Genomic DNA, 57,671 nt, shown 5'->3' with positions numbered 1-57,671 from the left:
TGCTTTTGCGGTAAATTATCCATCGGGAAAATATCGACCCAAAGTCCCATTTCGCCTTTGTGGCGTTCCATTTTCACTGTCGTGCGATTGTCGTAAACTTTGGCAAACGGATAAAAGTAATCGCTGCAAGTATCGTCAGCAAGCGTAAGCCAATCGGCTTTTTTAATGCTAGCATTTTTCAAAAGCGAAATCAATTTGTCGTAATCGCTTCGCAAAAGAAAAATATCGATGTCATCGTCCCAAGGAATGTAGCCTTTATGACGAATCGCTCCGAGTAAAGTTCCATACGCAAGGCTATACTTCAAATGATTTTCTTTACAAAGTCTGTCAATTTCATCCAAGACAGACATTTGAATTTCACGACATTCGTGCGTGTTTAATTTTTTCATTAGCCTTTAACCCCATTAGAATTTTTATCGGCAGCCATTTTTTTGCTCATCACTTTCCAATAAGCTAAAAGTCCTGCGACGATAACGATATATAAAACGGATTTTTCGACAAGCGAAAATGCGAATAAATTCAAATTGATTAAAATGTAAAAGACGATAAGTCCGATAACCCATAAACCTTGCGAAATGAGCTTTGCCGAATACACGCGAAGCCCGAGACGCCACAAGTAAACATTGTTCCACAAAATTTCAATTAAGCTGTATAAAAGCATCGAAAGTGCAGCGCCGACAAGTCCGAATGCGGGCACTAAAAAATATCCCGAAATTAACGCAACCGCTAAACAAAATGAATTCATTTTTAAGGTGTATAAACTTTTTCCGATTCCGTTGATCACGACTAAAGTCATTCCGCCAAATCCCATCACCAAATGCACAAGCAAAAGAATTCCCAAAGTTTCGGGCTGAATAATAAACGCTTTTCCTGCGATGCTCATGATTTCACTCGGGAAAAGCACGATAAAAAATCCAATCAAAAGTTGAATAAACGTCACCATGAAAACGCAATAACTATAAACCGGTTTTAAGTCCGTTTTCAAACGTTCCTTTTCCATGCCCGCAACAACAGGCGTAAGAATTGGCGTAAAGCCTACGCGAATCGTTTGAAGCGCATTCGAAATCGTCACCATAATTCCGTAAGCGCCCGCTTTCTCGGGTCCAAAGAAAAGCATCACCATCCAAAGGCCCGAGCGAATTAAAAATGAAGAAACAAATTCATTAAAGCCCAGCGGAATAGAATATTTTAAAAGTTCTTTCGAAACAAATTTTCCTGGGAAGAATGGCATTTCCGGGAATTGCTTTTTCACTAAAATGAAATGCAAAATAAATCCGCCCATTTGACCGACCAAAAGTCCAAGCGGAAGCGCATGCGGAACATTCAAAAAATGTAAAGCAATCGATGTCGCGGGCGATAAAACGGCGACAAAAAATGAATTGATGAAAACGGCATTTTGCGGTTTGCGGTTTCCTTCCGAAGTATTGCTCAACACGTAGGACGCGGCAAAGAAGACAATCGATAGCGCGTACCACGGAAGTTCTTTTGAAATATACGGCGTAAACGAGCCGACAAAAATGACAGCCAAACAAATAAACGACACGACGACAGAAACCCAGAACGATTCCATCACACCGTCAAAAGGTTTGCGCCCTTGCAATTTATTCTGCGGCAAATACCAATAAAGCCCTTTATCCAGTCCGAGAGTCGCCGAGCGCGAAATCGTCAAAAGCAAAGTCTGCGCCGACACAAAAATGCCAAATTCCGCCGGTCCAAAAACGCGGGCAAGCACAAAGGTGAGCATCGGCCCGCACACTTTTAGAATGGTGCCGATGATGTTTACAATGACACCTTTTTTTAGAAATTTGCTATCTGTTTCTAAGCTATTTGGCATAGGGCTCCCAAAAATAGAAAAAGCGCACATGGAGTACGCTTTTCTTTAGCAATTCATTCCGTTTTCTTTGCAGAAACGAGATTGCTTTTTACAAGGAGTGTAAATTGCTCACAAAATTACGGCTGACTGGAATGACCGAATTGTCTTTGTCGTGGAGTTTAATCGAAAAATGTCCATTTGGCAAACGCTGATATTCGGTAATCGCATCGATGGCGATTAAATGCGCCCGATGAACGCGGACAAATTGTGCCGGATCTAAACGTTTTTCTAAATCGACGAGCGGCGTGCTAATGATGAATTTTCCATTCGACGCATAAACAGTCGTATATTTTTCTTCGCTTTGAAAACGGAAAATATTTTCGATGGGAATCACAATGGTGCGGTCGCCAATTTTCGCTTGAATACGACGCAGATATTGCGGTTGATTGCTTGGAGCGCGATTCAGCAAACGCTGCATATCTTCTTCGGTATCCACTGTGCCGCCGAGGATTGCGCCTAAGCGACGCACTTTGTCCATGCATTTTTGCAAACGTTCTTCTTCAATCGGCTTTAACAAATAATCAACGGTATCTTCGGCAAAAGCTTTTAACGCATATTCATCGTAAGCCGTTGTAAAGACGACCAGCGGATCTTCTTCAGAATCGACTTCTTTCAATACATCAAAGCCATTTTTATCTGGCATTTGAATGTCCAAGAAAACCAAATCGGGATGCAGCGAACGAATTTGTGCAACCGCTTCTTCTCCGGTGCTCGCTTCGCCAGCGATGCTTACCAAATCCGAATACGGTTCCAACAATTTGCGCATTCGCATGCGCGCCAACGGTTCATCATCTACGATCAAAGTCTTAAACTGCATACTCTTAATATAATTATTCGCACCCATTCTTCGTTTAAATTAGAGAAGTCCGTTGATAAAGACGATAAAAATTAGGATAGGAAGCACAAAGCGGAAGTAATATTTGAACCAATGCGGAATTTTTAATCCTTTGCCTTTATTCGCTTCGGCGATGTATTTATCAAATCCCCAGCCCCATTTGGTCACGCAAAATAGTATAAAAACTAAAGCGCCGAACGGAAGCAAGATATTCGAAAGAATGAAATCTTCGGATTCCAAAATGTCGCGGTTTCCTATCGGATATAAATCGCTTAAAATATTATAGCCGAGCGCACACGGAAGAGAAAGCAAGAAGACGGCGAAGAAACATAAAATCGTCGTCTTTTTCCGCGTCCAATGAAATTCGTCTAAGCAATAAGAAATCAAATATTCAAAGACCGCAAGCACCGTGGAGAAACTCGCAAATGTCATAAACAAGAAAAAGACAGAGCCCCAAAAACGTCCGCCCGACATATGAACAAAAACCTGCGGCAGAGAAAGGAAAATCAAACTCGGTCCAGCATCTGGTTGGATGCCGTAAGCAAAGCACGCGGGCATAATGATAAATCCAGCCATCAATGCGACGAGAGTATCCAAGGAACAAATGCGAATCGATTCTCCGCCGATGCTAAATTTATCCGACATATACGAACCGAAAATTTCCATCGAGCCGATGCCGATAGAAAGGGTGAAGAACGCTTGATTCATCGCAGCGGTCAACACATTTCCGATTCCTTGCTCCTTCAAATTATCCCAATTCGGTAAGAGGTAAAATTTGACGCCTTCCATCGCATTGGGAAGTCTTAAACTATTGAGTGCGAGTAAAACAATGAGCAAAAAAAGTCCAATCATAATCCACTTGGAAATTTTTTCTAATCCTTTTTGGATACCGAAACTGTTGACGAAAAATCCAAAGAAGACAATAATTCCTAAGCCCAAAATCATTTCTGCCGGACTTTGTAACATCGCATCAAAAATGCCGTTTACTTGTTCCGACGAAATTTCCGAAAATGTTCCGAGCGAAAATTTTCCGAAGTAATTAAGCATCCAGCCCGAAACCGTCGTATAATACATCATCAACAGCAAACAGCCGAAAAAGCAAAGAACGCCGTGCAAATGCCAAAAACTTCCTTTCGGTTCGAGCATTTTAAATGCAGAGCGGACCGTGCGATGCGACGCGCGTCCGACGGCGAGTTCCATCGTAAGCACAGGTGCGCCCATAAGAATCAAGAAAAGTAAATAGAAGAGAACGAAAAATCCGCCACCGTTTTGTCCGACGAGAAATGGAAAGCGCCAAACATTTCCGATGCCGACAGCACAGCCCGCAGAAACGAGCAAAAATCCCAATCGCGTTTTGAAAAATTCACGTTCCATTTTTTATAAAAGTCCGTTGATGAAAACAAAGAGGAATAAAATCGGCAAAATAAAACGGAAATAATTTTTAAACCAGCGCGGAATTTTTAAGCCTTCGCCTTTATTCGCTTCGGCTAAATAATTGTCAAATCCCCAGCCCCATTTGGTGACACAGAAAAGCAGATATACAAGAGAACCGAGCGGGAGCAAGAAATTCGAAACGATAAAATCTTCGGAATCGAGAATGTCTTTGGAACCAATCGGATGGACTTCGCTCAAGAGATTGTAGCCGAGTGCACACGGAATTGAAAGAACGAAGACGACGAGCAAGCAGACAAATGTCGCCTTTTTACGATTCCACTGAAATTCGTCAATGCATCCCGAAAGCAAATTTTCAAAGACCGCAAGGACAGTGGAAAGGCTCGCAAATGTCATAAAGAGGAAGAAGGCTGCGCCCCAGAAACGACCGCCCGACATATTCAAAAAGACATGCGGCAACGTGATGAAAATTAAACTCGGGCCCGCATCGGGCTGCACGCCGAACGAGAAGCAAGCGGGGATAATAATAAAGCCCGCTGCAATCGCAACCGTTGTATCCAACGCGCAAATACGAACCGCTTCACCGCCGAGGGTATATTTATCCGATGTATAAGAACCGAAAATTTCCATCGCTGCGACGCCCAACGAAAGCGTGAAAAACGCTTGATTCATCGCCGCAGTAATGACGTTTGAAAGTCCTTGATTTTTAATATTATCTAAGCTCGGCAGCAAATAAAATTTGACGCCTTCCCATGCGTTCGGAAGAATTAAACTGTGCACGGCGAGCGCTAAGATTAAAACGAAAAGTCCAATCATCATCACTTTGGAAACCGCTTCCAATCCTTTTTGCACACCGAAACTGTTGATGAGAAATCCGAGGAAAACGGTTGCGCCCATGCCGAGAAGCATTTGCGAAGGGCTCGAAAGCATTGTGCTAAAAACATCGCCGACATGTTCCGATGTCAAACCTGCAAAACTGCCCGATGCAAATTTGAAAAAGTAATTGAGCATCCAACCCGAAACCGTCGTGTAATACATCATCAATAACAAACAGCCGAGGAAGCAAACATAACCGTGAAGGTGCCATTTACTGCCCGGCGGTTCCAATCGGCGATAGCCCGAAACCGCAGTTCTCCGCGAGGCGCGTCCGACGGCAAGTTCCATCGTAAGCACAGGTGCGCCCATGAGAATCAAGAAAAGTAAATAGAAGAGAACGAAAAATCCGCCGCCGTTTTGTCCGACGAGAAATGGAAATTTCCAAACGTTTCCAATGCCGACAGCGCAGCCCGCAGAAACCAGTAAAAAGCCAAGACGAGATTTAAATCCTTCGCGTTTCATTTTTCGCTCACTTTAAAATTTGAACCATTTGATCGTGTAAAATTCCGTTGGAAAAGAGAACTTGTTCTCCATCGACAAATCGAATCGGATCGCCCGAAATTTCGGTCGCTTTTCCGCCGGCTTCGGTGACGATTAATGCAATGCCCGCGATATCCCACGGATAACTCATCGTCATCACAAAGGCATCGAGAGAACCTTGCGCAGTAAAAGTGCCTTCGATCACAGCGCTGCCATAGCATTTGACACGCGTGCAATTTTCTGCTTCCCGCTGAAAATTTTTCAAATTTTGCGCATTGATTTTTTCCCAATTTCCCACATTAAAATCACCGTTCGAAACAATCGCTTTGGAAAGATCTGCGGTTTCGCTCACATGAATGCGTTCGCCGTTGACAAAAGCGCCACCGTTTTTGGATGCGGTATAAATTTTTCCTAATCCCGGAAGAGAAATCGCTGCGACAATTGGAACGGCACCGTTTTCTGTATTTTCGACAAGGGCAATCGAAACGCCCCAAAGCGGAATGCCTCGACTAAAATTTACCGTGCCATCCACAGGATCGATAATCCATTCATAGCGAGAGCCATCTTTTACATGTCCCGCTTCTTCGGTGCGAATTGAATGATCTGGAAATTCTTCTTGAAGATGAAAAATGATAATGCGCTCGCTTTCTAAATCCGCAGAAGTGACAACATCTTTCGGATTTTTGAATCGGATGCTTTCCAAATGCTTTTGCATTTCAAGCGCTTTCCGTCCAGCTTCTTCGGCAAAAACTTTTGCGCGTTCGAGAATTGATAAAAATTTCATAAAATAAAAGTAGAAAGATTTCTCAGTTAAACCCGCAAAGAGAACTGCATTATCCCATTCTCAATTCCTCATTTCGAAACGATTAAATCTATTTTTGGAATCATGAAAAAGTGCATTTTATTTTTCGTTTTCATTTTCTCCATTTCCGCTTTTGCTGCAGAATGGGCGAGCGATTATCAATCGATGATTGCGTTTCAAAAAAATGTAAACCGCGAAGGTTATGTAAAACCCATTGCGACTTATATGGGAACAATTCTCAATGGCAGCTGGCTTTCAACTGCTTCGGTAGAACGCCGACTTGCTTTTGAAGCGGGCATGCCTTTTCAAATTGCGCTCATCGAATCTGGCGATCGCGAATATCATTCTTCGGTCTACGGCGATGTGCCGACAATCTTTGGTAGCAAAGCGGATCTCGGCCTCGGCGGTAACGAAGATTTGCACGGAATTTCTGTTTTCACTTTGCCTTATTTGCAACTCGGCGTAAGTTTCTTCTATACGCGTCTTGTGTTCCGCGGCATGTATTTTCCGTCGGTGAGCGAATTTCAAGGTTATCATCTTCTTTCTTTCGGTGTGCAGCATAGCTTCGGACATTTCTTCCGCGAAAAATTACCGCCGATTCTTCGCTGCTTTGACGTAAGCCTTTTCTTCGGTTATAACTCTGCGTATATCGGCTACACTCCCGATAAATGGAAAGGAAAATTGGATTTGGATTTCGGAACCACTTACACGGCAATCGTCTTCGGATTTAAACCGTTAAATCTCGTCGAAGTGATGCTTTCTCTCGGTTATCAAACTTCGACAATGGATGCAGACGGAAGCTTAGACGCTTATGCAAAAGACGGAACTTATCAAGGAAAAGTCAATCCCGATGTGAGCGTAGATGGACGCGGCGTATTCCGCTTAGGACTTGAAGTCGCCTTTGCCTTTGGCGAAAGTTTCCACCCTGTCGTCGGTTACAATGTCGGCGCGAACAATTCGTTTAACGCAAACGTAATTTATTTCAAGAAATCGTTTAACATCGGCAATGAACCCGAGAAAAAATCCGAAAAAAATGAAGACGAAAAAGAAGTAAAATCCGAAGAAAATTCCGCACCAAAAAATTCTGCGGAAACAGAAAATTCTGCAGAAATTTCTAGCGAAAATTCATCGGACGAAAATTCTCTCGAAAGCGATTCTTCTGCGCCGTAAATTTTTCATTTTTTGCTCATGTTTTCAGAGGCAATTCAAAAACGGTTAACGGAACTTCCGATGCGTCCCGGCGTGTATTTGATGAAAAATGCTGCGGGAAAAATCATCTACGTCGGGAAAGCAAAAGTTCTTGCGCATCGCGTTCGCAGTTACTTTGACGGAAAACCCAAACCGGGACATCGCGCAGCGATGTTAATGCTTCCGTATATTCACAACATCGAATGGATTGTCACCAACACCGAAGAAGAAGCTTTTATTCTCGAAGCGAATTTAATTCGCAAACATAAACCGCTTTACAATGTTCGCTTAAAAGACGATAAACATTATCCTTATATCGCAATCGATATGCGCGATCCGTTTCCGCGATTATTTCTTTCGCGGCACGCTTCTTCGCGTTATCGCTGTTTTGGTCCCTTCCCGAGTTCTAAAGCTTTCCGCACTCTCGTCGATATTTCAGCTCGCCTTTTTCAAATGCGCGAATGCAAACTTTCGTTTCCGCTTTCGAAACCGCAACGCCCTTGCTTAAATTATCACATCGGGCGTTGCCTTGCTCCTTGCGCGGGGCTTTGCACTCCCGAAAAGTATGCAGAAAATGTGAACGAAATGATTCGCGTTCTCGATGGAAAACGAAACGATTTACTCGCCAAGTGGACGCGCGAAATGGAAGAAGCGAGTCTTGCTCTCGACTTTGAAACTGCCGCAAAAAAACGCGATGCGATTGAAGCATTACAAGCGACCAATACAAATCAAAAAGCCGACACAACTGATACCGCGCTGAAATTAGACGTGGTCGCCGTTCGTCGCAACGGAAATTTAGCGACCGCAGTTATTTTCGAATATCGCAAAGGCGTCATCTCGGGGCGCAGACATTTTCAGCTCGAATGCGATCAAGATCAAGATGAAGCAGAAATTCTCTGCGAAATGCTTCCGACTTGGTACGAAAACGAAGAAGTCATTCCGAACGATATCGTCATCAGCAATGCAATTCCCGACGAAGACCGCATTCAAATCGAAGAAGAACTCGCCGAAAAGACAACGCATAAAGTAAGCATTACAGTGCCACAGCGCGGAGACCGCGTGCAATTTATGAAGCTCGCCCTCGCCAACGCCGAAATGCTTTTAGTCGAAGCAAAATCCGAAGTAAAACATTTCGATGAAGTGGAGCAAAGCGTTTTCGATTTGCAGCGTGAACTCGGCCTTGCGAAAACGCCGTTTCGCATTGAATGCGTTGATATTTCGCATTTAGCGGGAACGCATACCGTTGCGAGTCTTGTCGCTTTTAAAAATGGACGACCCGATAAAAAAAATTATCGCAAATTTATCATCAAAACCGTTTCGGGTGTCGATGATTTTGCAAGCATGCGCGAAGTGATGACGCGACGCATCCGCCGATTAGAAGAAGAAAATTTACCGATGCCCGATTTGTGGGTTTGCGATGGCGGTAAAGGTCAAGTCGATGCGACCATGCAAATTTTAAAAGAACTCGGCCACGATAAAGATTTGCCGCTGATCGGTCTTGCAAAGCGTTTAGAAGAAATCGTTTTTCCCGACGACAGAAAATCCATCGTTTTACACCGCACCAGCGCCGCTTTAAAATTGCTGCAAAATGCCCGCGATGAAGCGCACCGTTTTGCGATTACTTATCAACGCAGCAAACGCAAAGAAGATTTGCGAGTCGATTGGTTAAACTTGCCGGGAATCGGTGATGAAACGCGAATTAAAATTCTTTCGAAATACAAAAGTCGCAGCGATTTTTTAAACGCTCCCATCGAAGATATTCAAGATCTTTTCGGGAAAAATCGCGGACTTTCCATTCGCGAAAAAATTGAAAATTACATTCCCGATGCGGAGCTTTTGTGATTCGCAAAATCATCCACATCGATATGGACTGTTTCTACGCAGCAGTCGAAATGCGAAGACATCCCGAATATCGTTTTGTGCCGATGGCTGTTGGCGGAAGCGTCGAAAATCGCAGCGTTCTTTCCACTTGCAATTATCCCGCACGAGAATTCGGATTGCATTCTGCGATGTCCACATTTCAAGCGTTAAAACGTTGCCCGAATCTCGTTTTGCTACCCGTTGATCACGCAGCTTATCAAGCAGAATCCGCAGAAATTTTCAAAATTTTTTATCGCTACACAAACCGCGTCGAAGGCCTCAGTTTAGACGAAGCTTTTTTAGATGTTACCGGCAGCGACACGCAAAACGGTTCAGCCTCTCTCATCGCCCAAGAAATTCGCAATGCCATTTTTGAAGAACGCGGCGGCATCACAGCTAGCGCAGGAATTGCTCCCAATAAATTTTTAGCAAAAGTCGCAAGCGATTGGAAAAAGCCCAACGGTCAATTTACCATTCGCCCCGAAGATGTGGACAATTTTACCGCAGAACTTCCTCTTGAAAAAATTCCCGGCGTCGGAAAAGCGAGTCTCAAAAAATTTCTCGCGCAAGGTTTCGTTTTGTGCAAAGACATTCGCCCCTTTTCGAAAGAAGAATTATTTCAACGCTTCGGCAGTTTGGGCGAATCGCTTTATGATTTTTCACGCGGAATTGATAATCGTCCGGTGAATCCTTCGCGCATTCGCAAATCCATTTCCACCGAATTTACTTTTCCGCAAGATGTCTTCGGCGTTGAAAATTGTGAGAAAGAATTGCGCACCGTTTATTTCGAATTTTTAAAACGCGCCAATCGCTACATCGAAAAAGAATCGCAAAAAACTTTTCCGGTTTTTCATTGCTTCGTAAAAATCAAATACGAAAATTTCAAATCGACGACGATCGAACGCACATTTTCTGACGTTTCGTGGAAGCGATTTTCTTCTCTTTTCCGCGAGCGTTATAATTCACAACAAAAAGTGCGATTACTCGGCGCCGGCATTCGTCTCGAGAATAATTCTGCCGAAAATGAGATCCATATTCAAACAGAACTTTTTTAAAAATTTTACGCACAAATTAAATTTTAATTTTTCGATATTTCAAAAATTTTCAAATTCAAAATTGTATATTTAACAGAAATTGAGGAGGACACAATGCTTTTATTTTCAACGATTCTTCGAATTAACGAAAAATTAACGCCTGAAGATTTTATTCGATTAGTCATCGAATGGAATCAAACGAGTTCTCATCCCGAGAATATCATTCCAAATATCCAATGGAACGGCGAACGAAATATTTTCTACCAATTTGAAAATCGCTCTTTAGCGATTGAAGAATATCGCAATCAAAATATGATTGCGGTGCGCTACGAAAAGAAAGACGCAGACGGTGTGATTTGGGATACCGATTATGTGATCCATTTTAACGAAAGAAAAATTTCCATTCGTTTAGATCGCAGTTATCGTTCCGACGCCATTCCCGTCGATTCAAAATTTTCTACGCCGCATTTTATTTCGCTTTTAATCGATCGCAGCTATGTGCAAAACGACGGCGACTTTCCTATCGATTGGAAACCTTTTACCATTGACGAAGAAAATTTATCTCTTCTCACCGAGCTGATGCTCGGAAATATTCAATATGAATTGCCCGTTGTTTTTGTGTCGAAAATGCGCAATGGCAAAGAAGCGGTTGATGCATTTGCCCTAGCAAAAACTTTAGCGGGAATCGCTCATGTCGTTGTACAAAAAGATGTTTTTCTTTATCGTCAATTACGCGAAGAATCCAATGGTCGCAATGAATTTAACGGCACCGTAGGAATTTATTATCCGAATCCGCCGATGGAAAAACGTCGCCTTTATTCGCAAGCGGGAGTAGAAAAAAATTCATCGCTTTATTTACAAATTGTGCGACAAGTCATCCATTATGCAAATCAGCAAATGGTCGATACACTTTTCACATGGCACGGCGTCAATAATGCGATTTTACAAGACCGCTTAAAACATCAACAAGAAGAACGCATCGCCGCCGAAAAAGCGTGCCAAGTTGCAAAATCCGAAGTCGTTCAGCTAATCAATTCTTTTGACGATGAAGAAGCTCGCATTCGGGCGCAAGCGCAAGAAGAAGCGAATAAAATGATTGAAAGTTTTGATGACGACACGGAGCGTTTGCAAAAACAAATTCAAGATCTCATGCGGGCAAACGAAAATTTATCCTATGAAAATCAAGGATTGCGCGCCAAGTTAGATGCCTCAGGAAATTTTCCCGTTTTATTTAGTGGCGATGAACGCGAAGCTTTTCCGGGCGAAATTAAAGACATCGTTCTTTCGACTTTAAAAGATGCTCTTCCCAATTTGCAAGAAATTTCGCGAAGAAAAGATGTGATCACTCAAATTATTCAAGCCAATCAGTATCAACATCTTTGCGAAAAGAAATCGAGCGAACTCAAACGACTTTTAAATAGTTACACAGGCATGACAAAACCGCTGCGACAAGAATTAGAAAATTTAGGATTCCGCATCAGCGAAGACGGGAAACATTACAAATTAACTTATCTCGGCAATGATCGTTATCAATCGGTAATTGCGAAAACGCCGAGCGATAATCGCGCAGGGAAAAATAATGTTGCGCGTATTGCAAAATTGGTTTGGTGAATTTATTTTCGGAGAAAAAGGAGACTTCTATGAAATTATCAATTTTCTTCGGCCTCTGCATTTCTCTTTTACTCATCGCTTGCGATGATAGCAGTTCTAGCTCAGCGAGCGAAGAGCCGATTATTTCTTCATCGCAAGAAATATCTTCTGCAACCAAAATTTCTTCTGCCGATATTTCAAGTTCCAGTGAATTGCCTGCGACAAAAGATTCTGTTTTCGAAGTTTGGAATCAAGCAAATCTCACTTGGTATGAATCGTATCCAGATTCCAACAGCGAAGAATGCATTGAATATAATGGCTGCACGTGGGCGGGTCAATTTTACGGTCTCGACGGCGTTCAAAGCAAAGATTGGGTGAAATCGCACAACATTATCGCGGTGCACGAAAAAGATTGGAAACAATACGGATTAAAAACGTTTCGGTTGCGGAAAAATGGCGCAGAAATTGACGCCACCGTTTACGATATTTGCTCCGATTCCGATTGCGATGGTTGTTGCACCGAAAATGCAGGCGATATCGGATTTTTAATCGACATCGAAAGTTTCACGCGCGACCGCTTCGGTTATGACTCAGGCGTTGTCGATTGGCAATGCTTGGATTGCGAATAAGCAATTTTCTATTTTATCATTATGATTTCGCAGCCGCTTATTCCGCAGCTCATTTCCCTTCCGAAGATTTTAGACGATCGCGGAAATTTGAGTTTCATCGAATCCGAAAAGCACATTCCTTTTCGCATTCAACGCTGCTATTGGATTTACGATGTTCCCGGTGGCGAATTGCGCGGAAGTCATGCGTTTAAAACGCAGCACGAATTCATCATCGCTCTTTCGGGAAGTTTTGACGTTCTTTTGCACAACGGAAAAAAAGAAGAACGTTATTCGCTTCGCAGATCATATCAAGGGCTTTATGTGCCGCCGATGCATTTTCGCACTCTCGATAATTTTTCTACAAATTCCGTAGCACTCGTTCTCAGTTCAACCGCTTACGATCCAGATGATTACATCTGGGATTGGGATGTGTTTCAAAAGGCTTGCGCATGCAAAATTTAATTGCCGGTTGTCAATTCATTGAATTTCCGCGGATCAGTGAACGCTCCGGCTCGCTTACCGCATTAGAAAATTCAAAAAATCTTCCTTTTGAAATTCAACGCGTTTTTTACCTCTACGATATTCCGGGCGGTGAAAATCGCGGCGGCCATGCGCACAAAAAATGTCATCAACTTTTGATCGCTGCATCGGGTTCATTTGATGCAAAAATTGACGACGGCATTCATTCGCAAATCGTTCACTTGGATCGTCCTTATTACGGTGTTTATGTGCCGCCTGGCGTGTGGGCAGAAGAATTGAATTTTTCTTCGGGATCCATTTGTTTAGTGCTCGCCTCGCACGCTTACGACGAAGCCGATTACATTCGCGATTACGCGCGTTTTACAGAATACGCCGCAACACGGCGAGGCAGCAAATGATTCCTTACTTGGATTTAAAACGGGTGACGGAATTTTTTCACGAAGAAATTTCGGAAGCGACTCAGCGCGTTATCGAAAGCGGTTGGTATATCCGCGGCAAAGAATGCGAAAATTTTGAAATGCAATTTGCGAAATTTTGTGGCACAAAATTTTGCGTTGGCGTCGGAAACGGACTTGAAGCATTAACTCTCATTTTCCGAGCGCTCATTCTCTTAAAAAAATTAAATGTCGGCGATGCGGTTTTTGTGCCGTCAAATACTTACATCGCTTCGATTTTGGCGATTAACGAAGCGGGATTAAAACCGATTTTAGTGGAACCCGACGAAAAAACTTTTAACATTTCTTTGAAAAATATTCAAGAAGCATTTGCTAAAAATCCCGAAGCGAAAGCCATTCTCGCAGTGCATTTATACGGCCGCGTCATTCCGGGAAAAGAACTTGCCAAATTTGCCAAAGAAAATCATCTGCTTTTGATTGAAGATGCGGCTCAAGGTCACGGCGCAAAGCAAGATGAAATTCGCGCAGGCGCTTTCGGTGATGCCGCAGGTTTTAGTTTTTATCCGGGGAAAAATTTAGGCGCACTCGGCGACGCTGGCGCCGTCACGACTTCGGACGAAAATTTAGCGAAGACAATTCGCGCACTCGCCAATTACGGCAGCGAACAAAAATATGTCAACGCATTTCGCGGAATGAATTCGCGGTTAGACGAATTGCAAGCGGCAATTCTCGCCAAAAAATTACCACATTTAGATGCCGAAAATTTGCGCCGTCAAAAAATTGCAAAACGTTATCTGCAAGAAATTCAAAACGAAGCAATTCAACTTCCGGATGCAGGAAATGCGGGCGAACATGTGTGGCACATTTTTGCGATTCGCACAAAAAATCGCGAAGCTTTGCAAGAACATTTAAAACTCCGCGGCATTGGAACTTTGGTGCACTATCCAATTCCACCGCACAAGCAAAAAGCTTACGCCGAATGGAATGCGCTCTCGTTTCCGATTGCAGAAAATATCGCGGAGACAGAACTCAGTTTGCCGCTTTATCCGCAGTTAACCGAAAACGAAATTTCACAAATCATCGAGGCGGTGAATGCGTATCGTCCGTAAAATTTTGCGCAAAGCGGCGATGATTTTTCGCCGAGCATTTTACCGCATTTTGTCGGACGCTCACGTCAGCGGAAAACCGATAAATTCTTCGCCCCTTTTAGCGCAAGGCGCGGGCAAAATTTCCTTTGCAAAAAATGTTCATGTCGGCGTTGAAAATGATGCAGACTTTTGGAATTCGTATGCATTTTTCAATCCGCGAAATGAAAATGCAAAAATCGAAATTGCAGAAAATGTTTGGGTCGGAAATCGTTTCGTCGCCATCGCCGAAGGTCCCGGAATTTTCATCGGTAAAAATACTCTCATCGGTAACGGTGTAAAAATTTACGATTCCGATTTTCATTCGACAGCACCCGAAGTGCGTTTATCTGCAATGCCAAAACGCGCAGCCGTAAAAATTGCGGAAGATGTTTGGATCGGCGATAACGTGATGATTTTAAAAGGTTCCGAAATTGCAGAACATTCTGTTGTCGCAGCGGGCGCCGTTGTCGCAGGAAAATTCCCCGCAGGCGTTATCCTCGGCGGCGTTCCCGCAAAAATCATCGGAGAAGTACATGGTTGAAAAATATCCGATTTCCATTCGCCGTTATACAGCAGCCGATGCAGAAATTTGGAATGCATTTATTCGTCAAGCGCGAAACGGAAATTTTCTTTTTCATCGCGGTTACATGGATTATCACGCCGACCGTTTTCCCGATGCATCTTTTCTCTTTTTTCAAAAGCAAAAAATTTGCGCCGTCATTCCGGGGACAATTTCAAAAGAAGGAATTTTCAGTTCACACGCAGGACTTACTTTCGGCGGATTTGTCGTCGATGACGAAGTAAGCGTCGCTGAATTTGAAATTCTTTTTTCTCTTCTCGATGAAGAATTGCGCAAATTGAATGTGCAAAAAGTCATCTACAAACCGCTGCCGTGGATTTTTGCCGAGCGCCCTTCGCAAGAAGATTTATATTGGCTTTTCCGAAAAAATGCAACGTTAAAAGCGCGACTTATTTCAAGCGCATTAGAACCGAAAATTTCGAAACCGCCCGCAAAAAAAAGATATTATCAAAGCCGTTGTGAACGCGAAGGACTTGTTTTTTCGGAGTCAAAAAATTTTTCTGCATTTTGGGATTTACTCGACGCTTGCCTTGCCGAAAGACACACGGCGCATCCGGTGCATTCCAAAGCCGAATTGAATTTGCTCGCCTCGCGCTTTCCCGAAAATATTCGATTATTTACCGTTACGAAAAACGCAGAACTTCTCGCCGGCGGAATCGTTTACATTTCCAAGCAAGTTGCGCATACGCAATATTTGGCGAGTTCCGAAAAAGGTCGTTCTCTTTTTGCGATGGATTTTTTAATGCTGAATTTACTTTCGCAATTTTCCGAAATGCGTTGGTTTGATTGGGGAACTTCGAACGAAGAACAAGGCCGCGTTCTAAACGAAGGGCTTGCGCACAAAAAAGAAATGTACGCAGGACGTGGCGTCGCCTTTGATATTTACGAGTACACATTATGAAAATGAATGGATTTTGGAAACAATCAGCAGGCTCGGGAATCGCCACTGCGATTCGCATCGCTTGCGCATTTATCACCAATAAATTTTTAGCGATGGTCATGGGACCCGTGGGATTTGCAATCGCAGGGCAGTTGCAAAATCTCATCAATTTAGGCCAAGGAACTTCGTCTCTCGCTTTGCAAAATGGCTGGGTCAGTTTAACCGCTCGCCATAAAAATGAAGAAGATAAATTAGGACCCATTTGGCGCGGCGGTTTTCGCATTTCGGTTTACGCCTCCATTGGAACTGCGATTTTCTTTGTTCTCTTTGCGTTTATCGCTCCGCTGCAAACTTTATTCCCCGGCATTCCGCCGCGTTATATGCAAGCCGCAATTCTCTTCGCTGTTCCCGGAGTCATTTCACTCTCGGTCATTGCGATTTGTTCCGCGGTCATGAATGGACTTTCGGATTATAAACGCTGGGCGATCATTACTGCGGGCTCTTCCATTTTGAATTGCCTTTGGGTCATTTTATTTATTCATTTTCATGCGATGTCAATTCTTTCTGCGATTGCGACGCAGTCCATCGTTTCATCTTTCTTTGCATTTTTCGTTGCGCATCGCGGCGGTTTTCGTTATCGTCGTTTCTATGCAAAATTGCGCGCTGAATTTCGTCCGTGGAAAGGTTATGCGGTCATGGGAATTATTCCGATGATTTTAACGCCCGCACTTTACATGTTTATGCGATCGTATATCGGCAATCATTTCGGTTGGGACGCCGCAGGATTTTGGCAAGGTGCGCTTCGCATTTCAGATTTTTTCAACGTCGGATTTTCATCGGTTCTCGGCGTAGTTTTGCTTCCGCGTTTATCGGCTGCGACTTCAAAAATTGAATTTCAAAAAACATTGTCCGCATTACTTCTCCGCGTGATGATTCTCGCTTTTGTGCTTTTTGGTTTCCTGTTTTTTGTCCGCGATTATTTAATTCTCTTTGCGCTTTCCGAAAAATTTTTACCGCTTTCTTCGCTTTTGCCGATTCAACTTGTAGGCGATTTTTTCAAATCGGGCTGTTGGTGTTTGGGTTTAGCGCTTGTCGCGCGGAAAGAAACGGTCGCCTTTATTTCGGTTGAAATCGCTTCGGATTTATTCTTCACATTGCTCACCATTTTTGGCGCGGCTGCGTGGAAATATCAAGCGCCCTTTTACGCTTACGCCATTGAAAATGCGATTTGCTTTATTTCGCTTTTCATTCTCACACGGAGGCTTTCGTGGAAGAACCTTTAGTTTCTGTTCTTCTTGCGAGTTATAATCACGCGCCATTTGTCGAAGCCGCGGTGCGCTCTATTCTTTCGCAATCCGGTGTCGCCTTTGAATTGATTGTAATCGATGATGGCAGCACCGATAATTCTCCGCAAATTTTAGAACGCCTTTCGCACGAATTCGGCTTTTATTATAAGCATCGCGAAAATCGCGGACTAGTGCAAACCTTAAACGAAATGCTCACTCTCGCCCATGGAAAATATTTTTGCACATTTGCTTCGGACGATGTGATGGCGCCAGGACGTTTAGCTGCGCAAAGTCAATTTTTAGAAACGCATCCGGAATTCGCAGCATGCGCAGGGCAAGTAAAAAATTTACGCAGCGATGGAAATTTAGAAGATACAGTTGATCTGCGTTACGCCAAAACGCAAGAAGCGACTTTTGAAGAAATTCTTTTGGGAAAAGCAGAATTGCACGGCGCCACCGAAATGATAGTCAAAGAAAAATTTGCCGCCGTCGGAAATTACGATGAAAATTTTCGTTTCGAAGATTTTCCTGCTTGGCTTGCCCTTTCATATCGTTACGGAAAAATTCCTGTGCTTCGCACGGTTTGCTGCTATTATCGTATTCTTGAAACTTCAATGCATCGCAATTTGAATTTCATTTACAAACAAATTCTCGCGGTCATTGAAAAGTATAAAAATCATCCCGCTTATTCGCAAGCCGTTGCCCTTTGGAAAACGCGATGGTTTTCTTCTCTCGCTTACAATCAAAAACGAGAAGCTCTCCGAAAATTGCCGCAACTCGCCACTTGCACAAAAACATTTTGGATGCATTTTCCAAAACTTTTCATCCCGCGAATTTTCTTAAAGTATTAAAATGATTTCGGTTTGCATGATTACATTTCAAGGCGAAAAATTTCTTCGGGAACAACTCGAAAGTATTCTTTCGCAACTTGCTGCAACCGACGAAGTCATCATCGCAGACGATGGTTCTACCGATGCGACTATTTCTCTCATTCAAAATTTTTCGGATGCGCGAATTCATTTGATTCAATGCGAATCGCATCTCGGACCGATTTACAATTTAGAACGCGCACTTCTTCAAGCCAAAGGCGATTTGATTTTCTTAGCGGACCAAGACGATGTATGGCTTCCGCAAAAAGTTTCCGTTTGCAAGCAAGAGTTGCAAGATTCCATTCTCGTTCTGCACAATGCCTATTTTTACACGCAAGAAAAAAATGGAAATTGGAAATGCGGAACAACGATTTTTGAAAAGCGAAAACCCGTTCATGGTATTTTCAAAAATTGGCTGCGAAATAGTTTCACCGGCTGCTGTATAGCATTTCGCCGCGAGCTGCTTCTTCGAGCACTTCCCTTCCCCAAGTCGCTTCCAATGCACGATCAATGGCTCGGACTCATCGCTGAAAAATCAAAAAAGGTCCGCTTTGTAAACGAACCGTTGCTTTGTTATCGTCGCCATGCAGAAACTGCAACCGATTTATTGAATCATAAAAAAGCGAATTTTTTTAATCGGCTGCGCTGGCGTTGGAATTTGCTTCGGATTTTTCTGCAGCGTTTTTCAAATTGAGTTTTCCCCAAGCCACTTGCACGAATGCGCCCGCGCGCGTGAGCTCTGCTTGTGCGGTTTCGTAATCTTTGAGGATATTGTTAAACGCAAAAACATCGCGTTTCTGCGTTTTTTCCAAAATGCCTTGTTTAAATTCGGCGACGCGCGCTAATTTTTCACAAGAAACGGCTAACGCTTCGACGTAAGCGGGGACTGCATTTAAAAACTCTATTTCATCGGAAGTCGCTTGTCCGCGATTGCTTTGAATAAATTTTTTCTGGGAAAGCGCTTGTTCTTTCACTTCGCCCATAAAACGCTGAATGCGAATGTAATCGACCTGCGGCCAAATGAGGTTAAACGGCCACAATTTTTTCCAACTGAATTTAAACATCGACTCGTGGGCGGCGTTTTTCGCTTTGAGAAGTTCTTTCAGGTTTTCAAAAACCGCTTCCGAGAGATTTTTTTGCATTTTTTTACCCTTTCTCTTTTCGTGAAAATATACATTATAGCTATCATTCCCACATTTAGGAGAATTATTTCGTATGGATCCAAAGAAGATGAAACTCATTCTGGCAGTTTCAGTTGCTGTCAACATCGCTTTGATTGTCATTATGCTTGTGCTCAAAAACGGTTACAAAGACCAAGCGCAAGAAGCCTACAAAGTTTCAACCAAAACATACACCGATCAAGTGGCGAGCGTTGTCAATGCGCAAAATACCTTCATCAAAACAGGAAACGCCCTTTGGCAAATTATTTTCGAAACGACTGCGCAGAATTTGTCGCAGGCTGCATTTAATGCCCGCGTCGCCGAACTCGATGCCGACAAGCTTTTGAATCCGCAAACAACGGGCAACGAAACGACTTTATCGTGCGGCGCCGATTGCGCAGTGAAGTTCACCTTCAAAAACGGAAAATTTGTAAGCGTCGATTATAAAGCGCTCGCTTCGATTTCTCCCGCAGCAACATTCTCGGTTTCCAAGCCGGCTCCCTTTAATTTCCAGGCTCAGTAAGGAGGATTTATGAAACTCAAATATATTATGATCGCTTCTCTCGCGCTCAATCTTGCGATTTTCGGACTTCTCTTTATGCAAAAGGGCGCTTATGTTTCGCAGGCTTCGGAAGCTTATCAAAAGAAAACAGAAGCCTATTATAAGAACGCGGTGAATATCGTCGATGGTCAAAATTCGGTGATTGAAAATAATGCAATTCTTTGGAATTTAGCGTGCACCGCAAATCAGCAAGCGAAAACATCGAAGGAATTTGCGACGATTGAAAAGCGCATGGTAAATGCTTCGGTCTTTTCGAGCAAAGTCTCGGGCACACCCGATGGAAACGGCAAATTGCGCACGGTTTCGTGGAACAGCGATTATTACATCGTCGCCGCATTTGATAAAGCAAATAAATTACAAGGCATTAACGTCAACGCTCTTCTCGGCAAAGCAAAAGCTTTGGAACCGGAAACTGCCGAAGACGAAATGGAAGAATAAGAAAATTATTCGCCAAGTAAAATGGAAAAGCGCGCTCTTCGAGCGCGCTTTTGCTGTAAATGTCTGCGCTATTGCGATTTGAATTTTTCTGCATTTGCCATTTCACGACCGCGATTTTTTACGACTTCATTTTCAAAAAATGTCGCAGTTTGATTTCAAAATTTCTTGATTTTATTTCTAAAAATTTTCCGTTTCATCTCAACAATTTTAAATCTATCCTCGCAAGAAATTTGCTTTTTATATTTGCCAAGTTACTTTTGCCGCTGATCATTTTATTTTATCGCAGACTATAAACAGCAACCCCACCCGCGACGCGGGTGGGGAAATTGATTTTTCAAAAAGCAGAGAATTTTACCAATCGCAGAAATTATTGCGGATGCGTTTCATTGCTTTTCGCATATTTGAGTTCTTCTTGCGCCGCCTTAATATCTTCTTCAGAAATATCTTCGGGATGGAAAACGACGACTTTATTGCGGCCGGTTTGCTTTCCACTGTAAAGCGCCTTATCCGCCAAGTTGATGCTGTGATCCATTCCTAAGCGCTCATCGTATTCTGCAACGCCGACGGTAATCGTCACATGCTGCTGTTGTCCGCCGAATTCCACATTGCGATTTTCAATGCTCTTGCGAACGCGTTCTCCGACGAGAGTTGCGCCGCCGATAGCCGTTTCCGGGAGAAGCACCAAGAATTCTTCACCGCCCCAACGTGCGACGACATCTTGCTTGCGCATTTGATCGCGGAGGGTTTCTGCCACCGTTTTCAAAACCAAGTCACCGCAAACATGTCCGAATTTATCGTTGAAATCTTTGAATTTATCAATATCCACAAAGAGGAACGAGAATTTGCGTTTCGTGCGTTCGTAACGCGATGCTTCGTAACTAATTTTTTCGCGGATTTCGCGGCGATTCGGCAACTGCGTCAATTCATCGGTCCGAGAAATCATCTTCAACGTGTTATTAATCTTCGCCAATTCTTCGGTCCGCTTAAACACTTCTTGTTCCAAATGCGCTTGATGTTCTGCAAGATCGTGCATTTTTTCGCGAATCGTTAAACGCATCCGGTCGAATACGTGAGCGAGAACGTGAATTTCGTTTTGCTTGTTTCCCGAAATACCGCTCGATTCTTCGTAGTTTCCGCTCGCGATAATGAGCATTTTATTGATCAAACCTTGCAGCGGTTTTTCAATGCTAAAGAAGAGCCAAAGCGTAATTCCGAGAAGAGCGATGAGGAAGATGATTCCGATGTAGAGGAAAAGTTGCAAGAACGCTTGGGCGGGCGCCATGACTTCGCTCTTTGGCTGCAAAGCGAGAACGCCGAGTTTAATCCGCGGATCATAGACATAATTCAACAAATATTCTTTGCCGTCGGAAAGAGTGTAAAAATCTTGAGTCGGTTTGAAAGTTCTCGCATTAAAATTTTTAAGTCCTAAATCTTGCGCCTTTTTCGTTCCGTTCACCCATTCGCGTAAATTCGGATGATAAACGATGACATTGCTTTCATCGACGATGACGAAAAATCCTTCTTTACCGATGGAATTATTTTCAAAAACTTCCCAAAGTCGGCGAATGGAAAATGAAGCCGCCAAATAGCCGTCGGATTTCGCCCGATTTTCAACGAGAACCGCCATAATTTTCTTCGGCGTGTGCTGTTCCCAGAAGAGCGGCGAAATATACGGATTCTGCGGTTCCACCGCTTTGAAATTTTTTAATTCTTGGTACGAGGAATTGAGTTGCGCAATTCCCACCATCGAATTATCGCTCACTTTTTCGTGCTTCGCATTATAAAGGGCGACGTATTCACCGGGGATAAAAAGCGGCGCAACATTATAGCCTTTTAAGAAGCGGCTCGATTCTTCAGGGTCTTGGTTTTCGATGAACGGCGTCGTCGCCAGTAATGTTAAACGATTTAAGAAAGTGCTGCATTGCACTTTGATAAGTCCCATCGCTTGCTCAGTCGCTTGCTTCTTTTCTTTGCTCGCCGTTTCTTGGAAATTTTTCATCTGCGAAGAGATGAGGAAAATTCCACCGACTGCGAGAGTGAGGAAAAACACCGCAGCAAAAACGACCATACTCCGAAATGCGATCGTATGAATGATCGGAATATGGCTGTGAATTTCGCCAGAAAGAGTTTCCTTCTGCTTAGTCATAAAAATCCTTTGGGGACGAGATTACTGTTTTCTCTTCCGCATATAGGTGACGATAAAGCCCGAGAATACGGCCAAGAGGAAAATGAAAATCGAAAGTCCGATTTTCGCAGAAGATGCGGATTCTTCATCGACGCCAGCGCTAGAACTTTCGCCTGCTGCCGAAGAAATGCCCGAAATCGTCGTCGCCTTTTTCCAAATTTTTAAGAACTCTTCCAAGCGCATCGGCGGTGTACTTTCGGTCGGTGCGTGAAGAATGTCGTTAATTTTTTGGTTGTAAGTCAAAAGAGTGCTGTAGACCGCTTCATCGGAATAGAGACCGCCAATATCGAGCATACTCCAAATGTCGCTGAAGAGGCTCACGAGAGAACCTTCGATAAGCGTCCATTCGGGAATGTTCGGATAGTTCTGTCCATTTTCCAAAAGCTTGATGAGAATTTTATACGACGAATCCTGCGCCCAATTTTGGAGAACTTCTTTCACCGGCGGGAGAAATCCGATTTGCTTTGTATAAGCGTCCAAATTATCGTTGCGGATTAAGAATTTGAGAAGCTTTGCCGCATTCGGGTCATTCGCTTTGGATTTTGGAATCGAAAGGTTGCTTCCACCGATAAAGCAGACGCTCCCCGCATTGCCCGCGGGAACTTGCATGAGTTCAATGCCATCGGTATTGATTTGAGAAGCCGCAAGGCCGCCTTCGGCAGCTTCGTGACGCGTTTGCATGACAAGTTCGGTCGTGTTCAAAATGAAAGCGACTTCCCCGCTGTTAAAATGCTGCACCACTTGCGCAGTATTATCGCGGAGGCTCGTCTTATCGACGAGAGAATCCAAGACGAAATTCAAATACGATGCGATGCCCGTAATCGTCTGCGGATCCATCAAATTCGAATGCCATACGCCTTTTTCATCTTTGCGGACAAAAGATCCGCCGGCAGACCAAACCCACGGTGCAAAATTATGCGGAATATTCCAGTCGCTCTTTCCGGGGAATGCGTAAGATTTGACTTGAAAACCATCTTTCCGCTGAATTTTTGCGTCATTGATTTTACGCAATGCTTTTGCAAATCCTTCGTAAGTAGAAACATCGTTTGCGGTAATTCCCACTTGTTCCAAAATAGTTTTGTTCGCAAGAAGAGCGCGAGCATCGATAAACCAAGGAATAGAATAAACCGAAGAATCGCCGTCGGTTCCCGTTGTATTCCAACTGACGTTAACGAAACGGTCGGGTTTAATTTCATTCAAATATGGATCGAGTTTCGCCAGTTCACCGCGCGAAGCAAAATAAGAAACCCAAGTTGTACCTAATTGAAGAACTGCAGGCGCTTCGGTTTTTCCTTCGAGGGCGCGAGTAATCGCACTCCACGCTTCGCCCCAATCCAAGACGACGACTTTGGTTTTGAGTCCGGTTTCTTTTTCGAAAAGAGAAAGTCTCTGTTCGAGCATACCCTGCGGATTTGCGCCGTTTGGCATAATCCAAACTTCGAGCGGGGCAGCAGCCGAAAGCATCCCTGCAGCGAGAGAAACAGCTGCGAGAGTGCGAGTCATTAAACGAAGGAACATCCCAACAAACTCCTAAAAATAACATTCCTTATCTGCACGTAAATTCATGCGGATAAACACCTTTCTGTAAAATTTATATGTAAAATCCGCAAAAAGGGCGTTTTTATTGTAAAGTAAAATATTTGTGAAAAAACTTTTAATTTGTTTGCAAAATTAAAAGTGCAATGTGACGTTTCTCACAAAAAAAGAAGAAAACTAAGATTTAACAAATTGGAATATTCCGAAAAAATCTTTTTTTTTTAACTTTTTTGGCGGAAACCTACTTCAAGGAGTTCAAAATGAAAAAAGGTCTCATTGCTCTCGGTCTTGCCGCAGCATTCACTTTTACTGCTTGCTATGGTAGCTATGGTCTCACAACGAAGCTCTACAAATGGAACGGAACACTTGGCAACAAGTGGCTCAATTCTTGCGTTCACTTCCTCATGTGGATTATCCCGGTTTACCCGATTTGCGCAGGCCTTATCGATGGCTTAGTGCTCAACACGGTGGAATTCTGGTCGGGTTCGAATCCGGTCGCTTCGGGCGATACCTATTATGAAAAGGACGCTCAGGGTAACCAAGTTGCAGCAGTGAAGAACGCTGACGGTTCTCTCTCGATGGAAATCACCGACGCTCAAGGCAACAAGGCTAACCTCAAGCTCGAACGCGATGCAGACGTGATCCGCGCTCTCGATGCAAACGGCGAAGTCGTTGCTCAATACGATGTGAAGTAATTTTCGTCTAAGCGAATTTCAAAAGCCCCGCGCAGCGGGGCTTTTGCTTTTATCGGGCGATAATTTTCATTTCTCTTTTTGCAAATCAAAAAATAGACGAAGAGTTGTTGAAGTTTCTATTTTAAAGATATGGAAGAATTGCATATTAAATGCCCTTGCTGCGGCAATGAAATGGAAGTAACTCTCCGCGGGAAAAAGAGTTCGCTTGTCCTCTGCGTTTGCGGACATTGCAAATCCCCGTTAATGATGATGGATGGAGAAGTTTTTGAACTTGACCGAGAAGAATTTCGCGGGCTGCGGCAAAAGTTAGCGCGAGTCGTCGACGCTCTGCGCGAAAGCGTTGAAACGCATCAAGATGTCGTAACGCCTCTTCTCGAAAAAGCGTTAGCGCGCGAAGAAGCGAAGAAAAATACCGATGAAAAAGCCCAAAGCCATACGGGAAAAATTTCGCAAGAAGAAGTCGATAAATTGCGAAAGGAATTGGATAATTGCGTAGACGTTTCGGATTTCATCGATAAATTATAATGGAAAATTTACCGCAAAAAATTGAATATCCCGATCTTCCGGTTGTCAAAAAACGCGAAGAATTTTTAGAACTTTTAAAATCGCATCAAGTGGTAATTGTCAAAGCGGATACAGGCTCGGGCAAATCCACGCAAGTGCCGAAATTTCTTTTAGAAAGCGGCCTCGCCGAAAAAGGACGCTTAGGCGTTACCGAACCAAGAAGACTTGCGGCGATGTCAATTGCCGACCGTTTGCGCGAAGAATTGAAAAACGAAAATCTCGTTTCAACGCGAATTCGATTTTTAGAAGAAGGTTCAAAAGATGCGCCGATTAAAGTGATGACCGACGGCATTTTGCTGCAAGAATTTCGCCGCGATCGTCTTTTTAAAATGTATTCGGCGATTATGATTGACGAAGCGCACGAACGTTCGTTAAACATCGATATTTTGCTCGGCATTTTTAAAAGCGTTCTCCGCGAACGCCCCGAATTTCGTCTTGTCATTGCGAGCGCTACTTTAGACGCAAAACTTTTTGAAAAATTTTACGAAAATTCTGCAGTCCTCGAAGCCGAAGGACGCACTTATCCGGTGCAAGTCATTTACGCAAATCCGCAAGAAAATGATTCGAAAAGCAAAGGCGATTCGGCCTTAGTCGAAGAAGCTGCCGATGCCATCGTCGCTTTAGAAGAAACCGTCGGCAAAGATAATCTGCTTTGCTTTTTACCGACGGAACGCGACATTCAAGATTTGAATGCGGAGCTTTTGCAAAAATTAGACGAAAAAAATTTTGAAGTGCTTCCGCTTTTTGGACGAATGAGCCCGCAGGAACAAAAACGCGTTTTCAGAAATTCGGGAAAAACACGAATTGTTTTAGCGACGAATATTGCAGAAACTTCTCTCACAATTCCGGGCATCGCTTACGTCGTCGATACCGGAATGGCGCGCGTTTCAAGATATAATCCGCAGACGAGAATTCAAGGACTTCCGGTTGAAAAAATTTCGCAAGCGAGCGCGCGGCAACGAACGGGGCGCGCGGGGCGTGTAAAACCCGGCGTTTGTGTGCGGCTTTATACCGAAGAAGATTTTAATGAACGCGAAGAATTTACAGAGCCCGAAATTCGGCGTTCAAATCTTTCGAATGTCGTTTTGCAACTGCGAAGTCTTGGACTTTCTGTCGAAGAATTTCCGTTTATTCAGCCGCCGCCGCGTTCTGCATTTCGCGGGGCGTATAAATCGCTCTTCGAATTAGGCGCACTTTCTAGCGTTGAACGCGGAGCGCGTGTGACGCCGTTTGGCGCCGAAATGGCGCACTTGCCGATGGATGTCGCACTTTCTGCGGTGCTGTTACGCGCCCGCAATTCCGGCGTTTTGCAGCCCGCAATTATCGTGTGCTCTGCACTTTCCATTCAAGATCCGCGGATTTTTCCATCGGACGATGCGGGGAAGGAAAAAGCTCGGCGATTGCACAAAGCGAAGGGCGGACACAAAAGCGACTTTCTCACTTTCCTTGCGGAATGGAATGGATTCTGCCGAGAATGGAATGGGACGACGTGGAATACGCTGCGCAAATATTGCGAAAAAAATTATTTGCATTTTTTGCGATGCCGCGAATGGATTGATTTATACGAACAATTTTCGAAAATTTTAAAAGTCAAATTTGATTCGTATGTGTGCCCGTTCGATTCTTTTCATCGGGATAATTTGCACATTGCATTACTCGCAGGATTTTTAGGCGGCGTCGCTCACCGTGACCGCGATAACGGCTGTTATCGTCTTGTCGGCGGACGCGATGCGTATCTTTTCCCCGGAAGCGATCTCGCTGGAAAATTTCCCGATTTCGTTTTATCCGCAGAAGTGCGCGAAACGAGTCGCGTTTTTTTAACGAAAGCAGCGGAAATTTTACCGGAATGGATTATCAAAGTCGCCAAAGATTTTTGCACATACCGTTGGTACGAACCGAAATGGAATGCTGTCCGCGGATTTGTCGAAGCAGTCGAAGAAGTTTCGTTCCGAGGCATGGTGCTTTCGCGTTCGCATCGAGTCGATTACGGTCGCGTGAATCCCGAAGAAGCGGCGCGAATATTTTTCTTAGAAGCTGTTGTCGAAGGCGATATGCCGACGCCATTTCCGTTTATGCAGCACAATGAACGCGTTTTAGAATCGCTGCGAGCGAGCGAAGTGCGTTTACGCCGCTGGGGAATTTGCCCGTCCGATGATTTGCAAGTCGATTATTTAGTCGACCGTGCGCCCGGTGTTTTTTCATTAAAAACTTTAAAAGATTTCATCGAAAAAAATTCGGATAAATCTCTGCGCTACGATCCCGAAGATTGGTTCCATGCATCGGAAACGGGAATGGAACATTTTGAATCTTTCAAAAATAATCCGGTCATCGCTGCAGCTTACCGCAAAAAAATTGCCAAAGCATTGGAAGAAAAAAAGAATGCGCAACACGGCGGCGTCATTGAATTTGAACGCATTCTCGATAGACAAATCCGAAGTGAATTGGTTTTTGATTCGAGTAAAAAATGGGACGGTTTAACTTTAGAAATTCCCGCAGATTTTTTACCGCAACTTTCGCCGGCTGTTTTTGCACACGAAATTTTGCGTTGGCGTTCGTGGATGCTCGAATCGTTTATCCGCGAACTTCCGCGGGCTGAGCGCAAAAAATTTGAACAGAAAAAAGATGATTTAGATGATCGCTTTGTCGATTTTCTCGAAAAAAATCCCGCAAAATCGCCGATGCTTTCTCTTTACGAAGCCTTCCAAAGTTTTGGAGAAATCGATGGTGCTTTGCCGGTTTTAAATCCGCAAAATGAACATCATCTGCGTTTGCATTTGCAAATTTCTTCGCCGGAATTTTCCGAAAAATATCCGTTAGAACTTTCGCCAGAATGGGGCGAATGCGGTTTCTTTGATGCGATTCGTCCGTTGGTGCAAAAGGCTGCAATTACTGTGCCCGTGATGAATCTCGCCTTTGGTTGGAGCCCGAGCGGCGCCCGCGCCATGCATTCTCTCGAAGCGGAATTTTGGCAAAAATTTTATCGCCGCATTCGTTTAGTCGGCTTAGAAGATTCGCCGTTAAAATCTCTTTTTGAATCGCGATTTGCATTTCTCAACCGCAAAGATGAATCGGGTTTTGCGCTTCGCTCTTTGCTTGCGATGACGGAAAATGAAAAAGAAAAATTCACGGCAAATTTTTTAGACGAAGCGCTTCCGCGTTTTTCGGGAATTGAATTTGCGCGTTCGCATAAATTGTGTTCTTTTGCCGAAATGTCTTCGAAAGAAACGAATGCAGAAATCGCATCGCGCGAAGGACTTTTCCGTTTGGTTTTTGATTCGGCGTATTTAGGCGTCACCGCATTTGTGCGGGCTTGGGAAATTTTCCGAGATGCATTTGTGCGATTCCGCCGAGGCAATCACGTGGCAGAAAATTTGCTTCGGCTTGCAGCAAAACTTTCGAATGAAGAAAATCTTTTTGCGCGCATTCGTTTCATCGCTGACTCAGTTCTTCCCGAAGAATCGAAGCAATTTGCCGATTGGCACGAAGAACTTTCTATTCCGTCCACGAAAAATTTCCGCGAAAAATTTTCGCCGTATTTTGCCGGTCGATTCTTAAAAGAAAACGAGCTGAAAAATGCCCGCGAAATGCTTTCACTCGCCGAGAAGAAACGCAGCGATGCCGAAATCTTTGATTCCGCGATTTCTTTGCAAATTCTTTTGGATAACTTTGAGCTTTTGCGTTACAAACGTTCTATGCTTGCGCAAGCTCCCGAAGAAAAAGTGGAAATTTCTGATATTCTGAAGTTGCGCGAGCGGTTTAAGAATCATTGATTTTCTAATTTAAGAGCCGATGCGATTTTTTCTTTTTTCAACTTTTGCTTTGGCGTCTAGCCTTTCGTTTTGCCTTTCGGCTTGCGATGTCTCGGGAGATTCTTCCGATCCGACTCTTGCGCGGGTAGAAAATTCAGAATTAAAACTTTCGGAAATGCGAATGGATGGTTCGTGGGATTCGCTTTCTCAAGATGAAAAATTCAGCCGCGTTGAAAGTTGGGTTTCGCAAACTTCGGTATATGAACGCGCTTTGTCCGAAGGAATTGACGAACTTCCCGAAGTGAAAAATCTTGTTGAAGATGCAAAAAAGAAAATTATCGTCGGCGCATTTTATGCACGCGTGATGGATACCGTTTCGGTTTCCGAATCCGAAGCCGCAGACTTTTACAGCAAAAATCCCGAACATTTTTTGTTGGATTCAAGCATTTATAATTTAGCGGTTGTCACGTATATGAGCGGTCAAACAGCGTGGCAATATTACGGTCCAGCGACGCGGAAAACGATTACAGAAGCGCCTGCAAAAAATTGGCTCGTCCGCGATGTAGAAACTTTTGAAGCAACGAAATTTCTCCCGCTCGATTGTCCGAGAATCGATTTGGAATCTCTTTCCGTCGGGAAAATTTCTCCGCCAAAATCCTGCGGAAAAAATTTGAAAAGCGTCATCGTTCTTTCGAAAACGGCAGCGGGCAGCGTTCGTCCTTTCGCCGAAGTTTCTGAACTTGCGCAAATTCTCGCTGCCAATGAAAAGCGGAAAACTTTCATCGCGACTTGGCAAAATGAAATTAAAAAGCAACAAGCGATTTTCGTTTATCCGGGAGCGATTTCCGGAACTGCTACCAAATGAGGAATTTATGAAAAAGTGGATGATTCTTTTTTCGCTCAGCGTTTCTTCGCTTTTTGCAGCTCCGGAACTTTTTGAATCGATCGCTGCGATTGTCGATGGCAAACCGATCATGCGTTCCGAAGTGATGGAAAATCTTTATCAATATCAAAATTCCGCAGAAGCTTCGGGCAAATCGGAAAAAGAACAGATTGCCTACGTGCTTGATAAATTGATTGACGATAAAGTTTTGCTTTCGCGTGTCGATCGCGATTCCATTAAAATTACAGATGACGAAGTCGATTTGCGCGTCACGCAACATTTGCAAAATTTAGCAGCGCGTCAAAATATCAGCATGGCAGTTCTCGAACGCGCGATTCGTGCACAGCTCGGAATGAGTATGGCGCAGTACCGCGATAATTTGGCAAAGCAAGTCCGCGAACAGATGACGATTGGACGCATTCGCCAGCGTTATGTCGGAGGAATTAAGCCGACCCGCAAAGAAGTCGCAGCCTTTTACGAACATTATAAAGATTCCATTCCGCGCCAATACAACTGCATGAAGCTTGCGCATATCGCACTCAAAATTCACCCCGATACTCTCGTCGTCGATTCGGTACGGCAATTTGCAGAAACTCTTATCGACTCGTTGGATCACGGGATGAGTTGGGAAATTCTCGCCAAAAATCATTCGCAAGATTCTTCGGCAAAGAAAGGCGGCGACATCGGTTACTTCCAAAAAGGCCTTTTGGATCCCGCTTATGAACGCGCGATTAAAACCGTAGACAATGGCGCTTACACACCAAATCCGGTGCGAACCGAACGCGGTTGGAATATTATCCGCGTCATTGGTCGTAAAGAAGACGGCGTGCGCACGGCGATGATTCTTTTGCAAATGATTCCGACTGCAGCCGATACCGCAAAAATTTTACATCTCGCGGATTCGTTAAAATCAGTTCTCACTACGGATTCTCTTTTTGAAGACGCTGCGAAAAAATTGAGCTCGGATAAAGAAACGAATTTCAACGGCGGCAATTTAGGCTGGGTCGAAAAAGCCGAAGTTGATACCGCTTATGTTTCCATCGTCTCGGATTTAGCAGTCGGAGAAATTTCGGATCCATTCCTCGCTGGCGATGGCTATCATTTAATTCGCCTCGAAGATATGAAGCAAGTCCGCGATTATAATTTGGAAGAAGATTACATGAAAGTGGAAATGTTCGCCATCAATTATATGGAAGATGAAAAGCTCCGCGAACTCGTCAAAAAATGGCGCGAAGAAGTGCACATTGAAATTCGATTGAAGGATTAAAATTTCAATGATTCGTTTTTTGCATGTCACGAAAACTTATGAAGATAATTGGAAAGCGCTTTCCGATGTGACCTTGCGCATTGGGCAAGGCGAATTTGTTTTTTTGACAGGGCACAGCGGCGCCGGGAAATCGACTCTTTTAAAATTGATTTATATGGATGAACGTCCCAATGATTTTCACGGTGGCGAAGTCATGATTCAATTTAAACCGAATTTGGTTTTTGATTCGAAAACGGCGACAGAAAAACAAGTGCAAGAATTGCGTAGGCACATCGGCATTGTCTTCCAAGATTTTAAGCTGCTTCCCGATCGCAATGTTTTTGAAAATGTCGCATTAGCGCTGCGGATTACAGGAACGCCGGCGAAGCAACTCAACGCAAAAGTCTTTGATGCGCTCGCACTCGTGGGCATTAGCCAAAAACGTTTAGCGATGCCTTACACTCTTTCGGGCGGTGAACAGCAACGCGTCGCCATTGCCCGTGCGATGGTGCACAATCCGTATTTGATTTTAGCCGATGAACCGACGGGAAATTTGGACCCCGAAAATGCGAATGAAGTTTTTAAAATCTTCAAAGAAATCAACGCCCGCGGAACAACGGTTTTAATGGCAACTCACAATCCGGACTTTTATATGAATAGTCCTTTCCGCCGTTTAATGCTCAGCCACGGCGTTTTGTTAAATCGAGATGTTTTGTAAATGAAAAATTAGAAGTTGAAGAGAGGCGACTTCGTCGCGCAATTATCAATTATTCTCTTCATCTTCTTTTTCTTTTAGAAGTTCGCTGGGGAAAATGCGGAAGTATTCCCGCTTTTTATCTTCGAAGAGTTGAAGCATTCGTTCTTGTTCAAATTGTTCGCGGTCGATATTTTGCATGTAATATTCGTTTGTGCGAAATTCATGCTTGGTGAGCAATTCTTTTACTTCGACGGAAAGATCTACGTCATCCCAAAGAATGTACATAGAACCGATTGCGCCTTCACCAAAAATGCTGACATCAAAATGAATGGAATGCGTATTCGTCGAATCGACATTCGAAATTTGAGCCGCTTTTTTCGGCTGAAAAATAACGGGATCATTCGCAGCCAAAGCGAAGCCAATTCCTAAAAACATCAAAGCTGCAAAAATTTTCATAGCGCAAGAGGAAGCCACGGTTTGACTTCGGTTGAGGTTTCGGGAAGCATTCCTACGCGGGCGCGGCGAATGGCCGCAGCTGCGATCATCGCTCCGTTATCGGTGCTGTTGTAAAGAGTCGGGAACGCTAAACGGATTCCGTGCGATTCGCAATACTTGCCGAGGCGTTCGCGCAAAAGATGATTTGCCGAAACTCCCCCGCCGACGATTAACGTTTTCATTCCGGTCTTTTTCAGCGCCCAAATCGTTTTGGCAACGAGACTGTCCACAATGGCGTCTTCGAGAGAGGCTGCGATATCGCCGAGATTTTCTTGAATGAATTCTGGCGTGTTTGATTCCACGTAGCGACGAACAGCCGTTTTGAGTCCGCTGAACGAAAATTCGCCATTGTCTTCACTTTGAAGCGCCCGCGGAAAATGATGAAATTTCCGATTTTTTCCGGCGGCTAATTTACCGATTGCAGCACCCGCAGGATATTTTAATCCGATGAGAATTCCGCTTTTGTCAAATGCTTCGCCAGCAGCGTCATCGCGCGTGCGACCGAGAAGAGTGTAACGAAATCCCGGTTCTTCTAAAACAAGTTCCGTGTGTCCGCCAGAAACCGTAAGAGTCAAATACGGCGGTTCCAAATCCGGTTCCGTAAGCCACGCTGCCGAAAGATGCCCTTCCAAGTGATTGATTCCGTAAGCGGGAATTCCTAAATCGCGGGCAAGTCCGCGCGCAAAACTCGCGCCGACAAGTAACGGTCCCATGAGTCCGGGGCCACGCGTAAAAGCAATCGCATCGATATCGGAAAGAGAAATTTTCGCTTCGGAAATCGCTTCTTGGCAAATCGTCGTAATTTTTTCTAAGTGCGCGCGGGCAGCGACTTCGGGAACAACGCCGCCGTAAAGAGCGTGTTCTTGAATTTGACTATAAAGCGGATTGGAAAGAATTTCCAAAGGATCGTCGCGCAAAATGGCGCAAGCGGTTTCATCGCAGCTCGATTCAATGCCAAGCCAAATCATTTTGCATTCTCCAAAACAGATTTTGCAGAATCTTTCGCCATCAATTCTGCGGGATTTTCCGGAATTTCAGGAAGCTTTTTCTTTAAATAAAATTTTTCCGGATGCATTTGGAAGTTTTTAATTTCGCCGTTAATGCGCACGGTCGGCGTTAAACTATCTGCGTCTTCAATCGCAAAACGGTTAAATTCGATTAAGAGTAAAATATCGTCTTTGGAAAGTTGCGAGAGCACGCCCGTTCCGCCCGAAATTTCAATGGTCGTTTCTGCGGGTTCAAGGCTATAAAGCGAATGATCGTATTGTCCGATAAGGCGCACCGGAATATGTTCAAACGATTTGCGCGAAAGTTGTTGCACGACAACAGGAATCGTGGTTACGCTATCGCTCGGAAAAACATAAGGCGGAAATTTTGAGAAATCGAGAGGCACGCTGAATTTTAAATTTGAATCCAAATTTTGCCGAGAAATTTCTTCGGTTTGAATTTCAAAAATTCGCATTAACGCTTCGCGAGCACCGGAAATCGTAATGGTATCCGGCGAAGGCGTCGGTTCCCCGATAATTGTGTAGCCGTCTTTGGCGCTAAAAGAACCTTTGAAATGAACGGGAATTGTCCGCGAAATGCGCGTGTCAATTTCAATTTCGAGAGCGGCGATTTGATTTGCCGATTCGTAATGCACCTTCGGAAAATCAGGCGCCATAAAATTTTCTTCGGAAAGTAAAATGCGTTCAAGCCCTAAATTCGCATCGTGTAAATCGACGACGATCCGCGCTGCATTTTCGTTTGCACTTTTTAAACGAATCAAATCGATAGCAGTACCGCGCACTGTAACGGTAATATGCGACGCAGGACGCGAGGCGATGGCAAGATTTTCTGGCAACCGCGCAAAGATCAGCGGAGCTTGTATGTCCACGGTCGTCACCCGCGCCGAGATGACATAGAACCACAGCGCAATTCCAAAAATGCACGCAACGATTTTAAGTCCAAGATGCTTCATTTTAGAGCAAATTAGAAATTTTAAAATCGAGAATCAAAACGCTTTACCCCAAAAGAATCTAATTTTAGAGAAGAATCAAAATGGAAATTTTATGAAAAAACTGCTCTTTGTTGCTTTGATCCTGTTAGCTTGGGTTGGCTGTTCCCGCGAATCCGATATTCGCGTCAATGGAACGCTGCGCAATAATCATTCGGTGATTTTTGCGTTTACCGAGAATCCCGATAGTTTGAACGCTTTCGTCGATTCCATTGCCGCACTCGATTCGGTTTATACATACGATACGATTACGGTAACCGTGCACGATACCGTTTACTTCGTCGGATTTCTCAAATATAATGCGGACAAAGTTCTGCGCTACGCGTGGAAAATGGGAGATTCCGATTCGCTTTGGGCTGGGCAAAATGAAACGCTTTTCCGTTACGCGTATGATTCGGCAGGAGTTTATTCGCCGCTATTTATCGCAGTCGATGGAGCAAATGCCCGCGATACCGCAGGCCGTGGGCAATATATCCGCGTCATCGATACGCCGCCCGATATTTCTGTAGAAAAAGACACCCTTTGGGTGCGCGGGAAACAAGATGCCGCCGTTTCGTTCTTCGCTTCGGATTCGTTTGGAAAAATTGACAGTGCATTTGTCATTTTGTTGAACACAAAAAACAAGCCCGCCGATACAATTGCAGCCGCTGCGGATTCGCTCAAAAATAGTTATACCGCAAAAGTCAAATATGAAAAAGTGAAAGGACTTTTGGACAAGAATAATGAAGTGCGCTACATTTTCGGCGCCGTCGATGAAGACGGAAATGTTTCAAAAGATACCGCGATTTTACACTTCAATAAATTGCCGACAGTTTCGCTGCTTTCTCCGGATTCCGCAAGCCGTCAAAGCATTTTCGTTTCGCGTTTTGCGTTCTACTATGCGGGCTCTGACGATGACAATCCCGCGGATTTGCGCTATTCCATCCGCGTCGGAAAAAGTCCGGATAACGCCGGAACCGCTCCGGTTTTAACCGATGCAAATTTGGTCGCATCCGGTCTCCGCGAAAAAAGTTGGGAAGCGATTACCGATTCCGTTTGGAAAATGGACGAAAATTTACGCGGTCGCCTTTATTGGCAAGTTTTAGCGACCGATGGTTTGGATACAGCCATTTCGCCGACTTGGAATTTCTTCTTCGGAGACTTGAGCGCTACAACGGGAACTTTCTACGGCTACGCCAAATTCCAAGGCAGAAAAGCGCATAACGGAATTCAAATCGTTCTCGAAAATTTGAAGACTTCCAACTTTACCTTTACGCATACAAGTCAAACCGGATACTTCAACGCTACAGTCGATCCGGGACTTTACCGCATTTACGCTTGCGATACTACAGGCCTCGGTTATCAGCGTTTAATTCTCGACAGTCAATATGTAGAAATGGGCGACGAAAAAATTGTCGCGACGATGCTTCTCGAAGATACCTTAGCGCCGAAAATTCGCATTGACAATTACGCTTCTCTCGTCCGCTCGCGCGAAGTTTCATTCTCCGGTTCCCTTTCGGATTCCGGTTCGCAAATTGCGAGCGCAAAAGCGTGGCTCGATGGCGAAGAAATTAGCCTCTCCGTTTTGAAAGTCAACGAATGGAGTATGCAGTTAAAAGATTTGATCGACGGCGATCACAAATTCCGTTTCGTCGTACTCGATAGCGCAAAGAATGTCTCAGATACCGCGAAAATTGATTTTACCGTGCGCGCGTCTTCGCTTCTTTTGACGGTCAACGGCAAAGCCACTTCGATGGTCGGTGAAGAATCTCCGTTAACTTTCAAAGCCTACGCCGGAAAAGTAAATCCGCTTCCCGATTCCGTTGAATGGAGTTATGGCGCAACGAAAAAGGTGACGAAAAAATCAAAAATCGGAGCCGATAGCGTCGCGACTTTAATTTTGCACAAAGCGGATATCGAAGGCGCAGAACTCGGAAAATTCTACACATTATATGCGTCTGTCGCCAAGGGAACTGTCATCGACAGCGTGCGCTTTGGATTCATTGGAACGCATCCGATTATTTATTTCCTAACGCCGAAAGCCGATACGACGATTACAAAGAATGATTCGCTGAAATTTACCTACGAAAAATTCTTACCCGAAGAAACGACGGGCAGCGTGACTTGGAAATGCGATGGCACATTAACCGATGACACAGAATGCCCCGCAGTCGATGCGGGCTCGGGAATTCTCGCGTGGAAAACGACGGGAAAGAAAAAAGTGATTTTAACTTTGACCGATTCCGATAGCACTTCCGCAGCCGATACGATTTCAATCAATGTGATTGCAGATCCGCCGACGATTACGATTAAAACAAATGAAGATGTCGTTCGTCAAAAAATCAATGCAAAACTTTCGTTCCCTGTCAATGCCAATGACAATTATGGCAAAGTGATGAAAGTCGAATGGGGCTGCGGCACAGGAAAAATCACCTTTGATTCTGCGGCGACAATTACTGCGGGCAAATCCGTTTCGGCAACGATGAATGTAACGCTTCCGAATACAGAAACCGATAAATTCAAATGCATTGTCCGCGCGGTCGATGATGACGACGAAATGGGCTACGATACGATTGCGTTCCGCGCCGTTCTCGATAAGCCGACGATTCGCCTCTTCACCAATTCTGCCGACGTAAAAATCAATTCGCAAGTCCGATTTGCGGGCTCTGCGGCCGATACTCTCGGACAAATTGAATCCTACGAAATGTTCTGCGACACAAGTCTGAAAAATCCGACGTGGATTACACTTTCCAAACCGGATACAACTATCACCATGCCGAATAAAGCGAGCACTTGGCTTTGCATGATGCGCGTTACCGATGACGATAATTTAACCGCACTCGATACCGCAAAATATACGGTTCTTTTGGATTTGCCGACAGTCCGCGCAAGCGAAGATACGATGACGGTGACGATTAAAGATACGCTAGAACTCGACGCAATGGCTTCGGATAAACTCGGACAAATCGTGCTCTATCAATGGAGCTGCGGCAATAAAGGAGTCGCCGGAAAAAATTTTGTTTCTTCCACATCGACGCCACGTTACTCAGCGATTATGCCTTCCACCGAAGCGAAGGATTATATGTGCATTATCCGCGTGACCGATGACGATGGAAACATCGCACAAGATACGACAAAGATTGCCGTTCTTTTGGATCCGCCGACATTAAAAGTTTCGACGAAGAAAATTACAACGCGCACCAATTATCCGATTGAAATTGACGCTTCTGCCGATGACAAATACGGCTACATTACCAAACGCGAATGGAGTTGCGGAAGTCCATCGGACATTAACAACAACTGGAAATCCGTTTCGGAATTTGACACGACGTGGACAGGGCCTACAACTCCTGTAGCAACTTACTACTGCGTCGCCCGCGTGACCGATGACGACGGCAACCAAGTGCAAGATACCATCCGCGTTTCCTTCACCACCGATATTCCGGTGATTACCGTGGATCAAGGCGTCGCCTATATTCTTGCGGGAACTTCTACGGAATTGACCGCAAAAGTCAATGACGCTTGGCAAAGTGTAAAGCGTTACACATGGACCTGCGGCGCCAAGGGTTCAAAGGCGCTTTCGGATACTTCTTCGAAAAATCATATTTGGTGGGGCTTTAACAATTCGACGGATTACAAAACTTCGGATTATTACTTCTGGGATACCGATGCAAATGGCAACGCCGATAGTACCATCGAAAAACTTTCCCGCGGTAACACCGAATTCTATTGCATCGTTTGGGCGCAAGAAGCGGGTTCTAATTTTGTCGCAACCGATACGACAATTATCCGCACCATGTCCAAGCTTCCGAAGGGCATTATCAGCATGCCGGATACCGTTTACCTCTGGAGCCAAGACTCGTCGGAAATTTCTCCGAAGGCGCAGTATTGGTACACAAGCGAAGCAAATGCAAGCGCATCGGAACTCGGCACTTTGGGCGATGATCAAGTTCGGAAATTCTGGTGGAACTTCAGCAATGTGAGCGATAAATATTGGTACGAAGGCCGTGGCGATGGAACGATTGACACGAGCATCGCAGAATTTAACGCGGCATTCCTACGCCAATCCGAAGAAGGTTCTATCCGCGTGCAACTCGACTTCTACGATTCTTCGAAAACCGAAATGGATCAAAACTTTGTCGCTCGTCATGAAGCGCCGATTGTATCGCGGACAGTTTACTTCCGCAAAGCGTGGCTGAATATTTCTGGCGCCGATTCCATTCTTGAAAAGACGACAGACGCAAGCGCTCCTGTAATCGCCTATTGCAGCGACAAATTGATTTCGGCTTATGTCAATCAAAGCGGAAAATTGGTGACGAAATCCCGCAGCGGAAATCGTTGGAGCACATTTGGAAATCCGAACATTTCAAATGTCGCCGAAAATTCGATGAATTTAGCCTGCGATAAAAACGGAAACCTTTACTTTTCTTACATTAACAGTTCCGAAAAGAAAGGCTACGTTTACAAATCGGCGGGCGCATCGGGCTCGTGGACAAAATTGGGCAGCGCATTGGGCTCGAATTTAACCGCATTAAAACTTCACATCAATCCGAAGACAAATAATCCGTCTGTCATTTATCTCAGCAATAATTACTTGCGCGTTCAAGATTACTCGGGCTCTGCTTGGAGTTCGGAATATACAAACATGGCAAATTCGGATTGGCAATACCGCGAAATGGATATGACATTTGATAATTCAGGAAATCGACTCATCATCGGCGAAGGCTTCTCTTCGGGCGATTATACGATTTACTATTACTACGTGCCGAATAATTCAACGTCAAAAAGCAAGAACGGCAAAATTGAAAACGTCAACGCAGAATCCATTCAAGCGCTTTACGCCAACAATTATTTCTATGTCGGATTCCGTAGCCGTGACGACGACGGTTTACCGCGACTCATTCGTTCTGTTGCGAACGCTTCAAATCTTTCGTTCATCACAAAAGGTGCCGAATCCACTGCATTTGGCCACCGCTGCTATAACACGTATTTCACAATTGATGGAAACGGAAATCCGATTCTCGCCATCGACGATGCGTTCTACGCCCGCAATTCTCAAGTGCACGTTTACCGCTTTGAAAATGGCGCGTGGGGCGAACTCGGCGAAAACGAATTGCCGTATTTCAAAAATGTCTTCGGCAAAAAATATGGTTATTATGTACGCGGCTTCCACCCGCAATTAGTCGTATCGCCTTCGGGAACTGTTTACTTGTCGCTGCGCGCACAAGAAACCGCATCGAGCGCTGCTTCGACTCTTCCGGGCACAAAGAATGGGCCGATGTTAATGGAATATCGCGGAGATAATTGGTAATGAAAGTCGAAGTCGCAGCCATCTGTGATGCCGCAACCGATCAAAGCGGCAAGCTGAATATGCTCGGCGTCTTTGATTACATCGAAGCGGAATTGCCGATTGTAATTCCGCGTTGCTCCGTTGTATTTCGCATTCGTTACACGCGTTCCGAAATTGCGGAACATCATATTACCGTGAGTATTCAAAATCCGTTTGAACATTCGGAATTGATGCCGCCGATCGAAAGCAAAGTCAATTTTCTTCCGGTCCCCGATGGCATGGACTCCGCAGCGGTAAATCTCATTTTGAATTTGAATCGGATGCGGATTGCGCAAGGCGGAAAATATTTGCTGCGTTTACGCGTAGACGAAATCGTCGTCGATACAGCGCTCCCGATTTACATTCACGATTTAACGCCGAAAGAACCGAATCCGTTAATGAATTAAAATCGCACGGCTAGCCGTGCTTTTTTGTTAATGCTCGCGACTTGCAACGGCAACAACTGCCGCAAAAGGCGATTCTAACGGCAACTGAATTTCTTGGAGAATCGCACCGTCAATTTTATCTGCGAGAACATTCTTCGATAAAATTTCACCGAAAAAAGATCCGCCTTTGCATTTGAAAAGCGCTTCTTTGCGGCACCAAATGCGATAGAATTGACGCAACGCTTCATCGGGAGCAATCCCTTGATGCAAAAGCAAATCCACTTCTTCTTTGGCAAAAAAACGTTCTGCAATGCGGAGCGCACGCGGGCGCAATTTTTCAATATCAACACCGACTTTTGCCGTAAACGAATACGCGAGAACGCAAACATCTTTGCTGTGCGTCCAATTTGCATCCAAACCAGAATCGGGAAATTCGGGGCGACCTTCGGGAGTTCTGCGCAAATCGTTGCGCGTTAATTGCATTCCCGTCGCCGACGAAAGAATTTTCAAAATTTCATCTAAATGATTTTTGACCGGTAAAACGCACCAGAAAACTTTGCCAAATGGCGTGTTCAATTCATATTGTTCTGTCATACTTAGAATATAAATTGCAAATTTCCAAAAGGCAAACTCAAAGACTTGAAATGAGATTTTCTATTGCAACGAAAATTGCATTGGCGCGTTTGCTGTTTTCTTCGGGCTGTAACGCCGGCTCTTCAATTTGAAAAGCGGGAAATTGAGCAAAAATTTCAGCGCGATTTTGTGGAAATTTTTTGCACGTCAAAAAGAAAACACCATCAAGAATCGGAATCAATTCATCGTAAACTTCGATGAAAAAATCCATCGGAGTCATGCCCGCTTGAATGCGAGAAAATTCCCGCAATAAATACAGCGAACGATTTTTTAATTCGCGTTTGCATTCGGCGCGAAGCGCTGCGTCATCGGGAGAAAACTGCGGAAGCGGAGCCGTTCCAAAAAGTGGAACATTCTTTTGCGAAAGATGTAAAAATTCGAGCGGATAAATTTGTGCATTCTCCGCTAAAAATTTTTCGCTAAAAAAGAATCCGAATTTGAGATTATCTTTTACCATTTCGCGAGTTAGCGCATGCGCCTTTTGCAACTGCGAAGGCGTTGCTTCGCGAAGAATTAAACTCACTTGCCACATTTCATGAAGCGCATCAAATCCTTCGTAAAGACAATTCCCATGCAAAAATGCAGCGATTAAATTTTCGCCAAAGGTTTCGTAAAATTTTTCGCTCCAATGCGAATTTTCAATATCTTGCAATGTCAAAATTTTCTTCATATTATCTCCCAAAACCGGAGTCAAATCTTGAATGCGGAAAACCGCCGAAATCGCGGCTGCGCTCGCGACGTTTTGCACGCTTACTTTGACGCACAAAGTAAGCGTAAGCGATGACAACCGAAGCGACGACTGCGAAAATTAAAAACCACGCAATCGGAGGAATTCCATCTTTGCTCGGCCGCGGAAGCGGAGTCGTCAAACGCACATCATTTAAGCGTGCAATGTATTTGGCAATTTCTGCAGAGAAGACGAGAATGCCATAGCCATAACGATCTTTGCGAAATTCGGGAAGTAAAAATTTTTGCGAAAGGCGTTCGGCTGTTTCGTCCGAAAGAAATTTTTTCGCCGCCGGTGAAATGGCAAAGGCGCGCGAATGCGTGGAGCCGTCGATGACGATTACCGCCCGCAGAGAATCTTCGGTAGCACCGCTTTCACAAAGTGAATCCGCGAGAGATTTGACTTGCGCAATTTCTTTGTCGGCGGTAAATAAATAAAGCGAGAATCCGGTGCGAGAATAAAGTTCGCGTGTAAATTCTTCGAAAGTTGCGCGTTCTTTTTCGGAAAAAAATCCTGCGCGATCATCTACGGGCGAAGCGCTTGGCGCAAACGCAAAAAGCGAAACCGCAAAAGCGAGAAGCAAATAAATAATGCGCATCATCAAGGAGCAACTTCCGAATTTGCATTCGCCGGAACCGATTCGCTATTAGGAACGGAATCATTCGAAACGGCTTCGGTCGGAGCACTTTCTGCGGACTCCACGGCAGCTTGCTTTTCATTCAATTCTAAAATCAACAAACGCTGCGTGACATTGATTTTTTTGACCGCATAATTTTCGCTGAAAATTTTTTGCAATTCTGCATAAACGCTGTAAATGCTTTCCATTTTTTTCGGATCGGTATAGACAGTCAAATCAACAGAAGTTTCCGTCACCGAATTCGCTTTGATTTTGACAAAAGCTTCTTTTAACTGCGTCGTAATTTGATGGAAATTTTCATCGGTTTCGCTCGTACTCGCCAGTTGCAAAATGATTTTATAAGGAACGCCGAGTGAAATATTTTCTTTCCAATAAGCGTCAATTTTTTTCAAGAGACTCGGGAGCGCTTTGTGCACCGCACTGGCGACGAGTTCCGCTTTATTCGTGCCGTTATCGTTTACCGTCGAAGATTGCGTACCGAGTAAACGTCCCGATGCCGATTCGTAAGCGCTTAAATTCGCGAGAATTTGTTTACGATGAATGTTGAAATTAAACTTAATGCAAATGTCTGCGCCAAAAGAAAGTCCGGTGACATAAGAAAGATCTTCGTTTTGCGGCGAAAGAATGCTTTGCACCGAAAGAATTTCATTTGTATTTGCCGCCGATTCCAAAGCGACAACATTATAGCGTTTATCTGTCAAATAATTGTTAATCGCATTTTCCGCATCTTGCGCAAATTCGATGTCTGCTAAATTTTGAAGCGCTTCGTTCAAGTTGTGCGTTCCCGCCGGAATCACAATCAAAGTCGGCTTGGGAAGTTCCATTTTTTTCGGTGCCGGCGCCGCTGCTTGAGCGCGCGTTTGTTTCGCCGCAGTCAGCTGGTAACTTTCCCCCACCGCATGCAGAGAATCTTCTGCAAGAGCAGTTTGTTCACTCGGACTTTTTTTCGAAACATCCACTTCTTGATACTTGGGCTGCGAAGCGCAAGCAAAAAGGAAAAAGAGAGAAGAACCGCAAATAGCAAGATGAATTTTTTTCATAAGAGACTCCGAAGTAAATATACAATAAATTAGAAATAAGGAATTAGTTCGCTCGGCGGCGCCGTGCTCTGCCTTCGGCGAATTAGAAATAAAAAAAGGCATTTTGCAAGAAAAACTAGTGGATAGTGCTTACCCGAGCTTTATCACATTTTCTGCGATTTCTTTTTGCGTTTCTTCGGATTTTTGATAGCGATGCATAACGGCTTTTAAGTCAAATAGAAAACTATAAATTTTGTGATAGGGGCGTTCGTCTAAATTCACCCAATCCGTTTTGGCGTAACCGATGGATTTGATTTTGTAAAATGAATTTTGAAAATTTTCCTTTGAAAAATTGGCAAAATAATCGTCGTTTGCGTTGTAGGGTAAAATGAAAATATTGTAAATGCGATTGCCGGCATCGTTTGGATTTTCGCATTTTACTTTGTGATGAATTTCTGCAAATTTGGCGTAGGCAATCTGCTTTGTGATAGAACCCGATGAAGGTAAATCATTTGTGTTTTGCGTAAAGCCGTATTGATAAAATTTTGAATCCACGATAAAAAGATAGTTGCCATTTTCATTTTGATAACGCATTAACGTGTCGGGGCGCATTGCGTATTTTTTATTTTCGTTATACTTTTGTTTATTTTCTAATTCCCAACCGCAATTTGGATTAAATTCACTTTTATCTTCGCCGACGTTTAAGTTCCCCAAAATTTTATCGATTAAATTTTCCCAAATCGTGTGGAATTTTTTCACGCCAAAAGTAAAATCCGTTTGCATCTTTCCGCTTTTAAATTTCCCCGCTAAATACGCAACGATTTTTTGCAAATCGTAAAAGAGTTGCAAATCGCGGTCGTTAAATGTTTTTGAAATTTTTTCATTCAAAACCGCGGTAAATAATTCTTCGTCAAAAGTCAAATAGGAGTTCTCGGTCTCGCTGATGCTGTATAAAAATCCAATTTTTTCAAACGCATCGTGAACGCAGAATTTGTGAATTTGTGTGATGAGTTCATTTTCGTTATAGCTTACTTTGCGAGCAATCGGTTTTAAGTAAATCAGATTTTTCCCTGAAACGATGGGGCGAGTCATTTTGATAGTTCGCCCCCAATGAATTTTTCCGTGTGCGCCTTGTTTGTAAATGACTTCGCGTTCTTTGTAATAACCAAATTCCAAAAAATTTTGCAGCACATTGCGATAAGCTTGAAACGGAAAAGTCTCATTTTCTTCGTTTAAATTTTCGAAATTGATTTCAGAATTTTCGTCATTTTTTATAAGCGTTGCATCGCTTAAAATTTCGAAAAGCGTTAGAATTTCTTTGCGTAGATTTTCTTCGGAAATTTCACGCAATTCTGCATCGGAAAAGTAACCAAGCGGAAATTGAACTTCCGGATTTCCTTTACGAAAGCGAATGCCGACGAAAAAAGAATCGTCGTCATTTTGATTATTCGTAGCGCATTTGCAACAATCTTTCAGCGACATTTTGATTTTTACGATTCGCTATTTTTTTGTTCCGAATTTTCGTTTAAATTAGATTCGTTCGTCTGTTCATTCGAACCCAATTCATTTGCATTTTCATCGGACGAATCAGAATTTTGCGGATTTTGTTTTTCTCCTTGTTTCCTAAGAAGTTCATCATTCTCTTTGAAAACCTTAAATCGTGATTTTTTAAATTCATTGATAAGCATCTCTAGCGATGAAATATTTTCGTCAAAAATATCTTTGCGTTTGAATTTAAACGCATCATCCCATAAATATTTTAAGACTTTTTCGGCAAGAACTTTTTCATTGATTTTTCCATCTTGATTCACGATAAACCAAGCGCCTAAACGTTTATCTTCGGTGCTTGCCATACCGGTATCTGATTGCATCATTTTCTCGTTAATCCATTTCCAAAATGTGCCCCAAGTAATTTTAGTTTCTGCGATTTCTGCATTTTTTTGCGCGGATTTTTCGTCCAATTCATTCGGGATTAGCGCCATATCAAAGCGACGCTGGAAAGCATTATCTAAGGTGAACACATTTTGATCGCTCGTGTTCATCGTGGCAATAATCGATAAATTTTTTGGCAAGCGAATCCCTGTTTCAAAATTAAAATCAAACTTTTCAAAATGAATTTGTTTGTAATAAGAATCATTTTTTCTCCGTCAGGAATATCTTTTACAAATTTAGAGTCTTTAAAACTCTCTTCGATTTTTCGGATGTAATCGTTGATAAAATCGTTTTCGATAGGATATGTACTAACGCCATTTTTTCTATCCATGAGTTGGAAAATATCGCCGAAGATTGCTGCAGCGTATCCGCGGTTGATTTCTTCAATGATTAAATAAAAATGTTTTTCGGGATTAAAATAGGCGCGCTTTAAAATTTTACTGAAAGGTCCCGGGATAAAATCGTATGAAATATTTTCGCTTTTTTTGACAGGTTGAATTTGTCCTACAAAATCAGCGTTCGTATATTCCGGATGAAACACCACACGCATTTTGCAAAATTCGTCAACACTTTCTAATGTGGAATCAATCGTGTGGCTTTTCCCGCAGCCCGGCACGCCGTAAAAAATCACTTGCGAAGGCGTATGATTTGGGGAATAGGCGGAGAAGAGATCGCGAGAATTATCGGGGACGGGGGATTGAAGAATATTTAATTGGGATTGATCTTGAGATAAAAAGGACTGATAAATTTCTTTTCCTTGTGAAGTTAATTCTATACCATCATCTTTTTTAATCGCTAAACCAATATTTTCTAATGATTTGTGTGCAATAATGTTTCTTACTTTTTGTGAAAATTTTGTATCATTTCTACTTTCGTTAATTTGCAAATCTTCTCCGCTAGGCTGCAGAAAATCAATCAATTTATTTATTAAATCGGTCGTAGAAATGTAGCCACCATTTTTTCCTGCAATAAGGACTGATGGAATTAAAAGCATAGGTTCGCTAAACTTAGACATAATTTCTCACTAAAAGGTGTGTTACATTTTTTTCATTTCGATTCATAAAACTGACGGAATAATTTTTTTCAAAACTTAAAACAGTGATTCCTTTTTTGTTTGCATAAAGGTTGTAGATAAAGTCTGTCTTTTTTATAATTAACATCCATTTACATTTGCATTTGTTGATTAAAAAATTTGCTAGTCGTTCTTGGTCTTTTTTTGTAAAGTCGTTTTTTGCGTAAGTACTAAATTCAGAATCATACGGCGGATCTAAAAACATAAAATCATTTTTATGGGGTTTATACTTTGTTAAAAATTTTTCAAAATCCAAATTTTCTATACAGCAATTTTTGAAATGTTCTATAACTTCTTTCGATTTATAAAACTCAATTTTCTTTTGAATATTTTTTCGATTATACCCAATGCCTCCATAAGGAACATTAAATTTTCCTTGCTGATTATATCGAAACATTCCGCTATAGGCAAAATTACGGATAAAGAAAAATAAAATAGCTTGCAATTCTGGAGAATTATTTTTGCTATTATAAAGTTTTCTTAAATGAAGATAAAATGCGTTTCGAATAGCGGTTTCAAAATTGTCACATAAATCCTTTGTAGATAGAATTCCTTTTTTTTGTTCAATTTTTTTCATTCGCTTGATTTTTTGTAAAATACTGCATTGTATATCTTTGGTAAAATCAAATTGATTTCCGTCAAAATTTTCGACAATGTTTTGGAAAAGAAATTTTTTTGAAGAAAGAACCTTTTGAATTTTTTCTTGAATTTCATTTGCTGAAAATTTTTCTTGATATAGCTCAATGAGTGAATCTTTTATTTTATTGAATTCAGTTAAAATGTTTTCCCAGCTTTGTGTTAGAGATTTTGCATTGTAATAGAATTGTTTATTTTGCTGAGCAATCTGTCTATATAATGAAACTAATTCAGTAGAGAAATCATTGATGAAATATTTTTTTGCATGCATTGCCATAAAAACAGAGCCGCCACCCACAAATGGCTCAATAAAATTTTCAAATTTTATAGGAGCAAATTCAAATATTTTATTTAGCTCGCGTTCTTTTCCGCCTGGCCATTTAATAATTGGATCAAGAACTTTGTCTGCTTTTTGTAATTGGCTTGCCATCGATCCTCGCTCCTTCGCGTTAAGGTGACTAAATCACTCTTGATTCGAAGAGAGTTCGACGGTTTCAAAATTCAAGCAAATACAAGACGACTCGATACACGATGGGCGCACGCGCAATACGCAAAAATGCAGCCGCCCAAAAGCGCTGTCTATCCGTTATTTGCCTTATTCTTTGGTCTTGAAATTGTCGAGATTTCTATCTAAGAACAAGAGCAAACTGCTCAGCGTTTACTCTTATTCGCATTCCCCTGCGCGATTTTTAAAATGAAAAAGGCGTGGTGTTGAATGTACTTACCAGATAGAGGCTCTCGACTGCCCGACACAAATAAATACAAACAACCCACGCCCCATAAGGTCAAACGCAAACAAAGGCGAAAATATACACACCAATGTCATACGAAAGATGCAGTTTTACCTGCAGACGTGAGCGTTCGCCTACTCTCAGTGTCTGAAACTGTCGAGATTTCTATCTGAGAATAAGAGAAAACCCTGAAATTTTACGGGGAAAAATATAAAAAAATTCTATCGGGGATAGAATTTTAATTAGGAATTAGGAAGGAGAAGTTAGGAATGTAGATGATGGCGCGCGGGGGAAAACGCAAAGTTCTAAAGCGGTACTTTTTTGAAGTTTTTCGCGCGGAGCGCCATTATTTTTTCAGATGGACGATTCAAATGAAATTTCTTGCCATTATTTTGAACGCGGGAACTCATCTTTAAAAATTTTTGAACAAATCTTGAACGAAAAATATCTTCTTTTAATTTTTAACGCTGAAAATTACTGCTAGATCCGTTCACTTCGCCTTCGGCTCCGTTCAGGATGACACGGCGGATGTGTCTGCGGCGCGCTTGTTATAAATAGCAGCGAAGCTGCCTAATTTTATAATTGTTAATTGTTCATTATCAATTATGCATTTGTACAATTAACAATTGAGACAAAGTCACCTGCCTTACAATTGACGAAATCAAAGTTTTGTAAAAAAACGCTTTGAACTAAGCCGCAAAAGTTGTCTCCAACTTTCGCGGTTTTTGTATTAGGAATTGAATTGCATTTCTTCTTTTCGGATTAAGAATTGGCGAGATGCATCGTCTAATGCGGCGGCTGAATTGACATTTTCCATTCCCATCAGCCCGCCAAAAAGCGGATAGGGGCTAGCGGTGCCGCCTTGATTATTGCACTTCACGCGGATGAAAATTTTCCCGTTAGCGATTTTCAAATTGCAGATGTGTTCATTCAAATCAATTTCTTGACCGCGGTGATTTTGCACAATGGGTAATTTTTTGTCGATAAATTTTTGCATTAAATCGGCGGGGATTTCTTTCGGTTGATACGAATACGTCACCGAAGTCGGGAAATGCGACGATAATTTATAATCGATGGGTTCAATGTCCAAAATTTTCATCCCCATCGGGAATGGAGCGCTGAGTTCTTCAATCAATTTCGATTTATTTTCGGGCGAAAGATCGAGCAGGACTAAAGTTTCTGCGCCGAGAATTTCGCAAACGGTTTCGAGTCCGAGCGGAAGCGCACCCATGTTGATAATGCGCGGTTTCGGGCTAAAGCCTTCGCTATAACGCAGCGGAATTCCCGCTTTGGAAAATGTTCGCACAAATGCGCTCAACATATTTTGATGCGGCAAGAAACGGCTGAGACCGAGTTTTTGAAAAGTTAATTTATAGGTGTAACGTTTATCGTAAACAGGACGGCGCGCGGCGACGAGCTTTTTAATTTCTTCGGGAGTACGACTCGGCGCTTTATATTTTTCTGGATTATCCGCTAAGCGGACTTCTTTTCCATTTCCAGGAATTCCGCAATGTTGACATTCTCCCCATTTGCAATTCGGAACAGGCTTTGCGTCTTTAAAAACTTCGGGATTAAATCCTTTTTGATATTCATTCCACAAGTACGCTTTCGTCACGCCGACGTGCATAAAATCCCACGGGAAAACGCTTTCTTTTTTCCGCGTTTCGTAAATCCAACTTTCGTCATAACCGAAATCTTTCCAGAGGACTTCCCAATCTTTGGGGCGAATGCGATGATTATCGCTTTCAAAAATCATGCCGCGTTTATACGCTTCGTAAATGAGTTTTGAAATGCTGCGATCGCCTCGGCTGTAAAATGCTTCTAAGCGAGAAGTTTCCCAATCGGCCCAAGTCACTTTGACATTTGGATGTTTAAAGAATCGGCGGTGCACAAATTGCACATGCGCAAGCGCTAAATCTTTATCCATAAATCCCGCCCACTGTAATGCAGTAAATGACTTCGGAATGAGAATTCCCATGCTCACCGAAATCTGCGCACCTCGCAGATATTTGCGTCCGATTTTTACCAAGTTTTCAATCAGTCCGCAGAAGGCTTCCATGTCTTCATCATTTTCTGTCGGGAAGCCTACCATTGTATAAAGTTTGATTTTATTGAATCCCGATGAAAACGCATGTTCCGCTGCGTTATACATATCTTCGTCGGTGATTGTTTTATTGATCATTTTACGCAACCGTTCTGATCCGGTTTCGGGCGCAAATGTTCCGCTGCGTCCGCCTTTTAATGCGGCGACTTTTTCGGCGAGGCTTTGTCCAAAACTGCTCACGCGAATACTCGGAAGCGAGACGTCGACGTTATCAAAAAATGCATCGTCGATAATGGAATCGGTTAACGCTTCAATCGGTTTATAGTCAGCGGTGGATAAACTCAAAAGCCCGAGTTCATTTTCACCGGTCGCTTTTAATCCCGCTTTCGCTAAATCCATTACATCATCGGGAGGAAGCTCACGACAAGGACGATACCAAATTCCCGCTTGACAAAAACGGCAACCTTGTGTGCATCCGCGCATGACTTCGACGCTGTAACGGTTATGCACCAAGCGCATATTGGCAATTAAATTTTTAACAGGATAATCTTCTTTTTTGAGCTCGGGCACATAAATGCGGCGCACGCCATTGGTATGTTCGTACGAGCCTTTCGCCGGTTCTGCGGGCACGAACATTCCAAATTCACCCGGAATCACTTTGCGAAATGCGGGCACATACACGCCATCGATTTTCGCAATTTCTTCGAGAATTTCTAAACGCGACATGCCGCGCTTTTTGCATTCGCCCACTGTCCGCAAAATATGCGGAAGCATTTCTTCGCCATCGCCGATATTAAACGCATCAAAAAAATCGGCAACCGGCTCGGGATTCGCCATCGCGGGGCCGCCCGCAATGACAAGCGGATCTTCTTCTTTGCGGTCTTTCGAAAACGCTGCGATTCCGGCAAGTTCCAAAACATACGGCACATTGGTAAAATTGAGTTCCGTTTGTAGACTCATTCCCACCACATCAAACTCGCGGACAGGCGTCCAAGTCGCATGCGTATAAAGCGGAATATCATTCTTCCGCATTTGTTCCGCCATATCGTCCCACGGCGCAAATGCAACTTCCATCAAAAGTTCTGGATCGCGATTCACCACATGATATAAAACGCGCAAGCCATTATTGGAAAGTCCAATTTCATATAAATCCGGAAAGACAAAAGCCATCCGCGCTAAAAGTTTTGACGGATCTTTGACAACGCTATTTGCTTCGCCGCCCATGTAACGTGCGGGACTTTCGACTAAAGGTAAAACCTGTCCGAGTTTTTCAAAAATATTCATGAAGTAAAAAGTAGAAATTCTAGCGTATAAATTGTTCTGAAAATTTTCCGTTCGCCTTGCAAAAAATTTTTAAATTTGCGGCGCTATGCGACTACTACTTCAACTGGCTTTGATTCTCGCCGTTTGCTTTATCGGTGACTTCTTACATCGAGTCTGCGGCATTCCTCTTCCCGGAAATATTTTAGCGATGCTCATTCTCTTTTTTCTTCTTTGCACGAAGATTGTCAAAGTGGAACAAATTGCAGAAATGTCCGCGTTTTTTCTCAAACGATTGCCGTTCTTTTTTCTTCCGCCTGCGATTGGAATTCTCGGCGTTTACGATGTGCTCAAAGGAAACATTCTCGTGCTTCTTTTGCTTTCGATTATCGCGACAATTTTAACGATGGCTATTACAGGAAAAGTAACCGATATTTTGCTTTCTCGTTTTGAAAAGAAGGAAAAAAAATGTACGAAGTCTTGAACACGCCTTTTTTCGGAATTGTGATGACGATTGTCGCTTACGAAACCGGCGTTTTTTGCAGCCGAAAATTTAAACTCGCTATTTGCAATCCGATGTTAATCGCGAGCATTTTGCTTATCGGCTTTTTGCTTCTCACCGGAGTTTCTCTGGAAACTTATAATATCGGCGGCGATTATATTTCGATTTTTTTAGCGCCTGCGACAGCGGTTCTCGCGGTTCCTCTTTACAAGCAGTTGGATAATTTAAAGAAAAATATTATTCCGATTGTGATTGGAATTTTCACCGGTTGTATTGTTTCGTTTGCTCTCGTTTCTTTATGCGTGTTCATTTTTGAAATCGATGTCGTGTTGCATTATTCGCTTCTCCCGAAATCGATTACGATTCCGATGGGAATGGAACTTTCGCGAATTATCGGCGGCATTCCTTCGATTACGATTGCGTCGATTGTGATTACGGGAATTACCGGCGGCGTCGTGGCTCCGATTGTTTGCAAAGTTTGTAAAATCAAACATCCCGTTGCACAAGGCATTGCGATTGGAACTTCTGCGCATGCGATTGGAACTGCGAAAGCGCTTGAAATGGGCGAAGTTCAAGGTGCGATGAGTTCGCTCGCCATCGGCGTCTGCGGCGTTTTCACGACTATTTTAACGCCGATTTTACTGCACTTTTGGGCGCATTAAATTTTAATTTTTGGCGAATTTATTTTTCGTCAAAACTTTCGGAATCCGCATCAAATTTTTCTAAGAACGAATGCATTTTTCCGTCGGCCTTGTAACCGGGAAATGTTTCAATTCGCACCGAATGAATGCTGTGAAAAATGCTTTTTTCAATTCCCGGATTATCGCGTTTTAATCGCCGAATAATTTCTTTGACTTCTTTGCGTTTGCTTTCAAAAATTTCATTTTCGCTTACCGCATTGCGTTCGGTAAAACGACAAGCGCATTGGATAAATTGCAATTCATTTGCCCGCATCCACGCGATAATATCGTCTTCGTGAATTTTATAAAGCGGACGAATGAGAGTCATTCCTGGGAAATTTTGACTGTGCAATTTCGGAAGCATCGCTTGCATTTGCGAAGCGTAAAACATGCTCATCACCGTCGTTTCAATTACATCCGAAAAATGATGTCCGAGCGCAATTTTATTGCAGCCGAGTTCTTTGGCTTTGTTGTAAAGATGCCCGCGGCGCATCCGTGCGCAAATATAACACGGCGAATGTTCCATCGTATCGGCGACGGCAAATATATCCGTTTCAAAAATCGTCAGCGGAATTTCTAAACGCGCAGCGTTTTCTTCGATGCGTTTTCGATTGGCTGCATTATAACCCGGATCCATGACCAAATAAATTAACTCAAACGGAAAATCGCTGTAACGCTTGAGCATTTGCATCATCTTCGCGAGAAGCATAGAATCTTTTCCGCCCGAAATGCAAACGGCAATTTTATCGTTCGGTTGAATCAGTTGATACTCTTTAATCGCCGAAACAAAAGGGCTCCACAGTTTTCGACGAAACTGTTTTGAAATGCTGCGTTCCGCTTTTTGCGCAGGCGAAAGTTCTGCTTTTTGTTTTTCAAACGCCATAAATTTCGCTGTATTTTTTTTCTAAATAATCCAAAAAATCTTGCGGCGTAAATTCGCGGCCGGTGATATTTTTTATCCATTCTTTTGGCGCTAAACGATTCGCCGATTTCCAAACATTTTCTTGCATCCAATGATTGATTTTTTTCAAATCCGATTGCGCAATCGCTTCGTGCACATCAAATTCTTCTTGCATTTTATTGAAATACATCGCCCCATACATATTGCCGAGCGCATACGTTGGGAAGTAGCCAAATCCGCTCGCCCAATGCACATCTTGCAAAATTCCTTCGCGATCATTTTCCGGACGAATGTCTAAATATTCTTCGTATTTATCCGCCCAAATTTTCAGCAAATCTTGAATTTTCACATTTTCATTCACAATCATTTTTTCCATTTCGTAACGGATGATAATGTGGAATGTATAAGTGAATTCGTCCGCTTCGATGCGGATTAAACTCGGCGTTACCAGATTCACGGCATCGTATAATTCTTCGGCGGTGCGATTTGCAAAAATTTGTGGAAAAGAAATTTTCAATTCTTCAAAAAGTTGTGAGCAAAATTCGCGCGAACGTCCGATGCGATTTTCGTAAAAACGCGAAACGGATTCGTGCTGACCCAATGTTTTAAAACCGGTCAAATGATAAACGAAATCTTCGGCAGGTTGATTTTGTTCAAAGAGAGCGTGGCCGCCTTCGTGCAAAATCGAAAAGATATTTGACATCAAAAGATGTTCGTCGTAATTCGTCGTTAAGCGCGCATCGTCTAGAGCGATGCCATCGGTAAACGGATGTTCGCTCGTCGAAAATGTACCGCGAGAAAAATCAAATCCGATTTTTTGCAAAAGTTTTTTGGCGAGTTTTTCTTGTGCATCGACCGCAGCAAATTCCGTGAGAAAATCAGCAGAAATTTTCCGCGGACTTTTCTGAATTTTTTTGAGCAAAGGAATCAATCGTTCTTTGCAAGCGTCAAAGCAAAAATCCAAATCCTGCGTCGTGATGCCGCGTTCATAAACTTGTAACAAATGATCGTAAGGAGTGGCGAATGAATTTTCGGAAAGTTCAATTTGTTTTAAATTCACCCAACGCACTTTTTCTAACGAATCGGCGAACAAAGAAAAGTCCGCTTTATTTTTTGCGTTTAACCAATCGACAAATGCTTGATTTAAAATGAGAGAAAATTTTTCGTCCAATTCCGACGTGATATTTTTGCTTTGCAAATAATCGCGGTGCAAGCCTTCGGCCAAAAGACATTCGGGCAAATTCAATTCTTCGCGACGGGCAAATAAATTTTCTGCAGCAGAAATAAATTCAGGCGATTTCGTTAATTTAAACGCTTGATTCGTCAAAAACGCAATTGTCTTTCCTTGATTTTCCATCGCTTTCGGCGGACAAATTGTCTGTTCATCAAATCCGATTAAGCGACTTGCGTGTTCAAATTTTTCTTTTTCTTCTAGAGTGGAAAAAACGATTTTTAAAGATTTTTGAAGTTCCGTTTGCATAAAAAAACTCCTAAAAAATCAAACGTGATGATAAGGGTGCCCCGCGATGACCATTAAACAACGATACAGTTGTTCTGTTAAAATTATCCGCGCATGATCATGCGTAAATGTGAGCGGTGAAAGCGAAAGAAGTAAGCTCGATTGCTTTTTAATTTCGGGCGCAATGCCGTAAGCCGAGCCGATGAGGAAAACACAATTCGCATTGAGTCGCGGTTTTATCCACGACGCAAGCTGCACCGTATTCATGAGCTTCCCTTCTTCGGCCATCGCAATCCATTGATAATTTTCACGCGGGAAACGCTTTGCAAATTCTGCGGCTTCTTCCGAAAGGCTTTTCGCTTGATCTTCGCGTTTGCTCTGTTTTAATTCGACAACTTCTAATTGGACATTCGAAGAGCGTAAACGCTTCGTATATTTTTCAACTTCGTCTTTGATAAAAGGAGAGCCGGGTTTTCCAAAAACTGCGATGATGAGTTTCATCGTCCGAGTTCCAACCGATCGACTAAAAACGCAGGCATTCCAGCTTCGCGCATCGTTTGCTGCGTTTTCGCAATATCATATTCTAAACGCACTAAGCGGACGCTCATTTTTTCGGTATCGAAAAGGCAGTAACTCGCCCGAGAATCGCGGTCGCGCGGCTGTCCAACGCTTCCGACATTTACGAGTAAGCGTTCACCTTCTTCGAGTTCATAGTATCCGGTTTCGATGACTTTGGGAATTTCGCCATCGCGCATAGCGACAATTACCGGCGTATGCGTGTGCCCGACGAAACAACTGCGTTCTCCAAAATGATCAAAAGCATCTAATGCGTCTTCCAAATCCGTGACATAAATCCAATCGGCCGGAGACATCGGAGAAGCGTGCACAAAACAAATATCGTTTTCTTCGTACATATACGGGAGCGAGCGCAAATATTCTTTGGATTCTTCGGATAACGCTTGCTGCGTCCACTGAATTGCTGTTTTGGCAAACGGATTAAATCCTACATCCGAATCCCATTCTATCGCTACGCTGTCGTGATTTCCGAGAATGCAAACGTCGGCATTTTCTTTGACTTTTGCCACGCATTCATTGGGATTTGCGCCATATCCGACAATATCACCTAAACAAACGCGACGTTCTACGCCCATTCTCGTCATCGATTCGAGCACGACTTCGAGCGCCGGCAAATTTGCGTGAATATCCGAATATATCCCGTATAACATGAACACAATATAGCTATTTAATTTAGACAAAGGAACTCGGAATTAGAAATGTCAATCATAGCGTCCTTGCTCGGGTGATGTTTTTTCTATCTTTTACGCCAATGGAAACGGTTACCAAGAATAAAAAAATCAGCATTTGCTATACGCTCAAAAACGAAAACGGCGAAATCGTCGAAGAAGTTCCCGATTCCGTTCCTTTTGTTTATATGCACGGCTGCGATAGCATTATTTCGGGCTTAGAAGAAGCTTTAGACGGACATTCCGTCGGCGAACACATTATCGCTCACGTTCCTTTCGACAAAGGCTACGGCCCTTACCGCAACGATTTAATCATTAAAGTTTCCAAAGAAGAGCTCAAAAATATCGGCGAAATTTGGCTCGGTATGGAACTGGAAATGGTAAACGATACCGATTCCAAAGAATTTTCAATTCCCGAAGATCCGCGGGAACTTTACAGCAAAAACGATGACGATGACGAAACCGGAATTTACGTCATCCGAGAAATTCAAAAAGACACCGTCATCCTCGACGGCAATCATCCTTTTGCCGGGAAAGATTTAACGTTTGAAGTCACCATCGTAGGAATTGACGAAGCTTCGGCAACGGAACTCGAAACCGGTGTTCCCGACGAATACGAAGAAAACGATGAAGGCGATGACGATTTCGACGAAGGCGAAGATTTTCCAGAAGACGAACAAAATAATTTCGGGAGGCACTGGCGATAATGGCAGACTTGAATGAACTCAAAAAAGCAGCAGGCGTCCGCGCCGCAGATATGATTGAATCCGGCATGTTCGTCGGACTCGGTACCGGAAGCACTGCCGCTCATATGGTAAACCGCTTAGGCGAACGCATTCAAAACGAAGGTTTAAAAGTCACCGCGGTGAGCACGAGTTGGAGCACAACTCTTCAATGTCGCAAACTCGGCATTCCTCTCATCGACTTGGGCGAAGCCACTCATCTCGACATCGCAATTGACGGCGCCGACGAAATCGACCCGCAGAAAAATTTGATCAAAGGCCGCGGCGCAGCGCATTTGCTCGAAAAAATCGTCGCATCGATGGCGGACAATTATATTATCATCGCGGACTCGGGAAAGAAAGTGCAGAAACTCGGCGAAAAATTTGCCGTTCCTCTGGAAATTCTCCCGGGCGCAATCGGAGCGATTACTTATAAAGTAAGCAAACTCGGCGGCACTCTCGCTGTCCGTATGGGCGCTCCCGGCAAAGACGGTCCCGTGATCAGCGATTCGGGCAATTTAATCGCCGACGCTAAATTCGGCATTATCGATGATCCCGAAAAACTCGATTTTGAATTAAACAAAATGCCCGGGCTTTTGGGCCACGGGTTATTCATCGGAATGGCGAACAAAGTAATCCTTGCTACGCCAAACGGTATTGAAGAATTTTAGTATACAGATTTTAACTTTACATCAATTGCATTGGCAATGAAAACTCGCGCCATAATTAGGAGAATACAAAGATCAAAAAGATCTATTTGATTCTAAGTCTTATCGGAGCGACAATGTCATACGCATTGTCTCCAGCAGCCGCAGAGAAGAAATGTTTTGCAACAGGAGCTGTCAATTTTGCTCAAAAAACGAAAGACAAAGTTGTTTTATACGGCAATGCAAAAAATCCCAAAATTGCTTTTGTGAAATATAAGGTCAAAAATAATCCGGGCATAAAAATTGCGGGGGGGGGGATATCCTGACGATTCTTTTTATCTGATCGACCTGCCCAAAGAACTTTTAGACCTATTTTCTATACGTTCTTGGAACGATTTCCTTTGCGGAGACTTTTTTCCATTTGCATTTCCCAACGTAAACGATCTAACTTCAATAGAAACAAAAGACGGAATTACATCCGTTACGTACAATGAAAAATTTTATGCGTTCACGGCAATACCCGACGATGCATTCATAGTTCAAACCGCCATCGATTCTTTTTCTATTTCTATTCCTGGAAATCTCAATTACAACAACGAGTATCCGATCAGCAAAATTTATCCCAACAGCTATGTTGATAGCTTTGAACTTTCTCTTGTTCAAAACAATGAAGTGTTATTGCTCCGGCGGATATATTTTTTACATAGTCATGCTGCATAAGAGACATGCTTGTCGCCAAAATACTTGATTACTCGTTCAGGGCTGTTGCT

Annotated in this window: 53 protein-coding genes (1 of these 53 running past the window's edge); 28 read left to right on the top strand and 25 right to left on the bottom strand. The window is 43.3% G+C overall.

All coding sequences use genetic code 11. The features are described 5' to 3' along the window. The 6 genes from B0H50_RS06185 to B0H50_RS06160 all read right to left on the bottom strand — a co-directional run. Positions 1-389, bottom strand: partial view of a LicD family protein gene (locus tag B0H50_RS06185; protein WP_106198642.1) — the 5' portion only. The gene continues 430 nt to the left of window position 1, outside the view; only the first 389 of its 819 coding nucleotides appear in the window; the start codon lies at positions 387-389; the stop codon falls past the left edge of the window. Then, positions 389-1,834 (bottom strand): oligosaccharide flippase family protein, encoded by a 1,446-nt coding sequence (locus B0H50_RS06180; RefSeq protein WP_106198641.1) that lies wholly within the window; start codon positions 1,832-1,834, stop codon positions 389-391. Before B0H50_RS06180 ends, B0H50_RS06185 begins: the two co-directional genes overlap by 1 nt. A gap of 88 nt (positions 1,835-1,922) precedes the next feature. Next, positions 1,923-2,690 (bottom strand): LytR/AlgR family response regulator transcription factor, encoded by a 768-nt coding sequence (locus tag B0H50_RS06175; protein WP_106198648.1) that lies wholly within the window; start codon positions 2,688-2,690, stop codon positions 1,923-1,925. 39 nt (positions 2,691-2,729) lie between these two features. Then, entirely contained in the window at positions 2,730-4,082 is a 1,353-nt protein-coding gene (locus B0H50_RS06170; RefSeq protein ID WP_109587424.1) for a sodium-dependent transporter, read from the bottom strand. A 3-nt stretch (positions 4,083-4,085) separates the two neighbouring features. Then, positions 4,086-5,438 (bottom strand): sodium-dependent transporter, encoded by a 1,353-nt coding sequence (locus B0H50_RS06165; RefSeq protein WP_106198639.1) that lies wholly within the window; start codon positions 5,436-5,438, stop codon positions 4,086-4,088. A gap of 7 nt (positions 5,439-5,445) precedes the next feature. Continuing rightward, positions 5,446-6,240 carry an inositol monophosphatase family protein gene (locus B0H50_RS06160; protein ID WP_106198638.1) on the bottom strand — a complete coding sequence of 265 codons (795 nt, stop codon included), beginning with the start codon at positions 6,238-6,240 and terminating at the stop codon, positions 5,446-5,448. A 102-nt stretch (positions 6,241-6,342) separates the two neighbouring features. Here B0H50_RS06160 and B0H50_RS06155 point away from each other — a divergent pair, with 102 nt between their 5' ends. The 13 genes from B0H50_RS06155 to B0H50_RS06095 all read left to right on the top strand — a co-directional run bounded on the left by B0H50_RS06155 (position 6,343) and on the right by B0H50_RS06095 (position 18,849). Continuing rightward, on the top strand, positions 6,343-7,428 hold the full coding sequence (locus tag B0H50_RS06155; RefSeq protein WP_106198637.1) for a DUF6588 family protein: 1,086 nt from the start codon (positions 6,343-6,345) through the stop codon (positions 7,426-7,428). 18 nt (positions 7,429-7,446) lie between these two features. After that, positions 7,447-9,288 (top strand): excinuclease ABC subunit UvrC, encoded by a 1,842-nt coding sequence (uvrC, locus tag B0H50_RS06150; protein WP_233244547.1) that lies wholly within the window; start codon positions 7,447-7,449, stop codon positions 9,286-9,288. Further along, a complete protein-coding gene (gene dinB / locus B0H50_RS06145) occupies positions 9,285-10,361 on the top strand; it encodes a DNA polymerase IV (protein ID WP_199191880.1) in 1,077 nt (358 codons plus the stop codon). The genes uvrC and dinB overlap by 4 nt, the downstream gene beginning before the upstream one ends. A 93-nt stretch (positions 10,362-10,454) precedes the next feature. Beyond that, a complete protein-coding gene (locus B0H50_RS06140) occupies positions 10,455-11,951 on the top strand; it encodes a hypothetical protein (RefSeq protein ID WP_106198635.1) in 1,497 nt (498 codons plus the stop codon). Between the two features lie 29 nt (positions 11,952-11,980). After that, positions 11,981-12,559: a hypothetical protein gene (locus tag B0H50_RS06135; protein WP_233244542.1), complete on the top strand. Its 579-nt coding sequence runs from the start codon at positions 11,981-11,983 to the stop codon at positions 12,557-12,559. A gap of 21 nt (positions 12,560-12,580) precedes the next feature. After that, a complete protein-coding gene (locus B0H50_RS06130; protein ID WP_106198634.1) occupies positions 12,581-13,000 on the top strand; it encodes a sugar 3,4-ketoisomerase in 420 nt (139 codons plus the stop codon). After that, positions 12,988-13,416 (top strand): sugar 3,4-ketoisomerase, encoded by a 429-nt coding sequence (locus B0H50_RS06125; protein ID WP_106198633.1) that lies wholly within the window; start codon positions 12,988-12,990, stop codon positions 13,414-13,416. The genes B0H50_RS06130 and B0H50_RS06125 overlap by 13 nt, the downstream gene beginning before the upstream one ends. Beyond that, positions 13,413-14,522 (top strand): DegT/DnrJ/EryC1/StrS family aminotransferase, encoded by a 1,110-nt coding sequence (locus B0H50_RS06120; RefSeq protein WP_106198632.1) that lies wholly within the window; start codon positions 13,413-13,415, stop codon positions 14,520-14,522. The genes B0H50_RS06125 and B0H50_RS06120 overlap by 4 nt, the downstream gene beginning before the upstream one ends. Continuing rightward, on the top strand, positions 14,506-15,081 hold the full coding sequence (locus B0H50_RS06115; RefSeq protein ID WP_106198631.1) for an acyltransferase: 576 nt from the start codon (positions 14,506-14,508) through the stop codon (positions 15,079-15,081). The genes B0H50_RS06120 and B0H50_RS06115 overlap by 17 nt, the downstream gene beginning before the upstream one ends. Further along, positions 15,074-16,021: a GNAT family N-acetyltransferase gene (locus B0H50_RS06110; protein ID WP_106198630.1), complete on the top strand. Its 948-nt coding sequence runs from the start codon at positions 15,074-15,076 to the stop codon at positions 16,019-16,021. The genes B0H50_RS06115 and B0H50_RS06110 overlap by 8 nt, the downstream gene beginning before the upstream one ends. Next, on the top strand, positions 16,018-17,283 hold the full coding sequence (locus B0H50_RS06105; protein WP_106198629.1) for an O-antigen translocase: 1,266 nt from the start codon (positions 16,018-16,020) through the stop codon (positions 17,281-17,283). The genes B0H50_RS06110 and B0H50_RS06105 overlap by 4 nt, the downstream gene beginning before the upstream one ends. Beyond that, positions 17,268-18,137: a glycosyltransferase family 2 protein gene (locus tag B0H50_RS06100; protein WP_158256474.1), complete on the top strand. Its 870-nt coding sequence runs from the start codon at positions 17,268-17,270 to the stop codon at positions 18,135-18,137. Before B0H50_RS06105 ends, B0H50_RS06100 begins: the two co-directional genes overlap by 16 nt. A 1-nt stretch (position 18,138) precedes the next feature. Beyond that, positions 18,139-18,849, top strand: a complete 711-nt coding sequence (locus B0H50_RS06095; RefSeq protein WP_106198627.1) for a glycosyltransferase — start codon at positions 18,139-18,141, stop codon at positions 18,847-18,849. Here B0H50_RS06095 and B0H50_RS06090 read toward each other — a convergent pair. Further along, a complete protein-coding gene (locus B0H50_RS06090) occupies positions 18,788-19,297 on the bottom strand; it encodes a hypothetical protein (protein WP_106198626.1) in 510 nt (169 codons plus the stop codon). The two genes, B0H50_RS06095 and B0H50_RS06090, sit on opposite strands and share 62 nt — an antisense overlap. Before the next feature lie 73 nt (positions 19,298-19,370). Between B0H50_RS06090 and B0H50_RS06085 the strand changes: the two genes are divergently transcribed. Next, positions 19,371-19,838, top strand: a complete 468-nt coding sequence (locus tag B0H50_RS06085) for a hypothetical protein (RefSeq protein WP_106198625.1) — start codon at positions 19,371-19,373, stop codon at positions 19,836-19,838. A gap of 9 nt (positions 19,839-19,847) precedes the next feature. Next, a complete protein-coding gene (locus tag B0H50_RS06080; protein WP_106198624.1) occupies positions 19,848-20,315 on the top strand; it encodes a hypothetical protein in 468 nt (155 codons plus the stop codon). Between the two features lie 367 nt (positions 20,316-20,682). On the opposite strand, the gene B0H50_RS06070 is transcribed toward B0H50_RS06080, so the two are convergent. Further along, positions 20,683-22,461, bottom strand: a complete 1,779-nt coding sequence (locus tag B0H50_RS06070) for a sensor domain-containing diguanylate cyclase (protein ID WP_106198622.1) — start codon at positions 22,459-22,461, stop codon at positions 20,683-20,685. Between the two features lie 21 nt (positions 22,462-22,482). Then, positions 22,483-24,018 carry an extracellular solute-binding protein gene (locus B0H50_RS06065; protein WP_106198621.1) on the bottom strand — a complete coding sequence of 512 codons (1,536 nt, stop codon included), beginning with the start codon at positions 24,016-24,018 and terminating at the stop codon, positions 22,483-22,485. A 278-nt stretch (positions 24,019-24,296) separates the two neighbouring features. Between B0H50_RS06065 and B0H50_RS06060 the strand changes: the two genes are divergently transcribed. The 6 genes from B0H50_RS06060 (at position 24,297) to ftsE (ending at position 31,891) form a co-directional block, all read left to right on the top strand. Continuing rightward, positions 24,297-24,731: a DUF3332 family protein gene (locus tag B0H50_RS06060; RefSeq protein WP_106198620.1), complete on the top strand. Its 435-nt coding sequence runs from the start codon at positions 24,297-24,299 to the stop codon at positions 24,729-24,731. A 129-nt stretch (positions 24,732-24,860) separates the two neighbouring features. Then, a complete protein-coding gene (locus tag B0H50_RS06055) occupies positions 24,861-25,256 on the top strand; it encodes a hypothetical protein (protein ID WP_106198619.1) in 396 nt (131 codons plus the stop codon). Continuing rightward, positions 25,256-29,065, top strand: a complete 3,810-nt coding sequence (gene hrpA, locus B0H50_RS06050) for an ATP-dependent RNA helicase HrpA (protein WP_106198618.1) — start codon at positions 25,256-25,258, stop codon at positions 29,063-29,065. The genes B0H50_RS06055 and hrpA overlap by 1 nt, the downstream gene beginning before the upstream one ends. 19 nt (positions 29,066-29,084) lie before the next feature. Next, complete coding sequence (locus B0H50_RS06045; RefSeq protein ID WP_106198617.1) at positions 29,085-29,909, top strand: hypothetical protein; 825 nt, start codon at positions 29,085-29,087, stop codon at positions 29,907-29,909. 7 nt (positions 29,910-29,916) lie between these two features. After that, a complete protein-coding gene (locus B0H50_RS06040) occupies positions 29,917-31,194 on the top strand; it encodes a peptidylprolyl isomerase (RefSeq protein ID WP_106198616.1) in 1,278 nt (425 codons plus the stop codon). A gap of 7 nt (positions 31,195-31,201) precedes the next feature. Next, positions 31,202-31,891 carry a cell division ATP-binding protein FtsE gene (gene ftsE, locus B0H50_RS06035; protein ID WP_106198615.1) on the top strand — a complete coding sequence of 230 codons (690 nt, stop codon included), beginning with the start codon at positions 31,202-31,204 and terminating at the stop codon, positions 31,889-31,891. A 45-nt stretch (positions 31,892-31,936) separates the two neighbouring features. Here ftsE and B0H50_RS06030 read toward each other — a convergent pair whose 3' ends face one another. The 3 genes from B0H50_RS06030 to B0H50_RS06020 are packed head-to-tail and all read right to left on the bottom strand — an operon-like array spanning position 31,937 to position 34,325. Then, positions 31,937-32,326, bottom strand: a complete 390-nt coding sequence (locus B0H50_RS06030; RefSeq protein WP_106198614.1) for a hypothetical protein — start codon at positions 32,324-32,326, stop codon at positions 31,937-31,939. Further along, entirely contained in the window at positions 32,323-33,333 is a 1,011-nt protein-coding gene (gene tsaD / locus B0H50_RS06025; RefSeq protein WP_106198613.1) for a tRNA (adenosine(37)-N6)-threonylcarbamoyltransferase complex transferase subunit TsaD, read from the bottom strand. The genes B0H50_RS06030 and tsaD overlap by 4 nt, the downstream gene beginning before the upstream one ends. Then, complete coding sequence (locus tag B0H50_RS06020) at positions 33,330-34,325, bottom strand: CdaR family protein (protein WP_106198612.1); 996 nt, start codon at positions 34,323-34,325, stop codon at positions 33,330-33,332. The genes tsaD and B0H50_RS06020 overlap by 4 nt, the downstream gene beginning before the upstream one ends. 91 nt (positions 34,326-34,416) lie before the next feature. Between B0H50_RS06020 and B0H50_RS06015 the strand changes: the two genes are divergently transcribed. Both B0H50_RS06015 and B0H50_RS06010 read left to right on the top strand, forming a co-directional pair. Beyond that, positions 34,417-39,651: a hypothetical protein gene (locus tag B0H50_RS06015; protein WP_109587422.1), complete on the top strand. Its 5,235-nt coding sequence runs from the start codon at positions 34,417-34,419 to the stop codon at positions 39,649-39,651. Then, complete coding sequence (locus B0H50_RS06010; RefSeq protein WP_106198610.1) at positions 39,651-40,076, top strand: DUF6941 family protein; 426 nt, start codon at positions 39,651-39,653, stop codon at positions 40,074-40,076. Before B0H50_RS06015 ends, B0H50_RS06010 begins: the two co-directional genes overlap by 1 nt. A gap of 27 nt (positions 40,077-40,103) precedes the next feature. Here B0H50_RS06010 and B0H50_RS06005 read toward each other — a convergent pair whose 3' ends face one another. The 9 genes from B0H50_RS06005 to B0H50_RS05965 all read right to left on the bottom strand — a co-directional run bounded on the left by B0H50_RS06005 (position 40,104) and on the right by B0H50_RS05965 (position 50,770). Beyond that, entirely contained in the window at positions 40,104-40,649 is a 546-nt protein-coding gene (locus B0H50_RS06005) for a 4'-phosphopantetheinyl transferase family protein (protein ID WP_106198609.1), read from the bottom strand. Between the two features lie 37 nt (positions 40,650-40,686). Next, the gene (locus tag B0H50_RS06000) at positions 40,687-41,358 is read right to left on the bottom strand and encodes a hypothetical protein (protein ID WP_109587421.1); all 672 of its coding nucleotides are present in this window, start codon (positions 41,356-41,358) and stop codon (positions 40,687-40,689) included. A gap of 1 nt (position 41,359) precedes the next feature. After that, a complete protein-coding gene (locus B0H50_RS05995) occupies positions 41,360-42,016 on the bottom strand; it encodes a TPM domain-containing protein (protein ID WP_106198607.1) in 657 nt (218 codons plus the stop codon). Next, on the bottom strand, positions 42,016-43,092 hold the full coding sequence (locus B0H50_RS05990) for a DUF6175 family protein (protein ID WP_106198606.1): 1,077 nt from the start codon (positions 43,090-43,092) through the stop codon (positions 42,016-42,018). Before B0H50_RS05990 ends, B0H50_RS05995 begins: the two co-directional genes overlap by 1 nt. A 129-nt stretch (positions 43,093-43,221) precedes the next feature. After that, positions 43,222-44,553 carry an LlaJI family restriction endonuclease gene (locus tag B0H50_RS05985; protein WP_109587420.1) on the bottom strand — a complete coding sequence of 444 codons (1,332 nt, stop codon included), beginning with the start codon at positions 44,551-44,553 and terminating at the stop codon, positions 43,222-43,224. Positions 44,554-44,561: 8 nt separating this feature from the next. Beyond that, positions 44,562-45,143 carry a hypothetical protein gene (locus B0H50_RS05980; RefSeq protein WP_146193695.1) on the bottom strand — a complete coding sequence of 194 codons (582 nt, stop codon included), beginning with the start codon at positions 45,141-45,143 and terminating at the stop codon, positions 44,562-44,564. Continuing rightward, positions 45,110-46,018 carry an AAA family ATPase gene (locus tag B0H50_RS05975; RefSeq protein WP_109587418.1) on the bottom strand — a complete coding sequence of 303 codons (909 nt, stop codon included), beginning with the start codon at positions 46,016-46,018 and terminating at the stop codon, positions 45,110-45,112. The genes B0H50_RS05980 and B0H50_RS05975 overlap by 34 nt, the downstream gene beginning before the upstream one ends. After that, complete coding sequence (locus B0H50_RS05970; RefSeq protein WP_106198602.1) at positions 46,011-47,141, bottom strand: DNA adenine methylase; 1,131 nt, start codon at positions 47,139-47,141, stop codon at positions 46,011-46,013. The genes B0H50_RS05975 and B0H50_RS05970 overlap by 8 nt, the downstream gene beginning before the upstream one ends. A 1,031-nt stretch (positions 47,142-48,172) precedes the next feature. Continuing rightward, entirely contained in the window at positions 48,173-50,770 is a 2,598-nt protein-coding gene (locus B0H50_RS05965) for a TIGR03960 family B12-binding radical SAM protein (protein WP_106198601.1), read from the bottom strand. 85 nt (positions 50,771-50,855) lie between these two features. Between B0H50_RS05965 and B0H50_RS05960 the strand changes: the two genes are divergently transcribed. Both B0H50_RS05960 and B0H50_RS05955 read left to right on the top strand, forming a co-directional pair. Continuing rightward, positions 50,856-51,230 (top strand): CidA/LrgA family protein, encoded by a 375-nt coding sequence (locus B0H50_RS05960; protein ID WP_106198600.1) that lies wholly within the window; start codon positions 50,856-50,858, stop codon positions 51,228-51,230. Continuing rightward, positions 51,215-51,910: an LrgB family protein gene (locus B0H50_RS05955; protein WP_106198599.1), complete on the top strand. Its 696-nt coding sequence runs from the start codon at positions 51,215-51,217 to the stop codon at positions 51,908-51,910. The genes B0H50_RS05960 and B0H50_RS05955 overlap by 16 nt, the downstream gene beginning before the upstream one ends. A gap of 19 nt (positions 51,911-51,929) precedes the next feature. Here B0H50_RS05955 and B0H50_RS05950 read toward each other — a convergent pair whose 3' ends face one another. The 4 genes from B0H50_RS05950 to B0H50_RS05935 are packed head-to-tail and all read right to left on the bottom strand — an operon-like array spanning position 51,930 to position 55,514. Beyond that, positions 51,930-52,811: a tRNA 2-thiocytidine biosynthesis TtcA family protein gene (locus tag B0H50_RS05950; protein ID WP_106198598.1), complete on the bottom strand. Its 882-nt coding sequence runs from the start codon at positions 52,809-52,811 to the stop codon at positions 51,930-51,932. Then, positions 52,801-54,309, bottom strand: coding sequence for a carboxypeptidase M32 (locus B0H50_RS05945; RefSeq protein ID WP_109587417.1), 1,509 nt, complete (start codon positions 54,307-54,309; stop codon positions 52,801-52,803). The genes B0H50_RS05950 and B0H50_RS05945 overlap by 11 nt, the downstream gene beginning before the upstream one ends. Before the next feature lie 18 nt (positions 54,310-54,327). Then, on the bottom strand, positions 54,328-54,789 hold the full coding sequence (locus B0H50_RS05940; protein WP_106198596.1) for a 23S rRNA (pseudouridine(1915)-N(3))-methyltransferase RlmH: 462 nt from the start codon (positions 54,787-54,789) through the stop codon (positions 54,328-54,330). After that, positions 54,786-55,514, bottom strand: a complete 729-nt coding sequence (locus tag B0H50_RS05935; RefSeq protein ID WP_106198595.1) for a metallophosphoesterase family protein — start codon at positions 55,512-55,514, stop codon at positions 54,786-54,788. The genes B0H50_RS05940 and B0H50_RS05935 overlap by 4 nt, the downstream gene beginning before the upstream one ends. A gap of 101 nt (positions 55,515-55,615) precedes the next feature. On the opposite strand from B0H50_RS05935, the gene B0H50_RS05930 reads away from it, so the two are divergent. The 3 genes from B0H50_RS05930 to B0H50_RS05920 all read left to right on the top strand — a co-directional run bounded on the left by B0H50_RS05930 (position 55,616) and on the right by B0H50_RS05920 (position 57,227). Beyond that, positions 55,616-56,239, top strand: a complete 624-nt coding sequence (locus B0H50_RS05930; RefSeq protein ID WP_106198594.1) for an FKBP-type peptidyl-prolyl cis-trans isomerase — start codon at positions 55,616-55,618, stop codon at positions 56,237-56,239. Beyond that, complete coding sequence (gene rpiA, locus B0H50_RS05925) at positions 56,239-56,925, top strand: ribose-5-phosphate isomerase RpiA (RefSeq protein WP_106198593.1); 687 nt, start codon at positions 56,239-56,241, stop codon at positions 56,923-56,925. The genes B0H50_RS05930 and rpiA overlap by 1 nt, the downstream gene beginning before the upstream one ends. A gap of 113 nt (positions 56,926-57,038) precedes the next feature. Next, complete coding sequence (locus B0H50_RS05920) at positions 57,039-57,227, top strand: hypothetical protein (RefSeq protein ID WP_146193694.1); 189 nt, start codon at positions 57,039-57,041, stop codon at positions 57,225-57,227. Positions 57,228-57,671: the final 444 nt, after the last annotated feature.

It is taken from the genome of Hallerella porci (assembly GCF_003148885.1).
Lineage (GTDB): Bacteria > Fibrobacterota > Fibrobacteria > Fibrobacterales > Fibrobacteraceae > Hallerella > Hallerella porci.
The sequence above is the reverse complement of the archived record's forward strand: the minus strand, read 5'-3'. Positions and strand labels throughout refer to the sequence as shown.

Coding starts and splice junctions, on each gene's coding strand:
- B0H50_RS06180 (WP_106198641.1), bottom strand. CDS start 1,834: ATGCCAAATAGCTTAGAAACAGATAGCAAATTTCTAAAAAAAGGTGTC.
- B0H50_RS06175 (WP_106198648.1), bottom strand. CDS start 2,690: ATGCAGTTTAAGACTTTGATCGTAGATGATGAACCGTTGGCGCGCATG.
- B0H50_RS06170 (WP_109587424.1), bottom strand. CDS start 4,082: ATGGAACGTGAATTTTTCAAAACGCGATTGGGATTTTTGCTCGTTTCT.
- B0H50_RS06165 (WP_106198639.1), bottom strand. CDS start 5,438: ATGAAACGCGAAGGATTTAAATCTCGTCTTGGCTTTTTACTGGTTTCT.
- B0H50_RS06160 (WP_106198638.1), bottom strand. CDS start 6,240: ATGAAATTTTTATCAATTCTCGAACGCGCAAAAGTTTTTGCCGAAGAA.
- B0H50_RS06155 (WP_106198637.1), top strand. CDS start 6,343: ATGAAAAAGTGCATTTTATTTTTCGTTTTCATTTTCTCCATTTCCGCT.
- uvrC (WP_233244547.1), top strand. CDS start 7,447: ATGTTTTCAGAGGCAATTCAAAAACGGTTAACGGAACTTCCGATGCGT.
- B0H50_RS06140 (WP_106198635.1), top strand. CDS start 10,455: ATGCTTTTATTTTCAACGATTCTTCGAATTAACGAAAAATTAACGCCT.
- B0H50_RS06135 (WP_233244542.1), top strand. CDS start 11,981: ATGAAATTATCAATTTTCTTCGGCCTCTGCATTTCTCTTTTACTCATC.
- B0H50_RS06130 (WP_106198634.1), top strand. CDS start 12,581: ATGATTTCGCAGCCGCTTATTCCGCAGCTCATTTCCCTTCCGAAGATT.
- B0H50_RS06125 (WP_106198633.1), top strand. CDS start 12,988: ATGCAAAATTTAATTGCCGGTTGTCAATTCATTGAATTTCCGCGGATC.
- B0H50_RS06120 (WP_106198632.1), top strand. CDS start 13,413: ATGATTCCTTACTTGGATTTAAAACGGGTGACGGAATTTTTTCACGAA.
- B0H50_RS06115 (WP_106198631.1), top strand. CDS start 14,506: ATGCGTATCGTCCGTAAAATTTTGCGCAAAGCGGCGATGATTTTTCGC.
- B0H50_RS06110 (WP_106198630.1), top strand. CDS start 15,074: ATGGTTGAAAAATATCCGATTTCCATTCGCCGTTATACAGCAGCCGAT.
- B0H50_RS06105 (WP_106198629.1), top strand. CDS start 16,018: ATGAAAATGAATGGATTTTGGAAACAATCAGCAGGCTCGGGAATCGCC.
- B0H50_RS06095 (WP_106198627.1), top strand. CDS start 18,139: ATGATTTCGGTTTGCATGATTACATTTCAAGGCGAAAAATTTCTTCGG.
- B0H50_RS06090 (WP_106198626.1), bottom strand. CDS start 19,297: ATGCAAAAAAATCTCTCGGAAGCGGTTTTTGAAAACCTGAAAGAACTT.
- B0H50_RS06085 (WP_106198625.1), top strand. CDS start 19,371: ATGGATCCAAAGAAGATGAAACTCATTCTGGCAGTTTCAGTTGCTGTC.
- B0H50_RS06080 (WP_106198624.1), top strand. CDS start 19,848: ATGAAACTCAAATATATTATGATCGCTTCTCTCGCGCTCAATCTTGCG.
- B0H50_RS06070 (WP_106198622.1), bottom strand. CDS start 22,461: ATGACTAAGCAGAAGGAAACTCTTTCTGGCGAAATTCACAGCCATATT.
- B0H50_RS06065 (WP_106198621.1), bottom strand. CDS start 24,018: ATGTTCCTTCGTTTAATGACTCGCACTCTCGCAGCTGTTTCTCTCGCT.
- B0H50_RS06060 (WP_106198620.1), top strand. CDS start 24,297: ATGAAAAAAGGTCTCATTGCTCTCGGTCTTGCCGCAGCATTCACTTTT.
- B0H50_RS06055 (WP_106198619.1), top strand. CDS start 24,861: ATGGAAGAATTGCATATTAAATGCCCTTGCTGCGGCAATGAAATGGAA.
- hrpA (WP_106198618.1), top strand. CDS start 25,256: ATGGAAAATTTACCGCAAAAAATTGAATATCCCGATCTTCCGGTTGTC.
- B0H50_RS06045 (WP_106198617.1), top strand. CDS start 29,085: ATGCGATTTTTTCTTTTTTCAACTTTTGCTTTGGCGTCTAGCCTTTCG.
- B0H50_RS06040 (WP_106198616.1), top strand. CDS start 29,917: ATGAAAAAGTGGATGATTCTTTTTTCGCTCAGCGTTTCTTCGCTTTTT.
- ftsE (WP_106198615.1), top strand. CDS start 31,202: ATGATTCGTTTTTTGCATGTCACGAAAACTTATGAAGATAATTGGAAA.
- B0H50_RS06030 (WP_106198614.1), bottom strand. CDS start 32,326: ATGAAAATTTTTGCAGCTTTGATGTTTTTAGGAATTGGCTTCGCTTTG.
- tsaD (WP_106198613.1), bottom strand. CDS start 33,333: ATGATTTGGCTTGGCATTGAATCGAGCTGCGATGAAACCGCTTGCGCC.
- B0H50_RS06020 (WP_106198612.1), bottom strand. CDS start 34,325: ATGAAGCATCTTGGACTTAAAATCGTTGCGTGCATTTTTGGAATTGCG.
- B0H50_RS06015 (WP_109587422.1), top strand. CDS start 34,417: ATGAAAAAACTGCTCTTTGTTGCTTTGATCCTGTTAGCTTGGGTTGGC.
- B0H50_RS06010 (WP_106198610.1), top strand. CDS start 39,651: ATGAAAGTCGAAGTCGCAGCCATCTGTGATGCCGCAACCGATCAAAGC.
- B0H50_RS06005 (WP_106198609.1), bottom strand. CDS start 40,649: ATGACAGAACAATATGAATTGAACACGCCATTTGGCAAAGTTTTCTGG.
- B0H50_RS06000 (WP_109587421.1), bottom strand. CDS start 41,358: ATGAAGAAAATTTTGACATTGCAAGATATTGAAAATTCGCATTGGAGC.
- B0H50_RS05995 (WP_106198607.1), bottom strand. CDS start 42,016: ATGATGCGCATTATTTATTTGCTTCTCGCTTTTGCGGTTTCGCTTTTT.
- B0H50_RS05990 (WP_106198606.1), bottom strand. CDS start 43,092: ATGAAAAAAATTCATCTTGCTATTTGCGGTTCTTCTCTCTTTTTCCTT.
- B0H50_RS05985 (WP_109587420.1), bottom strand. CDS start 44,553: ATGTCGCTGAAAGATTGTTGCAAATGCGCTACGAATAATCAAAATGAC.
- B0H50_RS05975 (WP_109587418.1), bottom strand. CDS start 46,018: ATGTCTAAGTTTAGCGAACCTATGCTTTTAATTCCATCAGTCCTTATT.
- B0H50_RS05970 (WP_106198602.1), bottom strand. CDS start 47,141: ATGGCAAGCCAATTACAAAAAGCAGACAAAGTTCTTGATCCAATTATT.
- B0H50_RS05965 (WP_106198601.1), bottom strand. CDS start 50,770: ATGAATATTTTTGAAAAACTCGGACAGGTTTTACCTTTAGTCGAAAGT.
- B0H50_RS05960 (WP_106198600.1), top strand. CDS start 50,856: ATGCGACTACTACTTCAACTGGCTTTGATTCTCGCCGTTTGCTTTATC.
- B0H50_RS05955 (WP_106198599.1), top strand. CDS start 51,215: ATGTACGAAGTCTTGAACACGCCTTTTTTCGGAATTGTGATGACGATT.
- B0H50_RS05950 (WP_106198598.1), bottom strand. CDS start 52,811: ATGGCGTTTGAAAAACAAAAAGCAGAACTTTCGCCTGCGCAAAAAGCG.
- B0H50_RS05945 (WP_109587417.1), bottom strand. CDS start 54,309: ATGCAAACGGAACTTCAAAAATCTTTAAAAATCGTTTTTTCCACTCTA.
- B0H50_RS05940 (WP_106198596.1), bottom strand. CDS start 54,789: ATGAAACTCATCATCGCAGTTTTTGGAAAACCCGGCTCTCCTTTTATC.
- B0H50_RS05935 (WP_106198595.1), bottom strand. CDS start 55,514: ATGTTATACGGGATATATTCGGATATTCACGCAAATTTGCCGGCGCTC.
- B0H50_RS05930 (WP_106198594.1), top strand. CDS start 55,616: ATGGAAACGGTTACCAAGAATAAAAAAATCAGCATTTGCTATACGCTC.
- rpiA (WP_106198593.1), top strand. CDS start 56,239: ATGGCAGACTTGAATGAACTCAAAAAAGCAGCAGGCGTCCGCGCCGCA.
- B0H50_RS05920 (WP_146193694.1), top strand. CDS start 57,039: ATGTCATACGCATTGTCTCCAGCAGCCGCAGAGAAGAAATGTTTTGCA.